Origin of the sequence: Aeromonas sp. MaB10011B (genome assembly GCF_017939325.1) — a bacterium.
Taxonomy (GTDB): domain Bacteria; phylum Pseudomonadota; class Gammaproteobacteria; order Enterobacterales; family Aeromonadaceae; genus Aeromonas; species Aeromonas caviae.
On sequence record NZ_JAGKRK010000001.1, the window covers coordinates 1 to 57,671 of the forward strand.

48 protein-coding genes are annotated in these 57,671 nt (G+C 62.0%); 20 read left to right on the forward strand and 28 right to left on the reverse strand.

The features are described from left to right. The 7 genes from J9893_RS21485 to J9893_RS00040 form a co-directional block, all read right to left on the reverse strand. On the reverse strand, positions 1-2,045 hold a 2,045-nt coding region (locus J9893_RS21485), incomplete at its 3' end, for a retention module-containing protein (RefSeq protein ID WP_246875486.1). Positions 2,046-2,312: 267 nt separating this feature from the next. Then, positions 2,313-4,238 carry an EAL domain-containing protein gene (locus J9893_RS00015; protein ID WP_109112568.1) on the reverse strand — a complete coding sequence of 642 codons (1,926 nt, stop codon included), beginning with the start codon at positions 4,236-4,238 and terminating at the stop codon, positions 2,313-2,315. A gap of 3 nt (positions 4,239-4,241) precedes the next feature. Then, positions 4,242-5,000, reverse strand: a complete 759-nt coding sequence (locus J9893_RS00020) for a transglutaminase-like cysteine peptidase (RefSeq protein ID WP_232092819.1) — start codon at positions 4,998-5,000, stop codon at positions 4,242-4,244. Between the two features lie 99 nt (positions 5,001-5,099). Next, complete coding sequence (locus J9893_RS00025; protein WP_010675164.1) at positions 5,100-6,431, reverse strand: TolC family outer membrane protein; 1,332 nt, start codon at positions 6,429-6,431, stop codon at positions 5,100-5,102. Positions 6,432-6,466: 35 nt separating this feature from the next. Then, positions 6,467-7,882, reverse strand: a complete 1,416-nt coding sequence (locus tag J9893_RS00030) for an HlyD family type I secretion periplasmic adaptor subunit (protein ID WP_210599793.1) — start codon at positions 7,880-7,882, stop codon at positions 6,467-6,469. Beyond that, a complete protein-coding gene (locus J9893_RS00035) occupies positions 7,875-10,019 on the reverse strand; it encodes a type I secretion system permease/ATPase (protein WP_039040368.1) in 2,145 nt (714 codons plus the stop codon). Before J9893_RS00035 ends, J9893_RS00030 begins: the two co-directional genes overlap by 8 nt. Before the next feature lie 370 nt (positions 10,020-10,389). Further along, positions 10,390-11,334, reverse strand: a complete 945-nt coding sequence (locus tag J9893_RS00040; RefSeq protein WP_210599794.1) for a TIGR01212 family radical SAM protein — start codon at positions 11,332-11,334, stop codon at positions 10,390-10,392. 613 nt (positions 11,335-11,947) lie between these two features. On the opposite strand from J9893_RS00040, the gene gltB reads away from it, so the two are divergent. Together gltB and J9893_RS00050 are read left to right on the forward strand one after the other, a co-directional pair. Further along, on the forward strand, positions 11,948-16,405 hold the full coding sequence (gene gltB / locus J9893_RS00045) for a glutamate synthase large subunit (RefSeq protein ID WP_210599795.1): 4,458 nt from the start codon (positions 11,948-11,950) through the stop codon (positions 16,403-16,405). A gap of 12 nt (positions 16,406-16,417) precedes the next feature. After that, positions 16,418-17,833 carry an FAD-dependent oxidoreductase gene (locus J9893_RS00050; protein WP_042014661.1) on the forward strand — a complete coding sequence of 472 codons (1,416 nt, stop codon included), beginning with the start codon at positions 16,418-16,420 and terminating at the stop codon, positions 17,831-17,833. Positions 17,834-17,915: 82 nt separating this feature from the next. Here J9893_RS00050 and J9893_RS00055 read toward each other — a convergent pair whose 3' ends face one another. Then, on the reverse strand, positions 17,916-18,494 hold the full coding sequence (locus tag J9893_RS00055) for an O-methyltransferase (protein ID WP_210599796.1): 579 nt from the start codon (positions 18,492-18,494) through the stop codon (positions 17,916-17,918). A gap of 91 nt (positions 18,495-18,585) precedes the next feature. On the opposite strand from J9893_RS00055, the gene J9893_RS00060 reads away from it, so the two are divergent. Further along, positions 18,586-18,750, forward strand: coding sequence for a hypothetical protein (locus J9893_RS00060; protein WP_210599848.1), 165 nt, complete (start codon positions 18,586-18,588; stop codon positions 18,748-18,750). Here the strand turns inward: J9893_RS00060 and J9893_RS00065 are convergent. From J9893_RS00065 to J9893_RS00085, 5 genes are all read right to left on the reverse strand, one after another. Then, positions 18,747-19,178, reverse strand: coding sequence for a protease (locus tag J9893_RS00065; RefSeq protein WP_210599797.1), 432 nt, complete (start codon positions 19,176-19,178; stop codon positions 18,747-18,749). The two genes, J9893_RS00060 and J9893_RS00065, sit on opposite strands and share 4 nt — an antisense overlap. 44 nt (positions 19,179-19,222) lie before the next feature. Further along, the gene (locus tag J9893_RS00070; protein ID WP_029314738.1) at positions 19,223-20,263 is read right to left on the reverse strand and encodes a M35 family metallo-endopeptidase; all 1,041 of its coding nucleotides are present in this window, start codon (positions 20,261-20,263) and stop codon (positions 19,223-19,225) included. Between the two features lie 253 nt (positions 20,264-20,516). Further along, the gene (locus tag J9893_RS00075) at positions 20,517-21,152 is read right to left on the reverse strand and encodes a DUF2913 family protein (protein ID WP_104453094.1); all 636 of its coding nucleotides are present in this window, start codon (positions 21,150-21,152) and stop codon (positions 20,517-20,519) included. Between the two features lie 115 nt (positions 21,153-21,267). Further along, a complete protein-coding gene (locus J9893_RS00080; RefSeq protein ID WP_010675179.1) occupies positions 21,268-22,563 on the reverse strand; it encodes a DEAD/DEAH box helicase in 1,296 nt (431 codons plus the stop codon). 245 nt (positions 22,564-22,808) lie between these two features. Continuing rightward, a complete protein-coding gene (locus J9893_RS00085) occupies positions 22,809-23,459 on the reverse strand; it encodes a DedA family protein (RefSeq protein ID WP_210599798.1) in 651 nt (216 codons plus the stop codon). 332 nt (positions 23,460-23,791) lie between these two features. Here J9893_RS00085 and J9893_RS00090 point away from each other — a divergent pair, with 332 nt between their 5' ends. From J9893_RS00090 to J9893_RS00100, 3 genes are all read left to right on the forward strand, one after another. Next, positions 23,792-24,760 (forward strand): autotransporter domain-containing protein, encoded by a 969-nt coding sequence (locus J9893_RS00090; protein ID WP_210599799.1) that lies wholly within the window; start codon positions 23,792-23,794, stop codon positions 24,758-24,760. Positions 24,761-24,977: 217 nt separating this feature from the next. Next, positions 24,978-25,610, forward strand: a complete 633-nt coding sequence (locus J9893_RS00095; protein ID WP_052816477.1) for a topoisomerase DNA-binding C4 zinc finger domain-containing protein — start codon at positions 24,978-24,980, stop codon at positions 25,608-25,610. A gap of 25 nt (positions 25,611-25,635) precedes the next feature. Then, positions 25,636-26,493, forward strand: coding sequence for a nuclease-related domain-containing protein (locus J9893_RS00100; RefSeq protein ID WP_103858272.1), 858 nt, complete (start codon positions 25,636-25,638; stop codon positions 26,491-26,493). Between the two features lie 69 nt (positions 26,494-26,562). On the opposite strand, the gene J9893_RS00105 is transcribed toward J9893_RS00100, so the two are convergent. From J9893_RS00105 to dapB, 6 genes are all read right to left on the reverse strand, one after another. Continuing rightward, positions 26,563-27,726, reverse strand: coding sequence for a DUF1615 domain-containing protein (locus J9893_RS00105; RefSeq protein ID WP_164882116.1), 1,164 nt, complete (start codon positions 27,724-27,726; stop codon positions 26,563-26,565). 145 nt (positions 27,727-27,871) lie between these two features. Further along, on the reverse strand, positions 27,872-28,777 hold the full coding sequence (locus J9893_RS00110) for a GGDEF domain-containing protein (RefSeq protein ID WP_210599800.1): 906 nt from the start codon (positions 28,775-28,777) through the stop codon (positions 27,872-27,874). A gap of 244 nt (positions 28,778-29,021) precedes the next feature. Next, on the reverse strand, positions 29,022-30,680 hold the full coding sequence (gene leuA, locus J9893_RS00115; protein ID WP_210599801.1) for a 2-isopropylmalate synthase: 1,659 nt from the start codon (positions 30,678-30,680) through the stop codon (positions 29,022-29,024). A gap of 503 nt (positions 30,681-31,183) precedes the next feature. Continuing rightward, positions 31,184-34,408, reverse strand: coding sequence for a carbamoyl-phosphate synthase large subunit (carB, locus tag J9893_RS00120; RefSeq protein ID WP_041213100.1), 3,225 nt, complete (start codon positions 34,406-34,408; stop codon positions 31,184-31,186). Positions 34,409-34,424: 16 nt separating this feature from the next. Continuing rightward, the gene (carA, locus tag J9893_RS00125) at positions 34,425-35,561 is read right to left on the reverse strand and encodes a glutamine-hydrolyzing carbamoyl-phosphate synthase small subunit (RefSeq protein ID WP_210599802.1); all 1,137 of its coding nucleotides are present in this window, start codon (positions 35,559-35,561) and stop codon (positions 34,425-34,427) included. Positions 35,562-36,220: 659 nt separating this feature from the next. Further along, a complete protein-coding gene (gene dapB, locus J9893_RS00130) occupies positions 36,221-37,033 on the reverse strand; it encodes a 4-hydroxy-tetrahydrodipicolinate reductase (RefSeq protein ID WP_210599803.1) in 813 nt (270 codons plus the stop codon). A 316-nt stretch (positions 37,034-37,349) separates the two neighbouring features. Here dapB and J9893_RS00135 point away from each other — a divergent pair, with 316 nt between their 5' ends. The 4 genes from J9893_RS00135 to serA all read left to right on the forward strand — a co-directional run bounded on the left by J9893_RS00135 (position 37,350) and on the right by serA (position 41,691). Then, positions 37,350-38,696 (forward strand): Na+/H+ antiporter NhaC family protein, encoded by a 1,347-nt coding sequence (locus tag J9893_RS00135; RefSeq protein ID WP_039040381.1) that lies wholly within the window; start codon positions 37,350-37,352, stop codon positions 38,694-38,696. 104 nt (positions 38,697-38,800) lie between these two features. Next, positions 38,801-39,397 (forward strand): 5-formyltetrahydrofolate cyclo-ligase, encoded by a 597-nt coding sequence (locus J9893_RS00140; RefSeq protein ID WP_039040382.1) that lies wholly within the window; start codon positions 38,801-38,803, stop codon positions 39,395-39,397. Positions 39,398-39,540: 143 nt separating this feature from the next. Continuing rightward, a complete protein-coding gene (gene rpiA / locus J9893_RS00145; RefSeq protein ID WP_039040383.1) occupies positions 39,541-40,194 on the forward strand; it encodes a ribose-5-phosphate isomerase RpiA in 654 nt (217 codons plus the stop codon). Positions 40,195-40,458: 264 nt separating this feature from the next. Continuing rightward, the gene (gene serA, locus J9893_RS00150) at positions 40,459-41,691 is read left to right on the forward strand and encodes a phosphoglycerate dehydrogenase (RefSeq protein ID WP_039040384.1); all 1,233 of its coding nucleotides are present in this window, start codon (positions 40,459-40,461) and stop codon (positions 41,689-41,691) included. A gap of 78 nt (positions 41,692-41,769) precedes the next feature. On the opposite strand, the gene J9893_RS00155 is transcribed toward serA, so the two are convergent. Next, positions 41,770-42,150 (reverse strand): diacylglycerol kinase, encoded by a 381-nt coding sequence (locus J9893_RS00155; protein ID WP_039040385.1) that lies wholly within the window; start codon positions 42,148-42,150, stop codon positions 41,770-41,772. Between the two features lie 141 nt (positions 42,151-42,291). On the opposite strand from J9893_RS00155, the gene J9893_RS00160 reads away from it, so the two are divergent. Continuing rightward, positions 42,292-43,356: a 3-deoxy-7-phosphoheptulonate synthase gene (locus J9893_RS00160; protein ID WP_010675196.1), complete on the forward strand. Its 1,065-nt coding sequence runs from the start codon at positions 42,292-42,294 to the stop codon at positions 43,354-43,356. 212 nt (positions 43,357-43,568) lie between these two features. Here J9893_RS00160 and J9893_RS00165 read toward each other — a convergent pair whose 3' ends face one another. From J9893_RS00165 to J9893_RS00175, 3 genes are all read right to left on the reverse strand, one after another. Further along, positions 43,569-44,342: an ATP-binding cassette domain-containing protein gene (locus tag J9893_RS00165; protein WP_052816485.1), complete on the reverse strand. Its 774-nt coding sequence runs from the start codon at positions 44,340-44,342 to the stop codon at positions 43,569-43,571. Beyond that, entirely contained in the window at positions 44,329-45,336 is a 1,008-nt protein-coding gene (btuC, locus tag J9893_RS00170; RefSeq protein WP_039041213.1) for a vitamin B12 ABC transporter permease BtuC, read from the reverse strand. Before btuC ends, J9893_RS00165 begins: the two co-directional genes overlap by 14 nt. Positions 45,337-45,411: 75 nt before the next feature. After that, the gene (locus J9893_RS00175; protein WP_210599804.1) at positions 45,412-46,143 is read right to left on the reverse strand and encodes a transporter substrate-binding domain-containing protein; all 732 of its coding nucleotides are present in this window, start codon (positions 46,141-46,143) and stop codon (positions 45,412-45,414) included. Between the two features lie 112 nt (positions 46,144-46,255). Between J9893_RS00175 and J9893_RS00180 the strand changes: the two genes are divergently transcribed. Both J9893_RS00180 and tapW read left to right on the forward strand, forming a co-directional pair. Then, positions 46,256-46,612, forward strand: coding sequence for a DMT family protein (locus J9893_RS00180; protein ID WP_010675200.1), 357 nt, complete (start codon positions 46,256-46,258; stop codon positions 46,610-46,612). A 56-nt stretch (positions 46,613-46,668) separates the two neighbouring features. Beyond that, the gene (gene tapW / locus J9893_RS00185; protein ID WP_029314740.1) at positions 46,669-47,805 is read left to right on the forward strand and encodes a type IVa pilus ATPase TapW; all 1,137 of its coding nucleotides are present in this window, start codon (positions 46,669-46,671) and stop codon (positions 47,803-47,805) included. 61 nt (positions 47,806-47,866) lie between these two features. Here tapW and J9893_RS00190 read toward each other — a convergent pair whose 3' ends face one another. From J9893_RS00190 to J9893_RS00200, 3 genes are read right to left on the reverse strand one after another with little or no spacing between them, the layout of a single operon-like run. After that, entirely contained in the window at positions 47,867-48,109 is a 243-nt protein-coding gene (locus J9893_RS00190) for a FeoC-like transcriptional regulator (protein WP_010675202.1), read from the reverse strand. Between the two features lie 46 nt (positions 48,110-48,155). Next, positions 48,156-50,426, reverse strand: a complete 2,271-nt coding sequence (feoB, locus tag J9893_RS00195) for a Fe(2+) transporter permease subunit FeoB (protein WP_010675203.1) — start codon at positions 50,424-50,426, stop codon at positions 48,156-48,158. Then, positions 50,423-50,650, reverse strand: a complete 228-nt coding sequence (locus J9893_RS00200) for a FeoA family protein (RefSeq protein WP_010675204.1) — start codon at positions 50,648-50,650, stop codon at positions 50,423-50,425. The genes feoB and J9893_RS00200 overlap by 4 nt, the downstream gene beginning before the upstream one ends. A 119-nt stretch (positions 50,651-50,769) precedes the next feature. Here J9893_RS00200 and J9893_RS00205 point away from each other — a divergent pair, with 119 nt between their 5' ends. From J9893_RS00205 to J9893_RS00235, 7 genes are all read left to right on the forward strand, one after another. Then, positions 50,770-51,099, forward strand: a complete 330-nt coding sequence (locus tag J9893_RS00205; RefSeq protein WP_039041208.1) for a translation initiation factor — start codon at positions 50,770-50,772, stop codon at positions 51,097-51,099. Between the two features lie 253 nt (positions 51,100-51,352). After that, a complete protein-coding gene (locus J9893_RS00210) occupies positions 51,353-51,910 on the forward strand; it encodes a TMEM165/GDT1 family protein (protein WP_010675206.1) in 558 nt (185 codons plus the stop codon). 217 nt (positions 51,911-52,127) lie between these two features. After that, complete coding sequence (locus tag J9893_RS00215) at positions 52,128-53,066, forward strand: DUF2157 domain-containing protein (protein WP_042014993.1); 939 nt, start codon at positions 52,128-52,130, stop codon at positions 53,064-53,066. Beyond that, positions 53,059-54,066 carry a DUF4401 domain-containing protein gene (locus J9893_RS00220; protein ID WP_210599805.1) on the forward strand — a complete coding sequence of 336 codons (1,008 nt, stop codon included), beginning with the start codon at positions 53,059-53,061 and terminating at the stop codon, positions 54,064-54,066. Before J9893_RS00215 ends, J9893_RS00220 begins: the two co-directional genes overlap by 8 nt. Further along, positions 54,063-54,557, forward strand: a complete 495-nt coding sequence (locus tag J9893_RS00225) for a GDYXXLXY domain-containing protein (RefSeq protein WP_210599806.1) — start codon at positions 54,063-54,065, stop codon at positions 54,555-54,557. Before J9893_RS00220 ends, J9893_RS00225 begins: the two co-directional genes overlap by 4 nt. Before the next feature lie 191 nt (positions 54,558-54,748). Further along, a complete protein-coding gene (locus J9893_RS00230; protein ID WP_104454364.1) occupies positions 54,749-55,471 on the forward strand; it encodes a transporter substrate-binding domain-containing protein in 723 nt (240 codons plus the stop codon). 279 nt (positions 55,472-55,750) lie between these two features. Next, positions 55,751-56,029, forward strand: coding sequence for a hypothetical protein (locus tag J9893_RS00235; protein ID WP_029314742.1), 279 nt, complete (start codon positions 55,751-55,753; stop codon positions 56,027-56,029). Between the two features lie 101 nt (positions 56,030-56,130). Here J9893_RS00235 and J9893_RS00240 read toward each other — a convergent pair whose 3' ends face one another. Both J9893_RS00240 and J9893_RS00245 read right to left on the reverse strand, forming a co-directional pair. Beyond that, positions 56,131-56,418 (reverse strand): hypothetical protein, encoded by a 288-nt coding sequence (locus tag J9893_RS00240; RefSeq protein ID WP_039041204.1) that lies wholly within the window; start codon positions 56,416-56,418, stop codon positions 56,131-56,133. Between the two features lie 86 nt (positions 56,419-56,504). Then, positions 56,505-57,563, reverse strand: coding sequence for a sensor domain-containing diguanylate cyclase (locus J9893_RS00245; RefSeq protein ID WP_202016478.1), 1,059 nt, complete (start codon positions 57,561-57,563; stop codon positions 56,505-56,507). Positions 57,564-57,671 lie beyond the last annotated feature (108 nt).

Consider the following 57,671-nt stretch of genomic DNA (forward strand, 5'->3'; position numbering starts at 1 on the left):
ACGATCTGCACGCTCAGGGTGTTCGAGGCCGAGTCCCCGTCGCTGTCCACCAGGCTCACCGCGAAGTCTTCGAACAGGCTGTTGTTGCCGTTCGCCGTCGGGTGCGCCTCGTTGTCGTTCAGGGTGTAGCTGTAGCTCACCAGCCCCGTCGCCGGGTTGTACCCGGTGATGGTCAGGGTGTTGCCCAGCGGCGTGGTCACCCCGCTCAGCGGGAAGCCCGCCACCACCCCGTTCACCACGATGTTGATGCCACCCACGCTCAGGGTCTTCACCCCGTCCGGCGCGCTGATGGTGAAGTCCCCCGTCACCGTGGTCGACTCCTTGCTGCTGTCCGACCCCGCCGACTCATTCTCGCCGCGGGTCGCCAGCAGGTCGTCTTCGTGCACCTTCGCATCCCCGCCCTCGCCCTTGGGCGTCAGGTTGGTGATGGTCACCCCGTCATCGTCGTTCTTGATGGTCAGGGTCAGGGTCGCCGTGCTCACGTCTCCGTCCGCATCCGTCAGGGTGTAGGTGAACACTTCGCTGCCCACCCCGCCCCCGGTCAGTGCCTTGAAGTCACCGTCGTTCGGGTTGAGGGTGTAGGTGTAGGTGCCGTTGGCATTGAGCACCAGGCTGCCGTAGGTCCCGCTCAGGGTGCCCGCGGTCACCGCCGCGCCATCCGCCCCCTGCACATCGTTGGTGATGACGTTGCCATTGAGGACCAGGTTGTTCTCGCTCGCCACCGTCAGGTTGACGTCGCTCACCGCCGTCGGCACGTCGTCCAGCACCACGACATCCAGCCCTGCACTGGTCGTGTCGCCATCGAGGTCCGTCAACACAACGTTGAAGCTCTCCGTCAGAGCCCCATCATTTGCAGGTTTGTTATGTGTTTCGTTATCGTTCAGGGTGTAGCTGTAGGTCACGCTGCCAACCCCTGTCACCGGGTTGTAGCTGACGCCGGTCACCAGCAGTTGATTTCCCAAAGGACTGGGGATCCCCTGGGGGAAGGTGGTCAAGACCTGGCCATTGCTGATCAGCGTCACACCTCCCAGCGTCAGGCTTTGTACTCCATCTGCCGCATTGAATGTAAAGGTACTGCTCTTGGTCAAGGCTGCGCCATCGGAGGCTGAGCCATCCGGCAATGCGGCTTCATCAAGGACAAGCTCACCACCCTCGACCTGCAATCCATTCAGCGAGACAGGCTCATCTACAGGGGTGATGGTGATGGTCAGAGTGGAGTCGTTGGTATCATCCCCATCCGTTACGGTGTAATTGACCGCAGGTACAGGGCCTGTGTAGTTCAGCGCAGGGGTAAAGGTATAGGAGCCGTCGGCATTGATGATCAGCGTACCAATCCCATCCAGCGTGCTCTCAACGCCGGCAGCAATTCCCTGATTGCTACCCCAGCTATAGGAAATGACAGACGTATCAAGGGGACCATCCGGATTGTTGCTGTTGTCGAGCACATTGCCACTGATGGCCTGATCTTCCTGGGTAACAGCAGACTCATCCTGATCATCGAGCTGATTCTCGGGCAGAAGATCGTCTTCCTGCAGCACATTCTGATCGATCAACGTGTCATAGCCGGTATCGAATCCGGCCTCAGCTATGGTCGCATCTCCGATGCGATCTATGACAACAAAACCACCATTGCCACTGGCCCCAGCGACCCCGCCGATACCGCCACCACCACCGGCGGCAGGTGCCCCACCGGCAGCAGAGGCTTCGAAGTTCTTGGTCGGGTCAACCCCTTGCAGGATGGATTGTTGCAACGCCGCAATTTCTGGCGACACTTCAGGCGAGCCTTGCTGATGATTGGCAACCGATGAGGAAGATTGCCCCTCTGGAGGCATCTCTGTCCCTGCCGGAACACCATTGTCCGCTGCAGGTTTGTCATCGTAGGGAGCCAGCATCAATTTGGCATCATCAGCGATATTGAGTCTGGCGCCAGGCTGCAGTATCTCGCCAGGCTGGAGAGGACGACTGCTGCCATCGGCAAGCAGGATCTGAACGTTGCCTTCTACGGAAGAGACGACCACGGTTTTGTCGATGATTTGGGTGCGCATATCCATTGCTCCAGGGTGACAGATCTTGATGCCTACACTCTAGTTACGCCCCCGTCCTGCTTCCGTTGCAAAAATGTACAGGGTTGAGTCTCTTTGACCTCATCCGATGCAGCGAATCGAACGAATATTTTTTACATATAAAAATCAATTAAGTAACAGCGCGAGTTTTAGTGATATTACCTATATGTCGCGTAAAAATGATGTACATATTCTAAACAGATATAAAAAAGGGCCCTTAATGGGCCCCTTTCTATCGAGTTGTACCGCTTATGCCAGTGGAAATGCAGGGTGAACGAACCCCTGATAACCATCGATATGCAAACTGGACAACAATTCAACCTGCCGTTGATCTTCCACCCGGGTGGCGATGGTCGTGACACCCGCGTTGTGGGCAGCCCGACAGACAGCCGCCAGGAAGGAGGTATCGGCGCCTGGTTCCATGACCTGGCTGGTATACCCGTGGTCCACCTTGACATAGGTGGGGGTCAGCTCTTCCAGATAGCCGAGGGACTGGAAGTGCCGGCCATAGTGATCGACCCCCCACAAGAAGCCGTGCTCTCGCAACAGCTCAACCAGATGAGTCACATACTCTTTGTGTTTCATGATGGCCGCTTCCGGGATCTCGAACAGCAGTCGCTCCTTCAGCTCCACGTTCAGCGACAGATAGCCTCTGAGCCATGTCAGGAACTCATCCGAACAGAGAGAACCCGCCGTGATATTGACTGCCAACACCAATTCCGGTTGCTGATTGAACAAGGGGACGCAGGCTTCCAGCACCGCCTTGTCAAACTCGGCCCCCATCTTGAACTGCTCGATCGCAGGCAAGAACTGCCCTGCGAAGTAATCCGTTCCATCTCGCGAGATGGCCGCGAACAACTCGGCATGCAGGCGGGTACCATCATCGAAGCGGCATGCAGGCTGTGCCTTGAAGCGCCAGAGATGTCTGGCAATGGCATCCTGCACCAGGTCTCGCCAGGCAAGGCGTCCCATCAGTCCCTGCTCATTGCCGCCTTCCATCACGACGGCACCGCGCCGCTCATTGCGCGCTTTGCCAAGGGCGTTATCCGCCTTCGTCAGCAGGGCCGAGAGATCGTCATTGCCATCACGGCCGGCGATGCCGACGACGGACAGCGCACCGCTTTCTCCCATGGGATTGACAACCAGATCGGCGATACGGCTGTTGATGAGCTCCGCCAGCTCCTTGAGCTGAGACAGATCATCGGTGGGGCAGAGCAAGGCATACTCGGTCGCCGAGATCCGGGCCAGCGCCGCGCCATCCCAGCCATCCAGCAGTTCCCTGAGCACCTGTGCAATGGACTTGACCATGTTGTCCCTTGCAGCAAAGCCCTCTTCCCGATAGAGATCGTCCAGCATGTCGACGGCCACCAGCATGACCCCGCCCTGCCCGGCCTCCGCAATCCAGGCATTGACCTGCCCGACGAAGTAAGAGCGGTTGCCAAGCCCGGAGACGGCATCCACATAGACGCGGGCTCGCAGATTTTCGGCTTCGTCAGCCTGCTCTTTGAACTGCACGGCAAGCTTGCTGGAAAGGGTATTGATGGCCTGTACCACTTGCCGCAGCTCGCGGGTCTTGGGCTCGGGAATGGCGTGGCCGAAATGGTGCAGCTCGATTTCAACCGCCTGATCGCAAATCAGCTTGAGCGGTTTGAGCAGATAATTGAGCGCCCGCATCAGCAAGAGAGTGGTGACGAGAAAGCCGACCAGGAACCAGGTGGCCAGTTCGCTCATTCCTTTCCAAAGCTCGTAGTAGGCTTGTCCAGGGTGGCCGACGACCTTCAGCTTGCCCAGTTGCAGCCAACCCGACGTCAAAATCGATTCATTGGCCACTTCAGGGAACAGATCCAGCCCAATGAACCACTGTGGGACCCCTTCGATATGGCTGCTGTTCTCCAGCTCGATGACATCCTTGGAGGCCAGCAGATCGAGACGGACCAGCTTGTAGTAACCCCCGTCGAACACCGCCTTGATCACGGATTCGGCACTGACCTTGTCGCCGTTCTCCAGATAGGGGGTCAGCGCCAGACCCAGTGCGGTGGACGTATTGATGACGGTGGTCTCCTGCTGCTGCGCCAGGTAGTTGCGGGTCGAATTGAATTGCACCCAATAGGTGGCGGCAAACAGCAATCCGAACAGCAGCAGCATGGTTGCCAATAGTTGTCTGTAGAGCGTCATAGGTTAATCATCCAAATTGACCGCAGGCCGAGCCAATCGCCCCGATGTCATGCGATTGCGTAAGTCTGTCCATAATCCCAAGCGGGATGATTGCCCGGCCAGTTCCCCTTGACCACGCGCCTTCATCAGCCACAAGTGACTACCGTTAAAACTGTAAATTGGCAACAAATCCGCCCGTTGGGTCGCCGGGCGAATTGATCCGACAAGATTGTCCAGAATCAGGGGTACTGCCGCAGGCGTCTCATAGTAGGCAACGACCATATGAAACTGGTTATAATCCAATGCCTTGACATATACCATTCGCATTTTTTCATCAGGGATGCCAAGTTCCAGCAAGGTAAAATACTTGGAAATGCTGAAGTCTTCACAATCTCCTCCTGCTGCGCCCAGAAATTCCAGCGGTGTCGCCCAATAATCCTTCTTGTGCCACAACTTGATGTCATCGATGAAACGCATCTGGTTGAAGAACTGGTTCACCTTCTCCAGCTTCTGCCGATCCGTCAGCCCCGCTGCCTTGTTCTGCATTGCCAAAGTGCGCCAGCTGGTGACCCGTTTGCCGGCCCTAGGGCCATAGGTCTCCTCCGCGCGCTTGACCAGTTTCATATCCTCCGGTGAGAGAGGCTGGCTGGCGCTGAGCAGCAGGGGGATCGCCAGCAGGGCCAGCCATAGCAGGCGAACCCGCCAGGGCGCACGTGCACCTGCGATAGCTCGATACCCATCACGTCGGCTCCAGCCTGTCGATGCCACTTCTTTCTGTGTCATGACGCCGCCATCATCCCCTGACCGCCGGACGCATAAAAGAATGACTGCAGCACGCTGCAGCCATTCCCCTTGCCTGATATGACATCAGTGGCAGGGCCATCAGTTGTTGTTGGCCTGCCATTCAGCCGGTTGCTGCACATTCAGGGCATTGAGCAGACCACCGGTGGCATTGAGGATACGATAATCCGCCAACAGGGAGTCGTACTCGGCCGTGATGTAGCTGCGGCGAGCCTCGAACAGTTCGTTCTCCGTGTTCAGCACGTCCAGCAAGGTCCGTTGGCCCAGGCCGAATTGCTTCTTGTACGCCTGTACGGTGTCATAGCTGGCGTCCACGTGCTCTTTGAGGAAGACTTTTTGCTTGGCCAGCGACTCTTTGGCGTTCCAGGCGAGGCGGGTCCCCTCTTCCACCTGACGGAAGGCATTCATGTGAATGTCTTTGGCCTGGGAATAGAGCGCAGAGGTTGCCTTGCTTTCTGCCAGATCGGACCCACCGCGGAACAGGTTGTAACGCATCCGGACCATGGCGGTGAGATCGTCATTACGGCCTTTGACCGCATCGATGTCCTCGTTCCAGTTCTGATCGACTTCAAAGGCTACGTTCGGGTAGAACCCTGACTTGGAGCCTTCATGCTGATACTTCGCCTCTTCGATGTCCTGCAGGGATGACAGCAGGGTCGGGTGAACCTCTGTTGCCGTCTTCAGCGCATCTTCCAGCGTTGCGGGCAGGAGTTGGGTGTTCGGTACTGGCTGAACGAGATCCTTGGGCACTTCATTGACGACACGGATGAACTCGCTCTCGGCATCCCGATAGTTGTTCTCCGCCGCCGCCTGATTGGAGTAAGCCCGAGCCACACGACCGTCGATCTGGGTCTGGTCAGCGGTCGACCCAAGACCGGAGTCGGTCCGTTTTTGGATGTCACTGCGGATCTGCTCGTGGGTTTCAAGGTTCTGCTTGGACAGCTCCAGGATCTCCTGCTGACGCAGCATGTTGAGATAGACCTCGGCCACGCGCAGGGCCGTGTTCTCCGCCTCGGAGATCATCGCCAGGCGCTGGGCCTGGGCGGCGGCATCGGTCCGTGCCACGTTGCTGCTGACATCAAAGCCGTCAAACAGCATCTGGCGAAGGCTGATCCCGGCCTCCTTGCGCGTCATGGAGTCATCGATCGTCTGTGAATTGGGACCTGCGGCACGGGTCGAGGGACTGTCAGTCTTCTCGTAACCGACGCCACCACGCAGATCAATGGTGGGGTAATAGCCGCCCTTGGCTCCATCATGCTGATACAGTCGTGCCTGATAGAGATCAAAAGCTTCCTTGATTTTCGGATGGGTAGCCAGTGACTGCGCCACTGACTGTTCCAGCGTCTGTGCCTGGCTCAGGCCCGGGAACAGTATGGTGCCACTAACCAGCATGGCAACAATCGTCTTCTTCATGGTATCTCCAGTCATGTTGTTTTTAGATTGTTGGCTTATCGTTCTCTCAGTGCCGACTGCTTAGCCCTCAAGATGGGTTTCAGCAAGTAGTCTAGGACACTTTTTTTACCAGTAATAATATCTGCACTGGCTAACATACCGGGGATGATGGGAAGTGCGTTAAGCTCATCGCCCAGATAACTCTTCTCGGTTCGTACTCGCACCAGATAGAAGGAATTGCCCTCCTCATCCTGGATTGAGTCGGCACTTATCTGTTCAACCTTGCCATGTAAACCTCCATAAATAGTGAAATCATAGGCAGTTATCTTGACCACGGCCTCCAGTCCTGGTCTGAGGAACGCGATGTCCTTGGGCGACACCTTGGCTTCAACCAGCAGGGTATCTTCCAGCGGCACTATCTCCATCAGGTCCATGCCCGGCTGAACGACCCCACCCAGCGTATTAATCTTGAGCTTTTTGATGGTCCCCTTGAGAGGCGCGATCACACTGGTACGATCGACTCTGTCCCTGAGGCCGACCTGACCCTCCGACAACTGGCTCAACTTGCCTTGACGTTCGTTCAGCTCGGTCTGGGAGTCCGCCCGGAATTTCAGGGCGATATCATTTCGCTTCGAGATGGTCTCCCGCAGTACCGAGTTGAGCTTGGGCACCAGCAGGCGGTTCGCCTCCAGCTCCCCTTGCATTTCGTTGACCTGCCGCTCCAGTTTAATTAGCTCCACTTGAGGAACTATACCCTCTTTTGCGAGAGGACGGCTGATGTTCAGCTCCTGACGAGCCAAATCAACGCTGCGGCCGACGGTCCGGATCTTGGCATTGAGCTCTATGGTCTCCTGCTCTTTCTGCTCGATCTGCTGTCCCAGGATGTAGAGCTGGTTCTTGAGGTTGTTTAACCGCGCCTCCTGCACCGATCTTTCACGGGCGGCATATTCCGCAAATACATTCTCGTACCCTTCGGGGAACTCGATGGCCTGTTTGTCGATGGCTACCTGTTCACGCCACCCCAGATTGGGCTCGTTCTTGACCACCACGCTGCGAATTTCGGCGCGCAGGCGGGCAATATCCCCCTTGAGGGTGACCAGCTCCTGCTCCCGTTCGCGAAAATCCGACTTGAAGCGGGTATCGTCGATGCGCAGCAGTGGCTGTCCCTTCTCGACGATGTCCCCCTCCTTGACGAAGATCTCCTTGACGATCCCCCCTTCCAGGTTCTGGATCACCTGCAACTGGCGCGACGGTATCACCTTGCCCTGGCCGACGGTCACTTCATCCAGCTCTGCCCAGGCTGCCCAGACGATGGCGCTGACAAAAAACAGGAAGCAGGCCCACAGCAGGACTCTGGCACGGGTGGGTGTCGTCAGCAGCACGGCGGCGGCGCCGTCATCCACGTACTCGAGATGCTCGGGTGCAGGCAAGACCGTATCTGAGGACGTTTTCTTGAACCAGTGGTTAGCCATTCGCCGTCTCCTGCACCCGCACCTTGCCTTCCTTCAATTGCTGCAACACCACCTCTTTGGGACCGTCCGCCACTATCTTCCCCTGCTCCACGACGATGACCCGGGAAGCGACATCCAGCATGGAGGTCTTGTGGGTGATGAGGATAAGGGTGGTTTCGGGGCCGAGCCGCGCCAGCTCCTGCTTCACGTGCATCTCTGACTGGTTGTCCATGTTGGAGGTCGGCTCGTCCATCACCAGAATGGGGGGATCGTTGAGCAGGGCGCGAGCCAGCAGGATGGACTGGCGCTGGCCACCGGAGAGCTGACGTCCCCCTTCGCCTATCTGTCTGTCGAGACCGTTGGGATCCCGGTTGGTAAAGTTGGTGACCCCGGCCCGCTTGGCGGCGCGCAAGACACGGGCATCGTCCACCAGGGGATTGCCCAGCATGATGTTGTCCCGCACGGAACCAAAGAAGAGGGTCACATCTTGCGGCACACAGCCGATGTTGCGGCGAATGATGGTCGGCGGCAGTTGGTCCAGCTCAAAGCCATCCAGACGCACTAGGCCGTCAGTCGGGCGATAGAGGCCCATCAACAATTTCTCCAGCGTGGTTTTACCCGCACCGATCCGCCCGATGATGGCCACCTTCTCACCCGGCTCGATGCGCAGGTTGATGTTGTGCAGGGTGCTGCTCTCCATGCCCGGATACTTGAAGGAGACATTTTCAAACTCGATGCGCCCCTGGATGACCGGATGGTGGATGTACTGCCTGCCCTCCTCCTGCTCACCCGGCGTCATCATTATCTTCTCCAGGATCTCGAGTGCCGACTTGGCCTGGTTGTAGCGGGTAGAAAGCACCGACAGCTGCACCATGGGGGCGATGGCCCGGCTCGACAGCATCACGGCCGCTATCATGCCCCCCATGGTCACCAACCCTTCCGAGATCTGGTAAACACCGACGATCACCAGTCCCACTGTCACCACCTGCTGGATGTAGCTCGCCAGAGAAGACATGGAGTTGGTGATGCGCCGGGTCTGCACGCCCCAGGTCGAGATGTGGGACACCGCCTGCTCCCAGCGGTGCTGGAACATGCTCTCGGCCCCGAAAATCTTCACGGTCTCAAGGCCCGAGATGCTTTCGATCAGATTGGCGTTCTTCTGGGAGGCGAGCCGGGAGCCCTCCTCGATGGATTGCTTCAGCGGTGCCTGAATGTAGAAGCTGTAGGCCACCAAGATCAGGATGGCGATGATGGGCACCACCACCATCACACCGGCGAAAATCCAGATGATGAAGAGGAAGAAGATGGCAAACGGCAGATCGATCAGGGTGGAGACGGTGGCCGACGTGAAAAACTCGCGCACCGATTCAAACTCCTGCAAGTGCTTGGCAAAGGCACCGGTCGACGCAGGCCTGGACTCCATCTTCATGCCCATCACCTTGGCAAAGATTTTGGCCGACAAGAGCACGTCGGATTTCTTGCCTGCAATATCGATGAAGTAGCTGCGCAGCTGGCGCATCACGAAGTCGAAGGTGAACACCACCATGGCTCCAACCGCCAGCACCCAGAGGGAGTCGAATGCCAGGTTGGGCACAATCTTGTCATAGACGTTCATGGTGAACAGGGGGCTGGCGATGGCAAACAGGTTGATGAGGATCGAGGCCACCAGCACATCCCGATAGATACCGCGGGACTCGAACAAGGTGCTCCAGAACCAGTGACCATCACGGGTCTCCAGCACTTTGGGCGAGCGCTCATCAAACTTGAACTGCCGCTTGACGTAGAACAGACGACCATTGTACTCGTCACCCAGCTGGGCAAGACTGACCCATTGGGCCGCGTCTCCGGCCTGGGGAAAGATGACCCTCGCCTGGGTCCGTTCTTCATTCCATTCAAGCAAGATGCAGGCGCCGCCATTGCGCGTCTGCAAGACGCAGGGCAGCAGCAGCGAGGAGATCTGTTCAAGGGGCTGAATCACTTCGCGGGCAGAGAGACCGCCCCGCTCGGCGGCACGACTGAAGAGCGCCGTGCTGAGACGCCCGGAGACCAGTGGCAAGCCGGTGGTGAGAGCATCCTGACTGTTGGGCACCCCGTAAAAGCGGGTCAAAAAGACCAGGCACTCCAACAGTTCATCTATATGGCTGGTTTCTGCTTGCATAGCATCCCATCAAACATGATTCAGAAGGTTGTCTCGGGGCCGAATATCCAAAGCCCGGCGGCGATCCGGAAAAACAGAACAGACCGCGCCACCCAGACCCACAACCCGATTAGCGCACAGAGCCGGGACACTGCATGTCTCGCCTCCCTCACAGATTTTCATGCCGGAAACGGAGGGGACATGCCGGGCACCTGATGTTGCCAAGAAATATGCCACCCGGTACGAAGAAAGCCCGCCCGGTATAAAAACTGCAAAGAGTTATTGATAACTATATCTTTTTTCAAGCCGACCATCTTATCAAGGTGACTTGAACGAAACTATACTCCAAAGACTGAATTTCATCTAATAACCCACTGTTTTTTTGACGAAATTAGAGTTGGCACTCGCCCGTGGAAGAGAGAGAAAAGGGGCGTCCCAGGCAGTGTCCCTGAGGGCCTGAGCGTGCCAGCGCCGCGGCAATGGCGGTCATGGCGCTCCAGCGATTCTCGCACCAGGCGGGGGCCAGCAGGGTCGGGCGGCGCGCCGACGCCGAGACTCTGTGATAGACCACCTCGGGAGGCGTGTACTGGATCATGGCGACCGCCGCCGTCACATACTGCTCCATCGTCAACACATCCAACCGTCCCGCCTGCCACGCCTTGCCAAGAGTGCTCCCCTCCACCACATGCAGTGGGTGAAGCTTGATCCCCTCGACGCCGGTCTCCACGACACGGTGGAGGGTTTCCAGGCTGTCCATCGGCACCTCCCCGGGCAGGCCCACGATGAGGTGGGCACACACCTTGATGCCTCGCAGATGGGCTCGGGCAACGGCATCGGCATAAGCGGCATAGCCGTGACCCCGATTGATGCGTTGCAACGTCTTGTCGTTGGCACTTTGCAGCCCCAGCTCCAGCCACACCTCGTAACCTCTGGCCTGATAACCTGCCAGCAGATCCAGCACCGCATCGGGTACACAATCAGGGCGAGTTCCGACGCAGAGCCCCACCATGTCGCTCACCGACAAGGCTTCTTCATACATGCGCTGAAGGTACTCCACTTCGGCATAAGTACTGGTATAGGCCTGAAAGTAGGCCAGATAGCGCCTGGCCCGGGTCACCTCGTCCCGGCGTGCCAGCAGTTGCTGCACCACGGAGAGTTGCTGGGCCGACTCGTCGGCAAAGGAGGAGACATTGCAGAAAGTGCAGCCACCCCGGCCCAGGGTGCCGTCCCGGTTAGGGCAGGTAAAGGCCCCGTGAATGGAGAGTTTGTGGATCTTCTGGCCGTGGCGCTGCTTGAGATCCTGGCCAAATGTATTGATGAGTTCGTGTAACTGCATGACACCTCCGAAATGAGGTGTCATTCTAGCGACGCAGCCCGGCGGGCAGGCTGCGCTGGATCAATCCCGCTCCCTACCCAAAAATCATATAAATATTCACGTTAGATGTGATAAATACCCAACAGTCGGCATTCACGGTCACTTTTGACAACCTGTCACTCCTGCAACCTGGAGAAAAGTGTCATAACCTCTCGCCCATAACCGGCTGTAACTACTGAAAAAATCCTGTTAAGTCTGCTTATGGACAAATGCAAGACGCAGGATCCTGAAATGTGATCCCCGCCAAGCACACCAGAGATGACTTTGTAAAATTACTACAGTTCCCCGCCACCATGCAGTCAACCACTAAACCGTCCATAAACAGAACATAAAGCCAACAAATAAATAAAAAGCAGTCACAAATACACAAAAATGCTGATTGAGTCTCAAAAACCCACATTTTGTTATGGCGATGTAACATTGCAAACAAGCGGGATGTCCAATTGACCTTGCCCGAAAATCCCATTAGTTTGGAGATTCGCCACCTCAGGCGGACGGAACCACAAGAGCCAATCGCAATTTATGCAGTCTGTTGATGACAGTGCGATGGAAGGCCGAGCAAGGGAGAAATGCAATGTCACTATATGATCCAAAGCTGGAGAGGGATAACTGTGGCTTCGGCCTGTTGGCCCACATGGAAGGGGAAGCCAGCCACAAGCTTGTCCGTCTCGCGATGTCAGCCTTGGCTCGCATGCAGCACCGCGGCGGTATCTCCGCCGATGGCAAGACCGGCGACGGCTGCGGCCTGTTGCTGCAAAAACCCGACAGCTTCTTTAGAGCGGTCGCCGAAGAGAAGGGATGGCACCTGGGCCGCAACTACGCGGTCGGCATGCTGTTCCTCAACCCCGATCCCATCCTGGCCCAGGCCACTCGCGACATCATCGACGAGGAGCTGGAAAGAGAGACCCTGAGTCTGGTCGGCTGGCGCAAGGTGCCCATCGATACCAACGTACTCGGTTCCATCGCCAAGGCGTCCCTGCCCAGCATTGAACAGGTCTTTGTCAACGCGCCCCCGGGCTGGGTCGACAAGGATCTCGAGCGCCGCCTCTATATCGTGCGCCGCCGCATCGAGAAGCGCATCAGCGACGACTACTTCTATGTGGTCAGCCTTTCCAACCTGGTCACCGTCTACAAGGGACTGTGCATGCCGGTGGATTTGCCGCGCTTCTATCTGGATCTGGCTGACATCCGCATGCAGGCCGCCATCTGCGTGTTCCACCAGCGTTTCTCCACCAACACCAGCCCGCGCTGGCCGCTGGCGCAGCCGTTCCGCTACCTCGCCCACAACGGCGAGATCAACACCATTGCCGGCAACCGCCAGTGGGCCAAGGCGCGCAGCTACAAGTTCGCCACCCCGCTGATCCCCGATCTGCAAGAGGCCGCCCCCTTCGTCAACACCACGGGGTCGGACTCCTCCAGCCTCGACAACATGCTGGATCTCTTCCTGGCCGGCGGCATGGACCTGTTCCGCGCCATGCGCCTGCTGATCCCGCCTGCGTGGCAGAAGCACCCGAACATGGATGACGACCTGCGCGCCTTCTACGACTTCAACTCCATGCACATGGAGCCCTGGGACGGCCCGGCCGGCATCGTCATGACCGACGGTCGTTACGCCACCTGCGCACTCGACAGAAACGGTCTGCGTCCGGCACGTTACGTCATCACCAAGGACAAGTTCATCACGCTGGCCTCCGAAGTGGGCACCTGGGACTACACCCCGGACGAAGTGCTGGAGAAGGGCCGTGTCGGCCCGGGGGAGCTGTTCGTGGTCGATACCAGCAACGGCAAGATCTGGACCAGCTTCGAAATTGACGACGATCTCAAGAGCCGTCACACCTACAAGCAGTGGATGGACAAGCACTGCAAGCGCCTGGTGCCCTTCGAGCAGATGGACGATGCCAGCACGGGGTCGCGGGAATTCCCGGATGACCGGCTCAAGACTTACCAGAAGCTGTTCGGCTACTCCTTTGAAGAGCTGGATCAGGTGATCCGCGTGCTCGGCGAGAATGGCCAGGAGGCAGTGGGCTCCATGGGGGATGACACCCCGATGGCGGTGCTCTCCTCCAGCCAGCGTACCCTGTACGACTACTTCCGCCAGATGTTCGCCCAGGTGACCAACCCGCCCATCGATCCCCTGCGGGAAAATCACGTCATGTCCCTGGCCACCTGTATCGGCCGCGAGCAAAACGTGTTCAACGAGACCTTCGGTCACGCCCACCGGGTGCTGTTCCAGTCGCCGATCCTGCTCTACTCCGACTTCCATCAGTTGCTGGCCCTGGAAGGTGAGCACTACCGCCATGCGGTGCTGAGCCTCAACTACCAGCCCGAAGAGGGGCTGCAGGCTGCCCTCGAGCGCCTCTGCCACGAGGCAGCTAAAGCGGCCCGCAGCGGCGCGGTGCTGCTGGTCCTGTCAGACCGGGACATCAGCCCGGATACCCTGCCCATCCCGGCCGCCATGGCGGTGGGTGCGGTGCAGCGTACCCTGGTGGACAACAACCTGCGCTGCGACGCCAATATCCTGGTGGAGACCGCGAGCGTGCGCGACCCGCACCACTTCGCCGTGCTGCTGGGCTTTGGCGCCACCGCCATCTACCCCTACCTCGCCTACGAGACCCTCGCCAAGCAGGTAGAGGAAGGCGTGCTCAAGATGAGCCTGCGCCAGGCCATGCTCAACTACCGCAACGGCATCAACAAGGGCCTCTACAAGGTGATGTCCAAGATGGGCATCAGCACGGTGGCAAGCTACCGCTGCTCCCAGCTGTTTGAGGCGGTGGGCCTCTCCAGGGCTGTTGTCGAACTCTGCTTCCGCGGCGTATCGAGCCGCATCCAGGGTGCCGACTTTGCCGACATCCAGCAGGATCAGATCAATCTGTCCCGTCTGGCCTGGCTCGGCCGCAAGCCGCTGACCCTGGGCGGCCTCTTGAAATTCGTCCACGGTGGCGAGTACCACACCTACAACCCGGACGTGGTGCAGACCCTGCAAGTGGCGGTGCGCTCCGGCAACTACGCCGATTACAAGGAGTATGCCCGTCTGGTGAACGAGCGCCCGGTCGCCACCCTGCGCGATCTGCTGTCGCTCAAACAGGGCACCACCCCGGTTGCGCTGGATCAGGTGGAGCCAGCCGCCAGGCTGTTCCCCCGCTTCGACTCCGCGGCCATGTCCATCGGCGCCCTCGGCCCCGAGGCCCACGAGGCCCTGGCCATCGCCATGAACCGCCTCGGCGGTCAGAGCAACTCCGGCGAAGGCGGCGAGGATCCCAAGCGTTTTGGTACCGAGAAGAACTCTCGCATCAAGCAGGTGGCTTCCGGTCGCTTTGGCGTCACCCCGCACTACCTGATGAACGCGGACGTGGTGCAGATAAAAGTCGCCCAGGGTGCCAAGCCCGGTGAAGGTGGCCAGCTGCCCGGAGACAAGGTCACCGCGCAAATCGCCCAGCTGCGCTACTCCGTGCCCGGCGTGACCCTGATCTCCCCGCCGCCCCACCACGACATCTACTCCATCGAGGATCTGGCCCAGCTCATCTTCGACATCAAGCAGATCAACCCGAACTGCCTGGTGTCGGTGAAACTGGTGTCCGAACCTGGCGTCGGCACCATCGCCTGTGGCGTGGCCAAGGCCTATGCGGACTTCATTACCGTCTCCGGCTACGACGGCGGCACCGGCGCCAGCCCGCTCACCTCGGTCAAATACGCCGGCTCCCCCTGGGAGCTGGGCCTGGCCGAAACCCAACAGGCGCTGGTGGCCAACGGCCTGCGCCACAAGGTGCGCCTGCAGGTGGATGGCGGTCTCAAGACCGGTCTGGACATCATCAAGGCGGCCATCCTCGGCGCCGAGAGCTTTGGCTTCGGTACCGGCCCCATGGTGGCACTCGGTTGCAAATACCTGCGTATCTGCCACCTGAACAACTGCGCCACCGGCGTCGCCACCCAGGATGAGAAGCTGCGCCGCGAACACTTCACCGGCCTGCCGGAAATGGTGATGAACTACTTCAAGTTCATCGCCGAGGAGACGCGCGAGCTGATGGCCGAGCTGGGCGTCACCCAGCTCACCGACCTCATCGGTCGTACCGACCTGCTGGAAGCCCTGCCCGGCCTCACCGCCCGTCAGGCCAAGCTGGACTTGTCCGGCATCCTGGCGGCCCCGGTTGCACCGGCAGGCTCCAGTCTGTTCAGCCAGCAGCACAACCCCACCTTCGACAAGGGGCCCTTGAACCTCAAGATGGTGGAAGACCTGCTGGACGCGGTGGAAAACATGAGTGGCGGCGAGTTCCGCTACGACATCCGCAACACCGATCGCTCCGTGGGTGCGCGTCTGTCCGGCGAAATCGTCAAGCGCCACGGCAACCAGGGCATGGCGGCCGATCCGGTCAAGGTGCACTTCAACGGCACCGCCGGCCAGAGCTTCGGCGTCTGGAACGCCGGCGGCCTTGAGATGATCCTCACCGGGGATGCCAACGACTACGTGGGCAAGGGGATGACCGGCGGCAAGCTGGTAATCAAACCCCACGTCGGCGTGGCGTTCAAATCCCACGAGGCGGCCATCATCGGCAACACCTGCCTCTATGGCGCCACCGGCGGCAAGCTCTATGCCGCAGGGACCGCAGGCGAGCGGTTCGCGGTGCGCAACTCAGGGGCCTTGGCGGTGGTCGAGGGGATTGGCGACAACGGCTGTGAATACATGACAGGCGGCATCGTCACCGTGCTCGGCAAGACCGGTGTCAACTTCGCGGCGGGCATGACAGGCGGTTTCGCCTACGTGCTCGACGAGTGCGGCAACTTTGCCAAGCGCACCAACCCCGAGCTGGTCGAACTGCTGGAGGTGGCGGATCTGGCCATCCACCAGGAGCACCTGCGCGGTATCATCACGGCGCACCTCAACGAGACAGGCAGCTCGCGTGCCGAGGAGATCCTGGCCAACTTCGACTCCTATGTGCCCAAGTTCAGGCTGATCAAACCCAAGTCCAGCGACGTCAAATCGCTGCTTGGCCACACCAGCCGTTCCAGTGCAGAACTCAGAATCCAGGCGCAATAAGGAGGGAACCCTATGAGCCAGAACGTATTCCAGTTTATCGATGTCCAGCGGGTCGACCCGCCCAAGAAGCCGCTCAAGATCCGCAAGATCCAGTTCGTGGAGATCTACGAGCCCTTCAACCAGGCCCAGGTCGGCATGCAGGCGGATCGCTGCCTCGACTGCGGCAACCCCTATTGCGAGTGGAAGTGCCCGGTACACAACTACATCCCCAACTGGCTGAAGCTGGCCAACGAGGGACGCATTCTGGAGGCGGTGGAGCTCTCCCACCAGACCAACAGCCTGCCGGAGGTGTGTGGCCGCGTTTGCCCACAAGACAGACTGTGTGAGGGTGCCTGCACCCTCAACGACAGATTCGGCGCCGTGACCATCGGCAACATCGAAAAATACATCACCGACAAGGCGTTCGAGATGGGCTGGCGCCCGGATCTCTCCAAGGTGGTCAAGACCGGCAAGCGGGTCGCCGTCATTGGCGCGGGCCCCGCGGGCCTTGCCTGTGCCGACGTGCTGGCACGCAATGGCGTCACCCCTGTGGTGTTCGACAAGTACCCGGAGATCGGCGGCCTGCTCACCTTCGGTATCCCCTCCTTCAAGCTGGAGAAAGAGGTGATGCAGCGCCGCCGCGAGATCTTCGAGGGGATGGGGGTGGAGTTTCGCCTCGAGACCGAAGTGGGCCGTGACGTCACCTTCGCCGACCTGCTCGGTGAGTTCGATGCGGTCTTCCTCGGGGTCGGCACCTACAAGTACATGAAGGGCGGCTTTGCCAACGAAGAGGCGCCGGGGGTCTACGACGCCCTGCCCTACCTCATCTCCAACGCCAATCGCTTGCTGGGCTTTGAGAAGGCGCAAGCCGATTACATCGACTTCGCCGGCAAGCAGGTAGTGGTGCTGGGGGGCGGCGATACCGCCATGGACTGCGTGCGCACCGCCATCCGCCAGGGGGCCGATCGGGTGATCTGCGCCTACCGCCGGGATGCCGAGAACATGCCGGGCTCCAAGCGGGAGGTGAAAAACGCCCAGGAGGAAGGGGTGGAATTCATGTTCAACCTCCAGCCCATCGGCGTGGAGCTGGACGCCCACGGCCGCACCTGCGGCATCAAGGTGGTGAGCACCGAGCTCGGCGCCCCCGATGCCAATGGCCGCCGCAATCCTGTGGTCATTGAAGGCTCCGAGCAGGTGCTGCCCGCCGATGCGGTGGTGATGGCGTTCGGCTTCCAGCCCAACCCCCAGCCCTGGATGGCAGAGCACGGCGTCGAGCTCGACGGCCGGGATCGCATCAAGGCGCCCGAGAAGGCCGAGTACGCCTTCCAGACCAGCAACCCCAAGGTGTTCGCCGGTGGTGACGCGGTGCGCGGCTCGGATCTGGTGGTGACCGCCATTTATGAGGGTCGCAAGGCGGCCGAAGGGATCATGGACTACCTGGCCGTGTGATCTGCCGTCGCAACCACGCAGTCATGCAAACAGCCCCGCTCGTGCGGGGCTGTTTTTTTATGCCTGGCTTTGGTGGTGCGCTCTAGCACCGCACCACCAGCCACTCCCCCTTGCCCACCGGCACCAGGGAAGTCAGGAAATCGGGGTCACGCCGCACCTGTGCCATCCACTCCCTCATCTCGTCCTCATGGGAGATGGCATTGTCCACCACCAGCAGACCGCGGGGGGCAAGCAGGCGCTGGATCTCGGGCCACCAGGCCTGATAGTGCAGGCGATCGGAGTCCAGAAAAATGAGCTGATAGCCCGCCGTCGGCAGGGTGGGCAGCAGCGTGCCTGCTTCGCCCGCCAACTGCTCAATCCAGGGAGCGAGCCCGGCCCGCTCAAAGTTGGTCGCCGCCATGGTCCGTTTGCCCTCGTCCAGCTCGATGGTGGTGACCCGGCCCCCCAGCCGTTTTACTGCCTCGGCCAGCCAGAGGGTGGAGTAACCGTTGGAGGTGCCGATCTCCAGCACCGCATCGGCCCCCCTCGTCTGCACCAGCACCGCCAGCAGCTCGCCGGTATCGCGGGTAATGTTGAGCATCTTGCTGCCACGGGAGTGTTGCGCGCCGTCATTCTGCTCGCCAAAGCGCTCCAGCTCCCGTTTCAGTTGTTCCAGTGCCATGTCTCCTCCTTGACGGTGTAAACGAGTCGGCCCGGTGCATGGCATGGCTGGACCGCCCCTCATGTTCATCATTTTGCTATAGACCCACTCGGTGGCCCATCCCCTGCGTCATCCGGATAAAGACAACACTCTGGCTCACCATGTGATCACGCTGGTGCACTGCTGCTGGCGGGAAAGCCAATCGTCACGCGGTCTGGCGGTGGCCCCTCGCGCCGTCGGGCTGCTGGATACCAAGGGCAAGCCGCAGATCGCCTAGGGGGCCACCCGGGTAAAGTCGACGGCGGGGCAGCTGGGCGCCACGCCCTTGGTCAGCGTCAGGGGCTGGGCACGATAGCTGAGCCGGTAGCGGCCCGGTTGGGACAGATCGTAGGCCTGCGCCAGATCCGCATCGGCCTGGCTCTGCTCCCCCGCCCCCAGGTGCAGGAAGTCGCCGTCCCCGGGGGTACCTCGCTTGGCAAGCGGCCCTCGATAGTCCAGCGACTGCCCATCGCGGGTCAGGTCGATGGCATCGGCAAACCACCCCTCGAAGGGGGTGAACCAGGTCAATACCTCGAGAGGCGTCTCCCCCCGGTTGGTCAGGGTCATCACCAGGGGCAGGGGTTCGTTCACCCCGCTCTCTGCGCTGACCGACAGCTCGCACTGCAAGGGCGCCAGTGCCAGGGTGGTGAGCAAGAGTGTCATCATGGTGCCTCCGTCAAAAAAGGGGCCATCCGGCCCCTGTTTGCAACTCAATTTTCGCTCGGGGTATTCTCGGCGAAATATTCATGGTTGTCGGCATTGTTCAGGGCCTTCTGGGGATCCGTGCTCGCCAGATTGCGCGCATTGGCCTGACCGTATCCCAGATCGTCGGTGCCCGCCACCACGTTGAAGTGGCTCAGCTCGTGGACAATGGTGCCGGCGCGGGAATCGGTCCCGGTGACCGGCGCTGTCCAGAAGCTCTTGCACAGATAGACCTTGTAGGGCTGGTCCGGATAGACATAGGCAAAGTAGCTCTGCTTGCAACCGCAGTCGAAGGTGAGCGGCTTGTTGTCGATGGCATCCTTGATCTTGCTGAAGTTGGTCTCGGCCTGGTTCCAGCGGGTGGCGTCATAGGCGCCAAACCAGCTGCGGTAGCGCTGCCCATTCGGCTTGTCCACCGCGAGGTAGCTGCTGGAGTTGTTGGCGATGCCACTCGCGGCATCGAGCGCCGCCAGGATGTCGCTCTTCTGGGTGTTGGTGCAACGGCCGCTGAAGCTGACCGAGGCGCTCACTGCCTGGGGCTCGGCCACCGCCGCCTTGGCCAGCACCCGATCGTCGCTCACCCCGTCCACCCAGAGGGTCACGGCATTGGACTCGCTCGCCTGGGCCTGTTTGGCCTTGGCCGCTTTCCCCTCCTGCGCCACGGTCGGCAGCAGGTAACGGATGCTGTACTGGCCCTGGGCGCTCATGTCGTAGAGACCGGAGACCTCCGCCTGCACAGTCAGGCTCTGGCCTGCCTTGAGCAGTTGGTAGTCCTTGTCACTCGGGGCGGCCCGCTTGATCAGGGCCCCTTCGTAATCCACCGGCTGGCCGTCACGCTCCACCTGGAACAGGGGGGCATCCTCGCTGCCTGGCAGTTGCCATTTGAGCAGACGAACCGGCTTCTCCCCGGTGTTGGTCAGGGTCAGGTTGACGCGCACATCGTCTGTGCTGCCCTCCACCAGAGTGAGCCGGGCATCGAGTCCGGCGGCGCAGAGCGGGGACGCCAGCACGCCGGCTAGCAACAGGGCAATTGGAGTCGCTTTCATCATGTTTCCTCATTCATTGAGTGTCGCCTTGTCAGGCGGTCTGCTTCCTTTAAGGCCCTCTTTGGGGCCCATCCACCCTAGAGCAGAAGCACCACCCCACCATCCCTCCATATGGGGGACGCCCCCCATCAGAGGGGGAGCTCCTTGGCTGCGACAAAGATTGCCCGCCCGGCCCGAGCGTGCAGGCAACCCCGTGGGGTGCATTTGCCATAAAAAAACCCGGCGCAGGGCCGGGTGACGGGATGAGAAGGCGGGATCAGGAGGACAGCAGCGCCAGGGCAGGCTGCGCGTTGCCCGGCATCAGCCGATAGGCCTTGTGGTGCTTGACCAGGGTGGTTTTCTTGTTGCCTTGGCTCAGCAGCAGGCCCCGGGCAAATGCCGCCTCGGCCAGTACCTGCTCGTCCCCGCGCACATAGAGGGTGAGGGGCTTGACCAGCTCACCTCCCTCGATATGGCCCTGATACTCGCTGGCCGAGATGATCAGGCTGGATTGCCCCTGGCTCAGCAGCCGCTGCCGGGTGTGCAGTTCGCTGTCAGTGAACACCAGCCAGCCCGCCCCCTCCAGCGCCAAAAGCAGATCGGCCAGGCGCGCCCCCAGCTGTACCGGCTCATGCATGGCACGCTCATACTGGCGCTGCACCCGCTCAAGCAGCCCCTTGAGATCGGCCCCCGCCCCCAGCGTCCGCCCCAGTTGCACCCAGGCCTTGAGATCCTCCATCACCAGCCGGGAGAAGCGTTTCTCCTTGAGAGAATCCGCCATCCAGGTACAGAGAAAGTGGCTCTCCTGGGCGGGGGTGCGTTTGCCCGTCTTCTGGGCAGCGGTGCGCTCCAGCTCCGCCAGGCTCTGGCGGGCCATCTCGAGCAGGGCCTGATTGTAAGCAGGAAGGGTCATCTCGGATCCTCTTGAAACGGGGCGGCCAGGGGCCGCGTCATCGACAGCACAAAGGCGCCAGTGGCGCCTTTGGAGAGTAAACGCCCCTCCCCGACCGGGAGGGTGCGACGTTGCCTTATTTCGGCTGACGGGGCTTCTTGGCCGCCGCCAGACGCTTGAGGCGCTGACCTTGCAGTTTCGCCTCGGCCATGGCCTGGGCGGCGGCATTGTCTTCACGCTGCGGGCGCTTGCCGAAGCGGCGGCGCTCCTGCAACTGCTTGATGAGGTCGTCACGGCTGCTCACCTCGTAACCCGGCACCATGATGCGGCGGATCTTCTGGCCGATGAGGGCCTCGATCTCCAGCAGGGTGCGCTCCTCCTCGCGACTGACGAAGGAGATGGCCATGCCGCTCTTGCCAGCGCGACCGGTTCGGCCGATACGGTGCACGTAATCTTCCGCGAGGAACGGCAGATCATAGTTGACCACGTATTCCAGGCTCGGAATGTCCAGGCCGCGGGCGGCCACCTCGGTGGCCACCAGCACCCGCAGCTTGCCTTCGGTGAATTCACGCAAGGCACGGCGACGGCTCCCCTGGGCCTTGTCACCGTGCACCACGGCAGACTTGATGCCGTCTAGGTTGAGCTCCTCCACCAGTTCATCGCAACTCTCGCGGGTGCTGGCAAACACCAGCACCTGCTGCCAGTTCTGCTTGCCGATAAGCTCGGAGAGCAGCTCGCGCTTGCGCTTCTGTTCCACCGGATAAACGGTATGGCTCACGGTGTCGGCAGTGGAGTTCTGCTTGTCGACGGCCACCACCTGGGGTTTGTCCAGCATGAGGTTGGCCAGCTTTTTCACCGCCTCGGAGAAGGTGGCGGAGAAGAGCAGGTTCTGGCGGGTCTTGTTGACCGCCTGCAGGATCTGCTGCACATCGGCGCTAAAGCCCATGTCGAGGATGCGATCCGCCTCGTCCAGCACCAGGGTCTCGACCCCGGAGAGGCTCAGGTTGCAGGCGGTGAGGTGCTCGAGCAGACGGCCAGGGGTGGCCACTATGATGTGTGCGCCCGCTTTGAGCTTCTTGGCCTGCACATCCTGTTTGCCACCACCCACGATGGTGAGGGTAGTGATATCAAGATACTTGGCAAAATCGTTGATATTGCTCGCCACCTGGGCCGCCAGCTCGCGGGTCGGGGTCAGGATCAGCACGCGGGCATTGGAAGGCTGCACCGGCGCCGGGTTGTCTACCAGGCGTTGCAGGATGGGCAACGCAAAGGCGGCTGTCTTGCCGGTACCGGTCTGGGCACTGGCCAGCACATCGCGGCCACGGCGAATGGCCGGGATGGCCTGGCTCTGCACAGGGGTCATCTCCTGATAACCGCAATCTGAGATGGCGCGCAAAATCTCGGGGGCAAAATCGAACGATTCAAATCTCATGTTGGGTTCCTGTGTTCCAGCGGAGCTGTAGTTGGCGTGGGTGGCCTGGGCCGGCGTGTGGCCTGGCATCGGCGAGGCGTGAAGCCAAGGACGGCTGGGTCTGACATCAGATCAGAAGATGAGCCGGAAAATGGCGGGCGCGAAGTGTAACAGATAGGCGGCAGGAATGCCGCCTCAAATGGCCTGTATTTTTCCGGGGGCTGCGCCCGCCAGACGCGGCAGCAGGCGCAGCCCGGGCAGTGAGATCAGCGCACCCGCTTGCTCGGACGCTTGAGCAACCGCATGCCGATGGCCGCCACCGCGATGACGAACAGCCCGAAAGAGGTGACAAGCAGGCACTTGGTCAGCAGCTCCTGATGATGAGCAAAGACCGGGGTCGCCATCACCATCTTGCCCACCATGCTCAATACCAGGGACCAGAGGAAGGCGCTGGCAAAACTCGCCACGGCCACCCGCAGCAGGTGCAGGCGGGAGACTCCCATCAACATGGGGGTCAACACTCTCACGAAGGGGATGAAACGGGACACGAACATGGCCCAGAAGCCGTAACGATCCAGCAGTCGGGAGGCCCTGGGCAGGCTCCCTTCCGGGATCATTCGCTCCACATGGCCCATGAAACGGGTGCCATGCAGTGCCTGCCCCTGCCAGTAGGCGAGCACGCACCCTATCCCGGCCGCGAGCGGCAGATAGAGCAAGGTCACCTCGGGCCCCAGCACCCCCATGCCCACCAGACCGCCCGCCAGCAGCACCAGGCTGTCACCGGGCAGGGGCAGAAAGACGAAGCTCGATTCAAGGAAGAGGATCACCACCAGACAGGTGACGAGCAGACCGATTGCCTGCATTTGTATAAGCTGATCAAAATCCTGATGCCATATGGCAAGCAGCATGTCCTGCATCTGGTGTGACTCCCATCAACGTAATGCGCATTCGTCATGATGACCCGAAGGCCCCGTCTGGTAATCCATCCCTGCTACCACCCCAATGTTCGTATGGGAGGCCTCTTATACACCCGGGGAACTGAACAATAAATTAATGTCTGTGATTTCTGCCCAGCGGTTCCCCCTTCTCGCGGCCCCCTGCCCCCGCCAAAGCGAGGGCAGCTTGGCCCATCAGGCCAATGCGCACACCCCAAAACAGGACGGGCCAGCCCTTGCCTGGCTGCCAAGCCAGATGAAACCCGTTACAGTGTGAACATGCCCCAATGGACGGGGTACTCATGGAGCCAGGTATGGCAAGACAGCTCTCTTCTCACACACTTTCCTTGCTGGCGGTTATTGCCGGCGTCTCTGCCGGTCTTGTGACAAAGGCCCGTGCCAGCGACGAGAGCCTGGTGCAACAGCGCGCCAACGCCGTCGTCTCCCTCATGAGCTACGCCGTGGTGCCGGATATCACCGCCAGCAACCTGAATATCGGCAGCGGCACCAACGACACCTCCGCCCTCACCATCACCCAGCTCGGGGGTGGCGCCACCCTGAGCGAGGATGTTCCCCTCTATCTGGAGGGCACCCTGGGCTACAGCCGCTACGATCCCCAGTTCGTGTTCACCGATGGCAACGAGACCCGCACCATACCCACCAAATGGAACAGCCTGAGCGCCACCGGCGGCATCGGCTGGGATGTCAGCGTCCACCGGGATCGCTTTGGTGGCAATCTGGTGCTGCGGCCCATCGCCAATGTCACCCTGGGCACGGTGGCCAGCGACCTTCGCATCGGGGCCGCCCTACTCGAGCACAGGAGTGGCCAGAATCTGGACTTCCTCGACGGCGGCACCCTCAATGTCTACGGCCTCGGCGGCTCATTGATGCTGGACTATGAGCTCTTCTCCGCCGCCCAGGACATCGATGCCGAGCTGCGCTACTCCTACCAGCATCTGCAAAGCTTCACCGGCACCGCCGAGAGCGTCAGCGGTCAGGCCGATGCGGAAAACCTCGGGCTTTACCTGCGCCGCCGCGCCCCCCTGTGGGACTGGACCCTGCTGGACAGGCCCCTTCGCTACGTGCTGGAAGGAGCCAGAACCGAATACCTGGGGCAGCAACGGGGGCTGCTCGGTTTCAACAGCCTCAACTCCCTGGGACTTGGCCTCGAACTCGACAGCAGCAAGTACGACATCTTCATCACCCGCACCCGGCTGGTGGCCCGCTATATGTTCAGCAACAGTACCAGCGGCTACTCCATCGGACTGGCGATGAGTTTTTAGCGCAGCAAGGCGACATGAACCGTCCCCATCACCAAATCTCTGACTGAACGCACATTTGACTCCATTGCCGCTATGAGGTCCCACCTGTATCTCCTAGCATGGGGATACGGACGGTGGGTGAAGACGTGAAGCAGAACCACGCCGGGGATTGTGGTCAGGCTGACTGCCTACTGTTGAGCAGAGAACACATGACATTTCCAGGGACAGGGAGCTTGTTATGGCCAAATTTCTGAATACCAGCGCAACCAACTATTTCCTCGAAGAGCTGATAAAGGATGCCAAGGAGCGGTTAATCCTGATCAGCCCCTTTCTCAAACTCAATGACAGGATCAAGGAGCTGCTGACCGACAAGAACCGGCTCAAGATCGATGTGCGGATCGTCTATGGCAAGAGCGAACTCCAACCGGAAGAGATCAGCTGGCTCAAGGAGCTCACCTATATCCGCACCAGCTTTTGCAAAAATCTCCATGCCAAGTGCTACCTCAATGAGGAGATGTGCATTGTCACCAGCCTGAACCTCTACGAATTCAGCCAGGTGAACAACAACGAGATGGGGGTGTTGATCCGGCGGGCGGATGACAGTGAGCTGTACCGCGATGCCTACGATGAAGCTCAGCGCATTATTCGGGTGAGCGAGGAGGTGCGCATCACGTTGGAGCGCGTCGCAAGCGACAGTGACCCGCAGGACAACGTGGCCGCCCATGCAGGTACAGCACCGGTTTGTCCAAAATGCGGCACAACCATGGTACTGAGGACCAGCAAACGGGGAGATACCAAGGGTAACAGCTTCTGGGGCTGCCCCGAATACCCCAAGTGTCGCAGCATCATCCCCATCGAGACCCATCCCTGACCGGGATCTGTGAAGGCTAAATCACATGGATATCACTGCTGCCATAGCGCCGCTGCTGACTCAGCTCTGGTTTCTCCTGCCACTGCTGTTGATTGCCACCCTGCTCAAAACGGCCTGGTTCAAAGGGATGGTCGGGGAGTGGTTTATCAATCTCTGTATTCGGCTATTTCTCGACAAGCGGGAATATCGCCTGCTCAAGGACGTGACCCTGCCCACCCCCCAGGGCAGCACTCAGATCGATCACGTGATCGTCTCTCGCTTCGGGCTATTCGTGATTGAGACCAAGAACATGAAGGGCTGGATATTCGGCAACCCGACCCAGAAAAGCTGGACCCAGCAGATCTATCGCCGCAAGCACAGCTTCCAGAACCCGCTGCATCAGAACCACCTGCACATGATGACCCTCAAATCCCTGCTGGGGCTCTCAGACAACCAGCTTCACTCCGTCATCTTCTTTATCGGCGACTGCACCTTCAAGACCCCTATGCCGCAGAACGTGATGAACCGCGGGCTCATTCGCTACGTCAAGGGTATAACCACGCCGGTATTGGCCGAGAGCGAGGTCGCTCACGTTGTCGACACCATTCAACAAGGGCGACTTGCCGCCAACTGGCAGACTCACAGACAGCATGTCACCCAGCTCAAGACTCGTCATGCCGACCCATCCGCCAACCATGTTTCCACCCGCGAACCTGTCAGGCAATCAGTTGCAAACCCACCCTCACAGAGCGTATCGCCACCGGACAATCCACCCCCGATCTGCCCCAGATGTGGCAGCACCATGGTATTGCGCACTGCCGGTCGAGGTGACAACAAGGGAAAACCGTTCTGGGGATGCCATGAATTCCCCACATGCAGGGGGACCAGAGCGCTGATGAAGTAGATGGGAAGGCTGAACGACGGAGGCATAAAACAAAGGCGGCCAATTGGCCGCCTTTGTTATTTCAGCAAATCAGCGGATCGTTGCCATCTTCTGCACGCAGCGCTGCTCGCGCTCATCCACCCGCTTGGCAAACCAGGCGGTGGTGAGGTTGCGGGTGATCTTGGGGCTCTTTAGCTGGATACCGGGCAAGATGGCGCGGGGTTGCCGTGTCCCGGCCTGTTTGTCGGCCAGGGCGAAGACCCTGTGGTAGAGATCGCTTTTGGCAAAGTCGCTGCTGTCCCCGAGCTTGAGGCTCTGGTGAATGGCCTGCTTGCTCATGTTGACGCGGCTGGCGATGCTGTGGACCGCGAGTTCGGTCTTGCCGGGCAAATCCGAGTCGTAGCGGATGAGATCCCCGTCCAGGGCCAGGGGCTTGCCACTCACCCGGCTTACCGCCGCCTGGAAGGCCGCATTGCGGCTCGCGTACCAGCCCGCATTGAAGTCGGCGAAGCGATAGAGGGTATCCGGGTAGTCGGCGGGATAGCCGAAGATGTGTTTGGTGCCAAACCAGATGCCGCCCCGACGAGTGAACACCTCGTGGCGAATGGACTCCTTCACGGGATAGGGGTAGCCACGGGCGTTGGCTTCGGCAAAGGCGACGCTCACCTGCATGGGGCCGCCGGTGCGCACCGGGTTGAGGTTGCCAAAGAGCTGCTTGCCCATGGGGACGCTGCCTATCATGTCTTCGAAGATCTCGCTCATCTCCCGCTCGGTGCGAAGCTTGTCGATGCGCTCGGCATAGCTCTTGCCAGTGGGGGATTGGATGGAGAGGGCCGTGCGCACCATGAACTCGGGGATGAGCAGCTTGCCGGCCCGGGCATTGATCTCCTTCCAGGCAATCTTGTTGAGGTTGGGCACCACGGGGTCCGCCTGATAGGTCGCCTCCTGCTCCGCCACCGCCAGCACGCTGCAGACGTTGTGATCGCTCACCGTCAGCCCCTGGGTGGTGAGCGCCGTCACCACGTCATTGGCCCAGCCCGGCTTGTCCACCACGTTGCGCGGCAGGAAGCGCACGATGCGGCTCTTCATGTCGGCCGGTTTTTGCGGCTGCATCGCCTTGGGAATGGGGCGCCCCGCCGGCGTCGCCGGGCTGGTCGGGGCGGGAGGCTCGCTGGCACAACCCGACAGCAGGGCAAGGGTAAGCAGTGACAACCAGCGCCAATGGGCATGAAACAAAGAGTAAGAGGGGATCATGAAGGCTTCCTGAAGAGCGGGACCTGCCCCTCATCGCGAATGAGAGGGCTCGAATGCATGGAGGCGGACATTGTAGGGAACAAGTCTGACAAGATGAAGGCGGATGAACCTGCTGGCCCGCTGGCTGCGGCATCCCCTGGCGCCATCACGCCAGCTCCACCCGGTTGCGTCCCAGGTGCTTGGCCTGATAGAGGGCGAGATCGGTACGCTGCAGCAGGGCATCCACCCCCTCCCCGCTCTGGCTGATACCCAGGGCAAGGCTCACGGTGAATCTTACCCCGTCACCTGAGACCAGCTCTTCGGTCGCGCACCTTATCTGCTCCGCCAGCGTACGGGCCTTGTCGCCCGTCATGCCGGGCAGCCAGATGGCAAACTCCTCTCCCCCAAGGCGTGCCACCACCCCATCCAATGGGCAGAGCTGGCGCAGCAGGGTGCTGAATTCACGCAGCACATTGTCGCCGATGGCGTGGCCATAGCGATCGTTGATCAGCTTGAAGTGATCGAGATCCAGCAGCAGGAGCGGCGTCCCCTCCTCTCCGTGCGCCTCCAGCACGGCGCGAAACGCCCGGCGATTGGAGAGCCCGGTCAGCTCGTCTGACATGGCGAGGGAGGAGAGCCGCATCTGGGTGCCATACATCTGCTGCACCATAAGCAGCACACCCCAGGCCGAGGCCAGCATGCCGATCGTGCGCAGGCTGTCTTCCACCGTGGAGAGCCACCAGGGCTGGAAATAGACCTCATCCATCAGATCGATGACGCCGGAGACGAGCCAGAGGGTCAGCCCGCCGGTGAGGGAGAGATAGGTTCTCAAGGTGATCTGGGCACACTGCACCACCCAGAACATGAACAGCAAGGTCAGCACGTTGAGCGCTTCGGCCAGAGCCCCGACGGTATAGAGGTTGTGCTCTGCCAGGGGATCAAAGCTGACCCCGGCCAGGATCCCCGTCAGCAGCAGCAGACAGGGCAGGCTCACCAGCGCGAGACGACGGCAGGGAGGAAGCGAGAAGAACCGGGCGGGGTGAACGGATAACCTGAGGGGAGTCTTCATCATGTTTTGGGCTCCAAGCGCGCATGTCTTCTATCCCGAATGGCAGCCGTTGGCTGCCATCGCCAGCGAACCCCGACGGCATTCCTGGTGGCAAATCACTGATATTGTGGGCCGATTTTTCCATAAAAAACAATCCCCTCACCATATGGGTCAGGGGATTGCTGCAACGGGGACGGCGCGATCTGCCGTGACATCGGGGTGGGCGGCCCTTCCCTGCTCCCCCTCACGGCAGGCGGGCAGTGCCGCCTCAGGCGCTCTGGCGCAGGGCCTGATGCTGGGCGGCGCCGTTGATCACCGCCTGCAGGGAGGCGTTGACCACGTCGCGACCGACGGCGACGCCACACATCCGGGTGCCCTCGACGCTCAGCAGCACATAGGCGGCGGCGCGGGATTCGGTGCCGGCGGTGAGCGCATGCTCGGAGTAATCCAGCACATCGATGTGCATGCCGGTCTGACGCTGCCAGCCGTTGACCAGGGCTGTGATGGCTCCCTCCCCTTCACCGCACAGTTGCAGGGTGCCGTGGGGGGTCTGCAACTCCAGGCGCAGGCTCTCCTGACTGTCATGACCGAGCTGGAAGCGCCCGATGCGATAGCCGTGGGCAGGCTCGAGATAGTGCTGCTCGAACAGGGTGCGGATCTGCTCCGGGCTGATTTCGCTGCTGCTCGCCTCAGCCTCGGCCTGCACCCGGCGGCTGAAGTCGATTTGCAGCCAGCGCGGCAGTTGCAGACCGAGGTCACGCTCCAGCAGATAGGTCACCCCTCCCTTGCCGGACTGGCTGTTGATGCGGATCACCGCCTCGTAGCTGCGACCGAGATCGGCAGGATCGATGGGCAGGTAAGCCACGTCCCAGTAGTGATCCGGTTTTTCTGCCGCGAGAGACTTGCGGATGGCGTCCTGGTGGCTGCCGGAAAACGCCGTGTAGACCAGCTCGCCGGCATAGGGGTGGCGAGGGTGCAGGGCAATCTGGGTGCAGGCCCCCACGGTGGCGACGATGGCATCCATGTCGGACAGGTCCAGCTCGGGGTCAATCCCCTGGCTGTAGAGGTTCATGGCCATGGTGACGATGTCCATGTTGCCGGTGCGCTCCCCGTTGCCGAGCAGGGTGCCCTCGATGCGATCCGCCCCCGCCAGCACCGCCAGCTCGGCGGCGGCCACCCCGCAGCCTCTGTCGTTGTGGGTGTGGATGGAGATGCTCACCTCGGGTCGCGCCTTGAGGTGTCGGCAGAACCACTCCACCTGATCCGCAAACACGTTGGGGGGGCTCACCTCCACCGTGGCGGGGAGGTTCAGGATCATCGGGCGGGCAGCGGCGCGCCACTCGTCGATGACGGCGTCACACACCTCGACGGCGAACTCCACCTCGGTGCTGCTGAAGCTCTCCGGAGAATACTGGAAACTCCACTCGGTGCCCGGATTGCGGGCCGCATACTCCCGCACCCAACGCGCCCCCTGCACGGCGATGGCCTTGACACCGTCCTTGCCTGAGTTGAACACATAGTTGCGCTGGGTCGGGTTGACCGAGTTGTAGACGTGAACGATGGCCCGCTTCGCCCCCTTGAGGGCCTCGAAGGTGCGGGCGATCAGATCTTCGCGCGCCTGCACCAGCACCTGGATGGTGACGTCATCGGGGATGAGGTTGCGCTCGATGAGTTCGCGCACAAAATCGAAGTCGGGCTGGGAGGCCGCCGGGAAGCCCACCTCGATGTGCTTGAAGCCGATGTGGGTCATCAGCGCCCACATTTGCAGCTTCTGGGCCACCGTCATGGGCTCGACCAGCGCCTGATTGCCATCGCGCAGGTCCACGGCGCACCAGAGCGGTGCCCGCTCCAGTACCCGGTTGGGCCACTGGCGATCCGCCAGGTTGATCACGGGGGCACGGCGGTATTTGCGATGATCGAAGCTCATATTCAGATTCCCTTGACGGATGGGCGAGGCGCCGGACGACCGGGCCGACAGGCGGGTGGGGCAAGGAGGGGAAGCGGGTTGGTGCGGTAACACCGTCCCTGACGAGTCGCGCGGCGGTAACCCCGCGACCGGTTTTCCTGCGGCCCCCGTCGGTCACCGGGGCCGGCCACGGCAGCCGGATCGGGCTGCGGGCGCTGATCCTCTCGCACGCCACCTTTTGGTGTGTCGGCGCAGACGACCTTGTTTGTATGAGCACCCAGTATAGGGAGGTCGTGGGGGCGAGAGATTGCGAAGATTGCACCCCACCAGGCCAATTGAGCAATATTGATGCAGTGAATGTCCAATAAGGGGGTGAGTCTCACCACCCCTGATGGATTATTCGCCATCTCACCCATCTTCTTTGCTGGCGCCCCCCCGGAAGTGGCAGGGCGCAGGCAATAAAAAACCCCGCCATCGCTGGCGGGGTTTGCGTGCATCGAGCGGGCAGCGTGCTGCCGGTGCTCTTAGCGGTTGTTCACCTTCTCATGCAGCTCCTGCACTGAGTTCACATTGGCGGTGGCATCGACACTGATGGCCATGCAGGTGGCGAAGGCCGCGTGCAGCGTGGTGGTGTAGGCCACCTTGTGCTGCAGGGCGCCACGGCGCAGCTGCTTGGAGTCCTCGATGGCCTGACGACCCTCGGCGGTGTTGACGATGTAGGTGTACTCGCCATTCTTGATGCGATCCAGAATGTGCGGACGCCCCTCGTGCACCTTGTTGACCAGACGCGGGTTGATGCTCGCCTCGCCCAAGGTCACGGCGGTGCCGTGGGTGGCGTCGAGGTCATAACCCAGCTCCAGCAGCTTGGCGGCCAGGTTCACCACCCGCTCCTTGTCGCCGTGGCGAACGGACAAGAGGGCGCGACCTTCGCTCGGAACCTGGTGACCGGCACCCAGCTGCGCCTTGGCATAGGCCTCGGCGAAGCTGCTGCCCACCCCCATGACTTCACCGGTGGAGCGCATTTCCGGCCCCAGCAGCGGGTCCACACCCGGGAACTTGGCGAACGGCAGTACCACTTCCTTCACCGAGTAGTAGGGCGGGATGATCTCGGTGGTGAAGCCCTGTTCTTTCAGGCTCTGACCGGCCATGACGCGGGCGGCAATCTTGGCCAGCGGGGCACCGGTGGCCTTGGAGACGAAGGGCACGGTACGGGCGGCACGGGGGTTCACCTCGATGAGGTAGATCTCGTTGTCTTTCACCGCGAACTGCACGTTCATCAGACCGACCACGCCGAGTTCCAGCGCCAGCTTGCGCACCTGCTCGCGCATCTCGTCCTGGATGGCCTTGGACAGGGTGTAGGGCGGCAGGGAGCAGGCGGAGTCACCGGAGTGGATACCGGCCTGTTCGATGTGCTCCATGATGCCGCCGATAACCACATCGGTACCGTCGCAGATGGCGTCCACGTCCACCTCGGTGGCGTCGTCCAGGAAGCGGTCCAGCAGTACCGGCGACTCATTGGAGACGCTCACTGCCTCGGCGAAGTAGCGGCGCAGGTCCTGCTCGTCATAGACGATTTCCATGGCGCGGCCACCCAGCACGTAGGAGGGGCGAACCACCAGCGGGTAGGTGATGCGCGTGGCCAGTTGCACGGCCTGCTCCAGGGCGGTGACGGTGCCGTTTTCCGGCTGCTTGAGCCCCAGGCGCTCGACGGCGGACTGGAAGCGCTCGCGATCTTCCGCGCGGTCGATGGCATCCGGGCTGGTCCCGATGACCGGCACACCGTTGGCTTCCAATGCTCGCGCCAGTTTCAGCGGAGTCTGGCCGCCGTACTGGACGATGACGCCCTTGGGCTGCTCGACCCGCACGATTTCCAGCACGTCTTCCAGGGTGACTGGCTCGAAGTAGAGACGGTCGGAAGTGTCGTAGTCGGTGGAGACGGTTTCCGGGTTGCAGTTGACCATGATGGTCTCGTAACCGTCTTCGCGCAGGGCCAGCGCCGCGTGTACGCAGCAGTAGTCGAACTCGATGCCCTGACCGATACGGTTCGGGCCGCCACCGATGACCATGATCTTGTCGCGGTTGGTGGGGTTGGCCTCGCACTCTTCGTCGTAGCTGGAGTACATGTAGGCGGTGTTGGTAGCGAACTCGGCGGCGCAGGTATCGACCCGCTTGTAGACCGGGAAGATGTTGTGGCGGGCACGCAATTTACGCACTTCACCTTCGGCCACGCCGAGGATCTTGGCCAGACGGGCGTCGGCAAAGCCTTTGCGCTTGAGGGCGCGCAGGAAGTCGGCGTCAAGACCGGCCATGCCGCGCTCTTTCACCTGCTCTTCCAGTTTCACCAACTCTTCAATCTGCACCAGGAACCAGGGGTCAATCTTGGTCAGCTTGAACACGCCGTCCATGGAGAGGCCGGCGCGGAAGGCGTCGGCGATGTAGAAGATGCGCTCGGCACCAGCATCCTGCAGCTCGTGACGGATGCGGGTCAGGGAGTCGGGGGCGTTCAGGTCAACCATGGGGTCGAAGCCGGTCTTGCCGGTCTCGAGACCACGCAGGGCCTTGTGCAGGGACTCCTGGAAGTTGCGGCCGATGGCCATCACTTCACCCACGGACTTCATCTGGGTGGTCAGACGGTCGTTGGCACCGGCGAACTTCTCGAAGTTGAAGCGCGGCACCTTGGTCACCACGTAGTCGATGGCCGGCTCGAAGGAGGCCGGGGTACGACCACCGGTGATGTCGTTCATCAGCTCGTCCAGGGTGTAACCGATGGCGAGCTTGGCGGCGATCTTGGCGATGGGGAAGCCGGTCGCCTTGGAGGCCAGTGCAGAGGAGCGCGACACCCGCGGGTTCATCTCGATGATGACCATGCGGCCGTCTTTGGGGTTGATGCCGAACTGGACGTTGGAGCCGCCAGTCTCGACGCCGATCTCGCGCAGCACCGCCATGGAGGCGTTGCGCATGATCTGGTACTCCTTGTCGGTCAGCGTCTGGGCTGGCGCGACCGTGATGGAGTCACCGGTGTGGATGCCCATGGGGTCGAAGTTTTCGATGGCGCAGACGATGATGCAGTTGTCGTTGCGATCCCGCACCACTTCCATCTCGTACTCTTTCCAGCCGATGAGCGACTCGTCGATGAGCAGCTCCTTGGTCGGGGAGAGATCCAGACCGCGCTCGCAGATCTCCACGAACTCTTCGGTGTTGTAGGCGATGCCGCCGCCCGAGCCACCCATGGTAAAGGAAGGACGGATGATGCAGGGGAAGCCGACCATCTGCTGCACGCCCCAGGCCTCTTCCATGTTGTGGGCGATACCGGCACGGGGGCACTCGAGACCGATGCTGCGCATGGCCTTGTCAAAGCGGGAGCGATCCTCGGCCTTGTCGATGGCGTCGGCGGTGGCGCCGATCATCTCGACACCGAACTCCTTGAGCACGCCATGCTGCTCCAGCGCCAGGGCGCAGTTCAGCGCAGTCTGACCACCCATGGTGGGCAGGATGGCGTCCGGGCGCTCTTTCTTGATGATCTCGCGCACCACTTCCCAGGTGATGGGCTCGATGTAGGTGGCGTCGGCCATCTCCGGGTCGGTCATGATGGTGGCCGGGTTGGAGTTCACCAGGATGACGCGGTAGCCCTCTTCTTTCAGGGCCTTGCACGCCTGGGCGCCGGAGTAGTCGAATTCGCAGGCCTGACCGATGACGATGGGGCCGGCGCCGAGGATCAGGATGCTCTGTAGGTCGTTACGTTTTGGCATGGCTCTCTTTATCCTCTTAGGCGCGATACTGCTTGATCAATTCAATAAAGTGGTCGAACAGACCGGCACAATCGTGCGGGCCCGGGCTCGCTTCGGGGTGACCCTGGAAGCTGAAGGCCGGACGGTCGGTGCGATGGATGCCCTGGAGCGACCCATCGAACAGGGAGACGTGGGTGGCACGCAGGCACTCGGGCAGGGTCTGCTCGTCCACCGCAAAGCCGTGGTTCTGGGCGGTGATCATCACGGTGTTGTCGTCCAGGCTCTTCACCGGGTGGTTGGCACCGTGGTGGCCGAACTTCATCTTGATGGTCTTGGCGCCGGAGGCCAGGCCCAGCAACTGGTGGCCCAGGCAGATACCGAACACCGGGGTGCTGGTATCAAGGAAAGCCTTGATAGCTTCGATGGCGTAGTCGCACGGCTCGGGGTCGCCGGGGCCGTTGGAGAGGAAGATGCCATCCGGGTTCATCGCCAGTACCTCGGCGGCCGGGGTCTTGGCCGGCACCACGGTCAGGCGGCAGCCACGGTCCACCAGCATGCGCAGGATGTTGCGCTTCACGCCGAAGTCGTAGGCCACCACGTGGTATTTCAGCTCATCGGCCGCCGGGGTGACGTGACCCTTGCCGAGCTGCCAGCTGCCTTCAGTCCAGCTGTAGGATTCGCTCACGGTCACTTCCTTGGCCAGGTCCATCCCCTTCAAACCGGGGAAGGCGCGGGCCTGTTCGAGGGCATGGGCTTCATCGAGCTGCTTGCCGGCCAGGATGCAACCGGCCTGGGCGCCTTTTTCACGCAGGATGCGGGTCAGCTTGCGGGTGTCGATGTCGGCGATGCCAACGATGTTGTGGGACTTGAGGTAATCGGAGAGGGGTTGCTGATTGCGGAAGTTGGAGGCCAGTATCGGAAGGTCCCGGATGATGAGGCCCTGAGCATGGACCTGACTGGACTCTTCATCTTCGCTGTTGGTGCCGGTGTTGCCTATATGGGGGTAAGTGAGGGTAACGATCTGACGGGAATAGGAGGGATCGGTGAGGATTTCCTGATAACCCGTCATCGACGTGTTGAAAACCACTTCACCAACGGAACATCCCTCGGCGCCTATCGACACGCCTTTGAACACAGTTCCATCTTCCAGCACTAGCAATGCAGTGTGATTCAAGACAACCTCCAGTTATTTAGCTTTAAATTCAGCAATTTACCTGGGTGTTGCGGGCTCGGTTCCGGTCTTTGACAGGACTCGAACCCGGCAGATTTCTGGCAAATTGGGCGCATTCTACTTAAAAACGATCTCATTTCAACGTCTTTTCTCGTTTGAAATGCATCTAAATTCAATAAACAAGCAACATTACCCATTATCTATGCACTCACTCGCTTTGCAACCCCCTCTTCAAAAAGAAAAGCCAAACACAGACAACAAAGCGGCGCCCGATGCCATGCAACGTACAAAAAACCAAATTTACCACTTAATAAACAGCAAGATAGAAAATTAAAAAATAAACAACACAACAGAAAAAACACCATTTGAAGCCAGAAAAGTGAACGCCAAGTATAGAAAACGTTTTTCTTGTATTGCATTTTTAGTCTATTTCACATCAAGGCGAAATGCCCCCCGCAGGGGAATATTGAGACCCAAACCCGTTACCCCTTGATGACATTTTTGTCGCAAGAGGGTGGCAGGCTTGTAAGAATGGCAGGATTTAGCGAGGTTCACTCAAAAAGTGATGATTAAGGCTCATTTCTACAAAAAAGTGACAAAAAACCCCGGCGGACCGGGGTTTGGCAACCAGTACGGGAGTCTGCACTCCCCCTGAAGACGGTTTATTTCAGACCGAGCACATCCTGCATATCATAGAGACCGGCCCCTTGCTGGCCGAGCCACTTGCCCGCCCGCACTGCACCGTTGGCGAAGGTCAGACGGCTGGAAGCCTTGTGGCTGATCTCGACCCGCTCGCCGATGTCGGCGAACATGACGGTGTGCTCCCCCACCAGATCTCCGGCGCGGATGGTGGCAAAGCCGATGGTGTTGCGATCCCGCTCACCGGTGATCCCCTCACGGCCATAGACGGCGCACTCTTTGAGATCCCGGCCCAGGGTTTTCGCCACCACTTCCCCCATGGAGAGCGCAGTGCCGGACGGAGCATCCACCTTGTGTCTGTGGTGCCCCTCGATGATCTCGATGTCGGTGTACTCCCCCATCACCCTGGCCGCCTGCTCCAGCAGCTTGAACACCAGGTTGACCCCGACCGAGTAGTTGGAGGCGAAGACGATGCCGATCTGCTTGCCCGCCTCGTGCAGGGCCGCCTTGCCCGCCTCGTCAAAGCCGGTGGTGCCGATCACCATCTGCTTGCCATGCGCCAGTGCAAAGGCGAGGTTCGCCAGGGTCACCTCGGGGCGGGTGAAGTCGATGATGAGATCGAACTCGTCCTTCACCTGCTCCAGACTGTCGCTGATGATGACGCCAAGGCGCCCCAGGCCGTTGAGTTCACCCGCATCCAGACCTATCACGGCAGAGCCCGGTCGTTCCAGCGCCGCTCCCACCACCACGCCCTCGGCGTTGGCGATAGCCTCCAGCAGCACCTTGCCCATACGACCATTACAGCCCATCACGGCCACACGGATCGGATTGTCCATCTCCACCCTCTCATCTCTTTATTATGGAAAGAGACCGTTTTACCAGCCCGCGCCCCCTTTGAAAAGCCCGATCTGGCCCGCCAAACCACCCCGACATTTAAACGACAAATTCATTAAAAACAGAATAAATAACGGAATTACCAGACAAGTCAGAATCACGAAGTAAAAAGCCCTATCCATCTGGACGGCTATCTTGACCCGGGCGGGCCGACTCACTACTGTTGGCCCCCCATGGTGGCAGGATGCCCGCCCTGTGCCCGCCCTGGAGGCGCCACAGGCAACGACAGGAGGTCATTGTTCAAGTTTCGAGGAACACATGATCCAGACCCAACCCCGTGCCAGAGCCCTGCTGCCCCTTCTGGTCTTTCTTGCCCTCTTCATCGGTACCGGTACCTGGCTGACCCTGCAGGGGGTCGAGTTCGCCTTCTACCAGCTCCCCGCCCCCGTTGCCGCCCTGCCCGCCGTCATGCTGGCCCTGCTGATGGGACGCGAGGGGTTCAACAAGAACCTCGAGACCTTCTTCAAGGGGGTGGGCGAGAGCAACATCATGGCCATGTGCCTCATCTATTTGCTGGCGGGCGCCTTCGCCACCGTGGCCAAGGCCACCGGCGGGGTGGATGCCACGGTCGCCCTCGGCCTCTCCCTCATTCCGGGCTGGTGCCTGCTGCCGGGGCTCTTCCTCATCTCTGCCTTCATTGCCACCGCCATGGGTACCTCCATGGGCACCATCGGCGCCGTGGCACCGGTGGCGCTGGGCGTCGCCCAGGCCGCCGGCATCGATCCGATGCTGATGGCGGGGACCATCCTCTCCGGCGCCATGTTCGGGGACAACCTCTCCATCATCTCCGACACCACCATCGCCGCCACCCGCAGCCAGGGCTGCGAGATGAAGGACAAGTTTCGCGAGAACATCAAGATTGCCGCCCCCGCCGCCGTGCTGGTGATCCTGCTCTATCTGGTGCTGGGCTCCACCGGTGAAGCGCCGGCCCCCACCGCCGAGGCGGACTTGCTCAAGGTCGCCCCCTATCTGCTGATCCTGGTGCTGGCCCTCTCTGGCATGAACGTCTTCATGGTACTGGGGCTCGGCATCCTGGCGGCCGGTGGCGTGGGGCTGCTTGGCAGCTACTCCCTCGGCCAGTTCAGCAAGGACATCTATCAGGGCTTTACCAGCATGCAGGAGATCTTCCTGCTCTCCATGCTCATCGGCGGTCTGGGTGCCCTGATGGAACGCCAGGGTGGGCTCGCATGGATAAGTGAGCGCATCGCCGCCCTGATTGCCCGCTTCACCCGCCACCACGATGGCGAGCAGAACGAAAAGGCGGCCGAGCTGGGCATCGCCGGCGTGGTGAGCCTCACCAACCTGTGCACCGCCAACAACACCGTGGCCATCATAGTCGCGAGCAAGGTGGCCAGGGATCTGGCGGACCATCACGGGGTCACCCCGCGCCGCGCCGCCTCCATGCTGGACATCTTCTCCTGCGTGGTACAGGGGCTGATTCCCTGGGGCGCCCAGGCGCTGCTGCTGGGTTCCATCTTCGCCCTCTCGCCGATCCTGGTCGTGAGCATGAGCTTCTACCCCATGGCGCTGGCACTGGCCGCCATCGTGGCCGTTTTCCTCAAGCACCAGATGGGCGCAGTGGCTCCCGCCCCACACCGCTCCTGACACCCGACCTCAGGGGCCGCCCGGCTGGCGGCCCCGCCATCAGCTTTTCATCCCGTCGGCCCCTTGCTAAGGTAGCGCCAGCCCACCTTTGCCCAGGAGTCCCCATGCCGGATACCCAACCCGAACGCCAGAACCTGCGCCAGCTCATTCGCCAGCGCAGAAAAAGCCTGAGCCAGGCCGAGCAGCAGGCGGCGGCCCAACAGCTGGTCGAGCGCTTCCAGGAACACCCCGGCATCCTCGCGGCCAGGCGCATCGCCCTCTATCTGGCCAACGACGGGGAGCTCGATCCCCTGCCCGCCATCCACTGGCTGTGGGCCCGGCAAAAGGAGGTCTACCTGCCGGTGCTGCACCCCTTCACCCCGGGTCACCTGCTCTTCTTGCGCTACACCGCCACCACCCCCATGACCCGCAACCGCTACGGCATCGCCGAGCCCGAGCTCGACGTGCAGCAGGTGCTGCCCCACAGCATGCTGGACATCATCTGCACCCCGCTGGTGGCCTTCGATGAGGCTGGCAACCGCCTCGGCATGGGGGGCGGCTACTACGATCGCACCCTCGCCTGCTGGCACGAGCACCAGCTCGGCCCAAGACCCCTGGGGCTCGCCCACGATTGCCAGCAGGTGGATGCCGTCCCCCGGGAGCAGTGGGACGTGCCGCTCCCCCAGATCATCACCCCCAGCCGCAGCTGGCACTTTGCCTGATCAGGCGGGGGCGCCCCCTTCGGTTCAATAAACAGGCAAACGATTTACATCTTGGGGATTTTTGCGCCGGAACGTGAGCACCATGGTCGCTCTGGGGGGGATGCTTGGATATAATGCGCCCGCTTTTTCCATAAGGATCCATCATGACTCAAGATGAAATGAAGAAGGCGGCCGGTTGGGCTGCGCTCAAATACGTGGTACCCGGCACCATCGTCGGGGTGGGCACCGGCTCTACCGTCAATCACTTCATCGACGCACTGGCGACCATGAAAGACCAGATCAAGGGCGCGGTGTCGAGCTCCATCGCCTCCACCGAACGCCTCAAGGGTCTCGGCATCCCGGTGTTTGACCTCAACGACATCGATGCCCTCTCCGTCTACGTGGATGGTGCCGACGAGATCAACGCCAGCCGCGACATGATCAAGGGGGGCGGCGCCGCCCTGACCCGCGAGAAGATCGTCGCCGCCGTGGCCGACCAGTTCATCTGCATCATCGACAACACCAAGACCGTCGACGTGCTGGGCACCTTCCCCCTGCCGGTGGAAGTGATCCCCATGGCCCGCGAATACGTGGCCCGCGAGATCCGCGCCCTTGGCGGCAACCCGGTGTGGCGTGAAGGGGTGGTGACCGACAACGGCAACATCATCCTGGACGTCAAGGGCATGGCCATCACCGATGCCAAGGCTCTGGAAACCCGCCTCAACAGCATCGTGGGCGTGGTCACCAACGGCCTGTTCGCCCACCGTGGCGCCGACGTTGTGCTGATCGGCACCCCCGAGGGTGTGATCACCAACTAAGGCCTGCTCCCCGGACCTCCCCCTCCGGGCAAGCACCGCCCGGGTCAGTCAATCTGACTGCCCCAAATGGACAACGGCGCCTCATGGCGCCGTTTCTGGTTATCCCTCAATGGGTTGTAGCAGCACATCTGCAACAATCGTTGATAACTTCAAAGAATTTGACTTTCGTCACAAATATTCCCTCTCCCAAACGTTTTTGCTACTTTACGGTTTTCTTCACACTGCAAGCCTGAACGCATTTTTCAAAACAATAGAGGGAACGTCATGACAGCCAAGTTTTCGCTGGACAAGGATAAGATCAAGGTACTGCTGCTGGAGGGAGTCCATCCCAACACGGTGGAGACCTTTCGGGCAGCCGGCTACACCAATGTGGAATATCTGAAGACGTCCCTGTCGGAAGAGGAGTTGATCGAGCGCATTCGTGACGTGCATTTCGTGGGCCTGCGTTCACGCACCCAGATCACCGAGAAGGTGCTGGATGCCGCCACCAAGCTGGTGGCCATCGGCTGCTTCTGCATCGGCACCAACCAGGTCTCCCTCGACGCCGCCCACGTGCGCGGCATTCCCGTCTTCAACGCCCCCTTCTCCAACACCCGCTCCGTGGCCGAACTGGTACTGGGGGAGATCCTGCTGCTGCTGCGCGGCATTCCCGAGAAGAATGCCAAGTGCCATCGCGGCGTCTGGGAGAAGCTGGCCAACCGCAGCGTCGAAGCCCGCGGCAAGAAGCTCGGCATCATCGGCTACGGCCACATCGGCACCCAGCTTGGCATCATCGCCGAGATGATCGGCATGAAGGTCTACTACTACGACATCGAGAACAAGCTCTCCCTTGGCAACGCCATCCAAGTGCCGAACCTGGTGGAGCTGCTCAACATGTCTGACGTCATCAGCCTGCACGTACCGGAAACCGCCTCCACCAAGGATCTCATCGGTGCAGAGCAACTGCGCATGATGAAACCGGGCGCCATCTTCATCAACGCCTCCCGCGGCACCGTGGTGGACATCGACGCCCTGGCCGACGTCATCAAGAGCGGCCACCTCTCCGGCGCCGCCATCGACGTCTTCCCGGTGGAGCCCAAGTCCAACGACGAGGAGTTCCTCACCCCGCTGCGCGGCCTGGACAACGTGATCCTGACCCCCCACATCGGCGGCTCCACCCAGGAAGCCCAGGAGAACATCGGTCTGGAAGTGGCCAACAAGCTGGTCAAATACTCCGACAACGGCTCCACCCTCTCCGCTGTCAACTTCCCGGAAGTCTCCCTGCCCGGCCACAAGGGCTCCAGCCGCCTGCTGCACATTCACCGCAACCAGCCCGGCGTGATGAACCAGATCAACCAGATCTTCGCCGACGAGGGGATCAACATCGCCGGTCAGTACCTGCAGACCAGCAGCGAGATCGGTTACGTGGTCATCGACGTCGAAACCGAGCACAGCGAGAAGGCCCTGGCCCGTCTCAAAGAGATCAATGGCACCATCCGTGCCCGGATCCTGCACTGATAAGCCCTTATCTGCGCAGCAAAAAGCCCGTCGTGATGACGGGCTTTTTTATGTCAGGAGAAAGGTTGCTCTCGCAGCTTACCACCAGCCCAGCAGGTTGCGGCCCACCAGGGCACCCCACACCAGGGCATTGAGGGCCAGGGCGATGAAGACGGCGGCGGAGCCCAGATCCTTGGCGCGGCCCGAGAGTTCGTGATGCTCGGAGCCGATGCGATCCACTACCGCCTCCACGGCGGAGTTGAGTACCTCGACGATCACCACCAGCCAGCTGATGCAGACGAGCAGCAGGATCTCGTTGAGGGAGTCACCTATCCAGAATGCCAGCGGCATCAGCAGCAGGATGAGCAGCAGCTCCTGGCGGAAGGCGGCCTCGTTGATCCAGGCCGATTTGAGACCTTTCATGCTGTAACCGGTTGCGTTGATGATGCGGGTGATCCCGGTCGCGCCTGGCTTTGCCACGATAACTACCTCATTTGAAATGGCTTTTGGGTTCACATCCTATCAGAGCCGCCCAAGGTTTCCATCGGGTGACTTTTGCTTTATTTTATTCCCTTGCATTTTGGCATCCCGCCCACCTTATCCACTCGAGAATTGAGTCGTATGTCCATTCACACCGATGAATTGCGCACCCGTCGCCTGGAGGCCCTGATCACCCCAAGCGAGCTGGCGCACGCCTTCCCGTTAACCGACACCATCGCCCAGAACCTGCTGGATGCCCGCCGCCAAGTGGAAGCCATTCTGTCCGGTGAAGATCAGCGCCTGCTGGTCATCGTCGGCCCCTGCTCCATCCACGATCCTGCCGCCGCCCACGAATACGCTCTGCGTCTGAACACCCTGCGTGAAGAGTACAAAGAGAGCCTGTGCATCGTGATGCGCACCTACTTCGAAAAGCCGCGCACCATCGTCGGCTGGAAGGGGCTCATCAATGATCCGCGCCTGGACGGCAGTTTCGACGTCAATGAAGGGCTCAAACTGGCCCGCAAGCTGCTGGTGGACATCAACGAGACCGGCATGCCCACCGCCACCGAGTTCCTCGACATGGTGACCGGCCAGTACATCAGCGATCTCATCACCTGGGGCGCCATCGGCGCGCGCACCACCGAGTCCCAGGTTCACCGGGAGATGGCCTCCGCCCTCTCCTGCCCGGTGGGGTTCAAGAACGGCACCGACGGCAACACCCGCATTGCCATCGATGCGGTGCGCGCCGCCCGTCACAGCCACATCTTCTACTCCCCGGACAAGGACGGCAAGATGACCATCTACCGCACCGCCGGCAACCCCTACGGCCACGTGATCCTGCGCGGCGGCCACCGTCCCAACTACGACACCGCCAGCATCGACGAGGCGTGCGAGGCTCTGGCCCAGGTGGGCCTGCCGGAGCGCCTGGTGGTGGACTTCAGCCACGGCAACAGCATGAAGGATCACCGCCGCCAACTGCTGGTGGCCCAGGATATCTGCGATCAGCTGCGCCGCGGCCGCACCGGCATCGCCGGCATCATGGCCGAGAGCTTCCTGGTGGAAGGGCGTCAGGACGTGGAGAACGGCTGTGCCGCCACCTTCGGCCAGAGCATCACCGATGCCTGTCTGTCGTGGAGTGACACCGAAACCCTGCTGGCCATGCTGGCAGAAGCCGCCCAGGTGCGGCTGGACAAGCAGAAAGCCTGAGCAACCGCTCAACGCTCTCTCTACCAATTCAAAGAGCCAGGTATCACGGATGCCTGGCTCTTTTCATTTCCACAGTGATTCACTCGCTCCCCTTGGCTTCACTCAGCCTAAGCAGGTTTTCAATGCTGTATCCGTAGTCGACGGAGCGGCTCCCTTCTCCCGCTTGTTTCAAAAGAATGGGAGAAGGGCTGGGGATGAGGGGGAAGACCGCCTCACAGACTCGGCATAAACCAGGTGCGGCCGGCCGCCTCGATACGATCGGTGCGGATCTGGAACACCCGCTCCAGCAGCGCCTCGTCGATGATCCCGACGTCCCCTTCCCCCACCACGCGGCCCTGTTGCAGGCAGAGCACGCGATCCGCCCAGTCGATGGCCAGATTGATGTCGTGGATGGCCGCCACCACCAGCAATCCCTGCGCGGCCAGTTGCTTGAGCAGCCGCAGCAGCGCCATCTGGTGATGCAGATCCAGCCCCGCCAGGGGTTCGTCCAGCAGCAGCACCCGCCCGGTCGGATTGAGGCTTGGCCATAGTTGCAACAGGGTGCGGGCGATCAGCACCCGCTGCTGCTCCCCCCCGGACAAGCGGCTGAAGTCCCGTGCCAGCAGGGGCGCCAATTCCAGGGCGTCGCACACATCCGCCACCGCCTGCGCCTGGGCATCGGGGCCCCCCTCCTCCAGCCCCAGGCTCAGCACCTGGAACACCGGGATGTGGAACAGCTGGGGCTGGCGCTGGGGCAGCATGGCGCGCCGCGTTGCAAGCTCGGGCCAGCTCAGGGTCGTGATGACCTCTCCTCCCAGCAAGACGGCGCCATCGGCGGGCAGCAGGCCCGCCAGGGCCCCGAGCAGGGAGGACTTGCCACTGCCATTGGGGCCGAGCAGGGCCACCAGCTGACCACCGGGCCAGGCGAGATCCAGGGGGGCGAGGCGATGGGGGATGGCCAGGGCGCGGGCCTCCAGCCGCCAGGGGGCGGGATCAGCGGGACACATCGGCATCTTGCCTCAGCAGCAGATAGATAAAGAGCGGGGCACCCACCGAGGCGGTGATGACCCCGATGGGCAGTTCACCGGCGTGCAGCGCCGAGCGGGCCACCAGATCGGCCCCGAGCAGCAGGGCGCCGCCCCCCAGCGCCGAGGCGGGCAGCAGGAAGCGCTGATCGCTGCCACCGCACAGGCGCAGCAGGTGAGGCACCACCAGGCCGACGAAGCCGATGACGCCGCACAGGGAGACCGCCACCCCGGTGAGCAGGCAGACCGCCAGCACCAGGCGTACCCGCATGCTGTCCACGTTCAGCCCCATGAGGCGGGCCTGGGTCTCTCCCAGCAGCAGTTGTTGCAGTGCCCGCCCCTGCCAGCAGAGCCAGCCGAGGGTGAGGGGCAGCACCAGCCACCACCAGGCGAGCTGCTGGCTGCCGTAGGCGAGGCTGCCCATCATCCAGAACATGAATTCCCGCAAGGCGCCGTCGTCGGCGAAATACATCAGCCAGGTCATGGCCGCATTGGTGAGGATGCCGATGGCGACCCCGAACAGCAGCAGCCGCCCATGGCCGAGCCGTGCCCGACGTGCGAGACGGATGAGCAGCATGGTCACCACCAGGGCGCCGCCAAAGGCCGCCAGCGACAGTCCCCAGCCCGGCAGATAGAGCCCGAGCCCCTTGGCCACCGCCATCGCCACCATGGCGGCCAGCCCAGCGCCGCTCGAGACGCCGAGCAGGCCGGGTTCCGCCACCGGATTGTGCAGCATCACCTGGAGCACGGCACCGCCGCAGGCAAGGGAGGCCCCCGCCAGCAGAGCCAGCAGGGCGCGCGGCAGGCGCAGCTCCAGCAGGATGCGCAGCTCCAGATCCCCCAGCGGCTGCCAGGGCAGCAGCACGAACTCCCCGAGGGCGAGGGAGAGCAGGAACAGGGCCAGGGTCAGCAGCGACAGCAGGAGCAGCCAGCGACGCTGCCAGCGCTGCTGGCGACGGATGAGAGCGAGATACACGGGATCCCCAAGAAGCGAGGCCCGCCGGTGGGCAGGCAGGAAAGCTGCATGATAACAGCGCGTTACCACCCAAGGTCAAGGCTGGTAGGGCTTGGCCAGCGCCGCTATCTCGCCGCTCTCCACCATGGCTTGCAACGCCTGCGCCAGCTTGGGGCCCAGCTCATGGTGGGGTGAGTGCTTGCTCATCCCGAGGTAGAGCACCACCGGGTTGGGGGGCTGGAAGGGCGCCTTGACGAGGCCGGCGTCGTTGCGCTGGCTCAGGGCGTAATCCACCTGGCAGTCGGTCCCTATCATCAGGGGCAGGTGGCCCCGCTCCACCATGCGCTGCAACTGGTCTTCGGTGGGGACCCCGTGCTTGTCGAGCTGGGTGTCGCCATCGAAGGGGGGGAAGTAGGCGGAGTTGAACACATAGCCTATCTCGCGGCCTCGCAGATCCTCGTAGCGCCTGAGACCTGCCACGGCGGCGGGCTTGCCATAGAAGGCAGGCCGGCACTGGTAATAGGACGGCTGCAGGTAGTCGATGAAGGCGGCCCGCTCCTCGGTGTGAGCCAGCCCTATCATCAGATCCACCTGACCGGTCTGCATCTGTTTGAGTGCCCGTCCCCAGGGCACCCGTTTGAGGGTGAGCACAATGCCGCTGCGTGCCTGCAACTGGCGCAGAATGTCGATATCCAGCCCCTGGAAGTCGTCGTTCTCTGCCAGCATGCGAAACGGCGGCCAGACATCGGTGGCCACCGTCAGGGTCGGCGCACCTTGCGCCCAGCAGGCAAACAACAGACAAAGCGCACCCCAGCTTGTCTTGCCCATCCAGCTTTCGCCTTCTTTTGTTACATCCTTGTGAGCTAAAAATACCCTCAAGCACCACTTATGAAAACCCATGGAGTCGAGATAAAATGCATTGATTTAAAAGGAGAACCTAATGAACCCCATCATGACCAGTATCGGCCTGCTCATCTGCAGCAACGTCTTCATGACGTTTGCCTGGTACGCCCATCTCAAGAGCATGAATCACAAACCCTGGATCATCGCCGCCCTGGTGAGCTGGGGGATAGCCCTGTTCGAATACCTGTTGCAGGTGCCCGCCAACCGCATCGGCCACACCGTGCTCTCCGTCGGCCAGCTCAAGATCCTGCAGGAGGTGATCACCCTCACCGTGTTCGTTCCCTTCTCCATCTTCTATCTGAAAGAAGATCTGAAGTGGGACTACCTCTGGGCGGGTCTGTGCATCCTGGGCGCGGTCTTTTTTGTGTTCCGCGAAAAACTGACCGGCGCCTGAGGCTGTACACTCAAGCCATTCATCATCCCCCAGCCCTTTGAGCGACGAGGCCCCTCATGGAATTGAGAGACATGCTGCAGATCCTGGCCAAACAGGACGGTTCCGATCTCTATCTCTCCACCGGCGCCCCCCCCTGCGCCAAGTTCAACGGCGCCCTGCGCCCCCTCACCCAGGAGCCCCTGGGGCCGGGCGAGGTGGCCCGCATCGCCTACGACATCATGGATCTCGAGCAGAAACAGCAGTTCGAGAAAGAGCTGGAGATGAACCTCGCCATCTCCCTGCCCCAGATAGGCCGTTTTCGGGTCAACATCTTCAAGCAGCGCAATGAAGTCTCCCTGGTGGCGCGCAACATCAAGACCGAGATCCCCCGCTTCGAGGATCTCAAACTCCCTCCGGTGCTCCTCGACACCATCATGGAGAAGCGGGGTCTGGTGCTCTTCGTCGGCGGCACCGGGTCCGGCAAGTCCACGTCGCTCGCGGCCCTCATCGATCATCGCAACCGCAACAGCGGCGGCCACATCATCACCATCGAAGATCCGGTGGAGTTCGTCCATCGCCACCAGAAGAGCATCATCAACCAGCGGGAGGTGGGGGTGGATACCCGCAGCTTCCACGCGGCCCTGAAGAACACCCTGCGCCAGGCGCCGGACGTCATCCTCATCGGCGAAATCCGCGATCGGGAGACCATGGAGCATGCTCTCGCCTTCTCGGAGACCGGGCATCTGGCCATCTCCACCCTGCACGCCAACAACGCCAACCAGGCGCTGGATCGCATCATCAACTTCTTCCCGGAAGAGCGCAGACCCCAGCTGCTCAACGACCTTGGCAACAACCTCAAGGCCTTTGTCTCCCAGCGGCTGGTGAAGACCACGGACGGCGGGCGCCGGGCGGCGGTGGAGGTGATGCTCGGAACCCACACGGTGCGCGATCTCATCAAGCGCGGCGAGTTTGGCGGCCTCAAGGAGATCATGGAAAAATCCAGGGCCCTTGGCATGGTGACCTTCGACAGTACTCTGTTCGATCTGGTGGTCGAGGGGGTGATCGACGAGGAGGAGGCGGTGAAGAACGCGGACTCCCAGAACAACCTGCGCCTCAAGATCAAACTCTGGCGGGAGAAGGGTCAGATTGGCAACAGCGCGGCGGCGAGCGGCTGGAGCCTGGAGCCCACCAAGGACGAGGGCGACCTCTTCTGAGACGGACCCGGCGGCCACGAAAAAGGGAACCCTCGGGTTCCCTTTTGCATATGGGCAGGCGTCAGCCCTTCTGGATCAGCCCTATCTGGCCGGGCTCGCACCACTCGAACGTCACCTCTTCGTGCTTGCCGCAGCAGGAGCCGCCACACAGGCGGCTCTCCCGCTTGGCGACGCGCCCCTTGCGCATCCAGACCCCGAGCATGGCCTCTACCGCATCCTCGGAGGTGTGGAAGTGGCGGGCCAGCGCCCGCCGGCTCACCTTCTTGTGAAGGGCCAGATAGTCCCCCAGTTCACGCAGGATCACAGAATACCCTCCCTCTCGGCGCACTCGCCCCTGACCATGAGCCCCTTCACAGGGTCACCACCTTGCGTGCGACGATGTCGCCGTGACGACGCCCCAGCCACCAGAGCAGCACCAGGGAGAACAGATAGCTCAGGCTCCAGACCAGGCTCTGCGCCGGGTGGGCGGCGAAGGTCGCCAGTTGATAGAAGAGGGTGGCGCACAGGAAGGCGACGTAGTTGCACCAGGCGGCGGTGAACAGGGCCCACTGACGACCGGTCTCTCGCACCAGAGCCCCCATGGCGGCGGCGCAGGGCATGTAGAGCAGCACGAACAGCAGGTAGGCAAAGGCCCCGGCCACGCCGTCGAAGTGGGTCTGCATGTTGCCGTAGGTGGAGGTGTCCACCTCCTGGGCCTCGGCTGCCGCCTGCTTGTCCTCCAGATCCCCCACCTTGAGCCCCATGGGATCGGCGGGGTCGATGTCCGCCAGGTTGGCGGGAATGGTGGCCAGCGCCGCTTTCAGGCTGCCCAGCAGGGAGTATTCACTCTCCTCCTCATCACCGGCGCCGCCGGCGTAGAGGCTGTTGAGGGTAGCGACCACCGCCTCCTTGGCAAAGATGCCGGTGAGGATGCCCACCGTGGCCTGCCAGTTGTCGTCCCGCACGCCTATGGGATGCAGCACCGGGGTCACGGACTGGCTCAGCTTGCTCAGCACCGAGTTCTCCTGATCCTGGTTGCCGAAGCTGCCGTCGGTCCCGAGGGAGTTGAGCACGCTCAGCACCGCCACCATCAGGACGATGGTCTTGCCCGCGCCGAAGATGAAGCCCTTGAGTTTCTGCCAGGTGCGCAGCCCCACGTCCACCGGACGGGGCCACTCGTAATCGGGCATCTCCATCACCATGGAGTCGCTCTTGCCCGGCAGCAGGGTGCTGCGCAGGAAGAGGCCGGTGAGCACCGCCACCAGGATGCCGAACAAATAGAGACCGAACACCAGGTTCTGCCCCGACTCGGGGAAGAAGGCCACCGCGAACAGGGCGTAGACCGGCAGACGGGCACCACAGGACATGAAGGGCGCCATGGCCGAGGTCATCAGCCGCTCGCGCTCCGACCCCAGGGTGCGAGTCGCCATCACCGCGGGCACGGTGCAGCCAAAGCCCATCAGCATGGGGACGAAGGCCTTGCCGGGCAGGCCGAGGCGACGCATCAGGGCGTCCACCACGAAGGCGGCGCGGGCCAGATAGCCGGAGCTCTCCAGCACCGCGAGGAAGAGAAAGAGGCAGCCCACCACGGGGATGAAGGTCGCCACCGTCTGCAAACCGGCACCCACGCCGTCCGCGAGCACGGCTCCCAGCCAGTCGGGGGCACTCATCAGCCCCAGCAGGTGGTGCACCCCGTCCACGAAGAGGGCCCCCCCGAGGATGTCGAAGAAGTCGATGAAGGCGCTGCCCACCTTGATGGCGAACATGAACATCAGGTACATCACCAGCAGGAAGAAGGGGATGCCCACCCAGCGGTTGAGCAGCACCCTGTCCAGCCGTTCGCTCTGGGCGACGGTGAGCTTGTCCTGATGACGGCACGCCTGCTGGCACCAGTGGTGGATATGGCCGTAGCGCAAATCAGCGAGTTGCAGGTCGATGTCCTGGGCGTGGTGGGCGCGGCTCACCACGTTGTCGGCCGCCGCCTGCTGCCCCGCCGCCAGGGTCTCCTGCATGGCGATGTCTTCCTCCAGCAGGCGCAGGGCGCGGCCACGGCGATGCAGATGATGGGGGGCGAGCAGGGTCTCCAGCTCGGCGATGTCCCCCTCGAGGGGCTGACCGTAGTCGAGCATCAGGGCGGGCTGGGACTGGCCGATAAACTGGTGGATCCCCTCTTTGAAGGCCGCCACCTGCTGGCGATTGTGGGCCGAGAGCGACACCACGGGGCACCCCAGCGCCTTGGCGAGCAAGGCCTCGTCGATGGTGATGCGCCGCTTTTGCAGCAGATCCATCTTGTTGAGCACCACCACCATGGGCAGCCCCAGCTCCCGCAGTTGCAGGGTGAGGTAGAGGGAGCGCTCCAGGTTGGCGGCATCGATGACGTTGAGCAGCAGATCCGGCTGCTGGCGCTGGACGAAGCGGCTGGCGATCTGCTCGTCCAGGCTCGCCTCCTGGTTGGCCAGGGCATAGATGCCGGGCAGGTCCACCAGGGTGTATTCCTGCCCGCGGGCAGCAAAGGCCCCCATCTTCTTGTCGACGGTGACCCCGCTCCAGTTCCCCACCTGCTGGCGGGAGCCGGTCAGGGCGTTGAACAGGGAGGTCTTGCCGCTGTTGGGATTGCCCACTGTGACCAGGTTGTAGCTCATACCGGCTCCACCTCGATTTGCTGGGCCAGACTCCTCTGCATGGAGAGGCAGATGCCCTGGCACTGGATCTGGAGCGGGTCCCCCAGGGGGGCGGCCCGCAGATAGAGGATCTCGGTCTGAGGCAGCAGCCCCATCACCATCAACTTGCGCCGCAAGGCGCGGCCAAGGTGGTTCATGTGCGTGATGCGAGCGCTCTGTCCCGGCGACAGCTCTGTGAGTACCATGACGGGCTCCTGAAGTTAAACAAGAATAATTCGCTTTTAATGGGGGGATTATAAGCTGTGCCCTCAACATTTATTTGCGTAAAATCAAACTCCGCTTAGCTAACCGACAAAGTATTGCCATGAGTCACGACAACAACAGCCGCCTGGTCTACAGCACGGACGGCGGCATGATCAAGGAATCCGCCCCCGCCCAGCATGCCTCCCCCTTCCCCGCCGACGGGGTCGTGCGCATCCGCCGCGAGACCAAGGGACGCAAGGGGGCCGGGGTCATCAGCATCCACGGCGTTCCCGCCGACCAGCAGAAGGCCCTCGCCACCCTGCTCAAGAAGAAGTGCGGTACCGGCGGCGGTCTCAAGGAGGGGATCATCGAGATCCAGGGGGACAAACGGGACCTCATCAAGGCCGAACTGGAGAAGGCCGGCTTTCAGGTCAAGCTGGTGGGGGGATAATTCCCCATCCCGCGCCTTGCCTCACCGGGGGTTTTTCCCTAGAATGCCCGCTCCCATCGAGGGGGAGTAGTCTCGCCACGGACCCGTTCCGTGCGCGATCCTGATCAACATACTTGGTGCCAACTCACCATGGTCAGGGTGATCCGGGCAATGCCGGATTTGACAAGACCTTTGACGGGCCAGTGCCAAAACCGGGGACGGATGGCACAGGCTTGTCTCTGGTTTATAACAATTCCGTCCCCCGGTCATTTTTATGGAAGCCTTGTTAACCTCCACCATCAGCGTTGCCATCGCCGAGATCGGCGACAAGACACAGCTGCTGGCCCTGTTGCTCATCTGTCGTTTTCGCAAACCCTGGCCCATCATCGCCGGCATGCTGGCTGCCACCCTGCTCAACCACGCGGGTGCCGCCTGGATAGGGGAATTCATCAGTCGCTGGATGGATCCCAAGGTGATGACCTGGCTGGTCGCTGGCGCCTTCATCGCCATGGCCGCCTGGATCCTGGTGCCGGACAAGATGGACGATGAAGAGAGTTCCCTGGACAAGTACGGCCCCTTCATGGCCACCTTCGTGCTCTTCTTCATCGCCGAGATCGGTGACAAGACCCAGATAGCCACCGTGCTGCTGGCAGCCAAGTACGACTCCCTGATCCAGGTGATCACCGGCACCACCCTCGGCATGATGCTGGCCAACGTGCCCGTGGTGCTGCTCGGCAAGCTCGGGGCCGACAAGCTCCCCCTCAAGGGGATCCGCATTGCCTGCGCCATCCTCTTTGCGGGGCTTGGCATCTCCACCCTGATCTTCGCCTGACCTCCATAGAAGCCGGCGGGGGATCAGCGTGAGCACTGATCGCCACCGCCGCCCCGGACGTCCTTCAGGCCCCCTCCTCACGGCGGGGGCCTTTTTAGTGCAAAGACATGGCCCCGTGCCGCGACCTGTGTCGCAGCGCCGACTGCGCCCCTGCCCCGAGACGCTTCGCCGTGCCATAATGCCTTATCTTTCAGGCATCACGGCTTCAGGAGCCCCCATGCACCTCACCTCAAGACAGACCCTGCTCGACTGGGTCAGGCGCGGCCGCCTGCCACGGGCCTCGCTGCCTGCCGCCCTGGCCCTGTGCGATCTGCCCCCCGGCCCTGCCCGCTGGCAGTGGCTGTTCGACAGGCTGCTGCTCTGGCTCGGCTGCCTCTGCCTTGGCGCCGGCCTCGTCTTCTTCGTCGCCTTCAACTGGCAGGCCCTGGGGCGCCTCTCACGTCTCGCCCTGCTGGAGCTGCCGTTGCTCGCCATGCTCCTGGTGCTCTGGCGCAAACCCATGAGTGACACCCCGCGCCAGGCCCTGCTGCTGGCCCTGGCCCTCAACCTCGGCGCCCTGCTCGCCCTGGTGGGCCAGACCTACCAGACCGGCGCCGACCCCTGGCAGCTCTTCGCCACCTGGGCCCTGATGCTGCTGCCGCTGGCGGCCCTTGGCAGAAGCCCGCTGCTCTGGACCCTGGCCTGGCTGCTCGGTCAGCTCGCCCTGGTGCTCTACTGGCGGCTCGGCCTTCTCGATCTCTTCTTCTCCTTCAACGAGGAGGCCCTCGGCTGGTGCCTGACCCTGCTCAACGCCGCCCTCTGGGGTCTGCTCATCCTGGTGCCCGCCCGCTACGCCCTGATGCCCTCCTGGCTCGCGGGGCTGGCCGCGGGGCTCGGCATCACCCTGCTTACCCTGCTGGCCCTGTTCGATGCCGCCTCTCCCTGGGTCTGGCCTGCCTGGCTCGCCTGGCTCGGCGCCGCCTACCTGCGCTGGCACCACAGGTTCATCGCCGGGCTCGCCATGGGGTGCCTGAGCCTCATCGCCGTGATCCTCGCGGCCCTTGGCAAGTGGATGGAGCCGGACATGAACGGCTTTTTGCTGCTGGCCCTCATCGCCATCGGCCTGTCGGTGATGGCCAGCCGCTGGCTGCAACAACAACGGAGGCAGCATGTCTGATCTCACCCCCTGGGAGCGCCTGCGTGCTGCCCAACTTGTGGAAGGGGATGCCCCCCGGGATGAACAGCCCCACTGGTCGGGCCGTTTTCTGCTCGGCATGGTGGGCTGGATAGCCGCCCTCTTCCTGCTCTTCTTCCTCTTCATGGCCTTCGAGCAGCTGACCCGCGACCCCAACAACGCCCTCACCATGGGGATGGTGCTGATGGCCGCCGCCCTCGGTCTCAACCGCATGGCGACCCGCAGCGATCTCTGGGATCAGTTCGTGCTGGCGCTGGCGCTGGCGGCAAATGCCTGGCTGCTCTACGGCCTGCTGGACAGGCTGGATCTGAACGTCGCGTGGCTCTGGTTCGGTCTGACCGCCTTCTCCCTCGGGGTAGCCGCCCTGTTCGAGCACTGGCTGATCAGGCTGTTCCACAGCTTCGCCGCCGCCATCCTGCTCACCCTCGCCCTCGCCTGCCTCGGCATGCACCTGCTGGCCCTGCCGCTGGTGATGGGCGCCGTCGCCCTGTGCTGGCTGCAGGCGGAGCGCGATCCCGCCCGCCATCTGCTCTATGAATCCCTCACCCTGGGGCTGGCGCTCTCCCTGCTGGTGCTGGGACGGCTGCACCACCCCCTGTGGGAGGGAGGCACCAGCGTGCTCAATGAGCTCGGCAGCTCCCGCCTGCCTCTCTGGCTCAATCCCCTGCTCTGCGCCGCCCTGCTGCTCGCGGTCATGGTTCGCCTCAGGCTGCCGCTGCGCTACGGGCTGCCGCTGGTGGTGATCAGCGCCATCATTCCCGGCATGGGGGCTGGCGCCCTGGTGCTGGTGCTCGGCTTCTACGCCGGCAGCCTGGCCCTGATGACCCTGGCAGGCCTGCTGCTGCTCGGCTTTGGCTCCCTCTATTACTACGATCTGGGGCTGACCCTGATGACCAAGTCCTGGCTGCTGCTCGCCTCGGGGGCCCTGCTGCTCGGTACCCGTCAGTGGCTCAAGCACCTTCACAACGGGAGCCCCTCATGAGACGCCTCGCCTTTTTGCTGACCTGTCTTGCCCTGCTCGCCGGCATCAACGCCGCCGTCTGGCGCTTCGAGCACGCCATGAGCCAGGGGGAGGTGGTGCTGATCGAGCTGGCACCGGTCGACCCCCGCTCCCTGATGCAGGGGGACTACATGCGCCTGAACTACGCCCTCGCCCGCCAGCTGGCGGGCCGCCAGGCCGCCGTCGGCCCCCACACCCTGGTCGTTCGCCTGGATGAACATCAGGTGGTGCACTGGGTGGAAGGGGGCAAGCCCGAGGCCCCTGGCCCGGGGGAGCGCCTGCTCAAGGTGCGCCAGCGCGACGGCCAGTGGTTTATCGGGCCTGACGCCTTCTTCTTCGAAGAGGGCACGGGAGATCAGTATGAGTCGGCCCGCTACGGCGAGTTTCGTCTGCAAGAGGATGGCAGCACCCTGCTGGTGGGGCTGAGGGACGAAGCATTCACCCCCCTGGGTCACACCCGCCCGACCTGGTAAAAAGAGGGCGCCGATCCGGTTGTGAGTGGCGAGAGAATGACGGCCCCCGGCGGATAACGTCTGCGCCGGGTGGCGAAACGCCGTGACTTGGCAACACTTGAAACTGGGCACTCGGCAGCAGGACGGTCAGGATGAACACAGACATTGCAGTCCCCCTTCGCAGACTGGTCGCCTGCGCCGCCCTCGCGGCCATGGTCTGGGGCACTCCCGCGACCCAGGCCAGCCCGGCGCTCGCCAGCCTGCACTACCTCACCGAAGAGTACAAACCCTACAACTTCACCGGGGAGGATGGCGCCCCGACCGGCTTTGCCATCGACCTGCTGCACCTGGTGTGGCAAAAGACCGGCACCCCTGTCCAGCCCGTCAGCATCCTCCCCTGGGCCAGGGGTTACTACCTGCTGACCCAGAAACCCAATGTGGTGCTCTTCTCCACCGCCCGCACCGAGGCGCGCAATCCCCTGTTCAAGTGGGCCTGCCCCATCGGCTATGCCGAGATAGTGCTGATGGGGCTCGCCAGTCGCCCCCTGACCTTGACCCGCCTGGAAGATGCCCAGCGCTACACCATAGGCGCCGTGCGATCCGATGTGGGGGAGCAACTGCTGCTCAACGCCGGCTTCGACGAGCAGAAGATCATGACCGCCAACCGCCTCTCCCAGGCCCTGCGCATGCTCACCTCGGGCCGGGTCGAGCTGATCTCCAGCAACAAGTCCACCCTGCTGGATCTCATCAAGACCCAGCAGCTGGATCCCGCCCAGTTCGAGGTGCGCTGGATGTTGAGTTCCGAGCAGTACTGCTTCGCCTTCAGCCACCCGGTTGACGATGCCCTGGTCAGGGAGTTCCAGATCGGCCTGACCCAGGTGCTGGCCAGCAGCGACTTCCAGCAGCTCCAGCACAAATACTTCCCCTCCCCCTGACCCCTTCCCCGCCGGGGCCGCCAAGGCCCCGGCCCGCCTTTGAGCCAGCGCACGAAACCCGTTTAATGTTCACCACTTGCAACGACAAGGGGTGACGCAGACCGTCCTGGGTCCGTAATATAGGGCGCAGGAGCCTGTTGGCCCCTTTTTCACGGCAAGGGGCAGGGCGCACGGTGGCAGCGACAGTCAGGGGCGGCAGCGTGCCCGCTGGCCGCCTTCATCGGGCAGCGCCGCGCTCACGCCCTTCCCCGCCATCTCTCCGATCTCTTGGGAATACACATGCACAACACAGCGAAATGGTTGATGAGTCTCTCGGTCTGCGCCCTTCTGATGGCCTGCGGCGGTGACAAGACCACCGGCAAGGCCTGCCTCGGGTCAAACAACGACACCCTGGTGGAGGGGATGCAGGACAAATGCAAGGCGGGGGACATTGTCGCCACCAAGCACCCGGCCTATTTCTGCGATTTCAACTACGCGGTCACCTTCAACAGCTACAACTCCGCGATTTGCGTCTACTCAGGCGGTCTGAAACCGGAGAGAACCACGGAAAAATCATGACTGGCGACCCATTTCCCCCGTCTGACACGAAGAGGGCGGCAGGATATGTGGTCAATGCCCGGGTGGCGGTGCCGCCCAGGCCATCCGGGGCGGCTTCGCCCCTATTTCACCCGCATCAGACGGTGATGCTGCCCGGCACACTCGAGCTGGAGCACCTGGGATCGGGCCATGGCCTCCACCCTGGCCAGCATCTCGGCGCTGTAGCCCTTGCGGCGCATCCATTGCAAGGGCTCCTCGAAGCCCCCTTCGTTGACCACGAAGGTATCTGTGTAGGACTCCTTGACGATGCTGACCACCCAGATGCGCTGCTGAAACTCGCAGAGTCCGGCCACCAGGGTGGCCGCCCGCCCGGCCAGGGCGCGCACACGGCGGGCAAGAAGATGAACCATGGTATGGGCTCCGAACTGATAAAAGGGAAAACAGACTGGCACCCGGGTGGACGCGCCACCCTGTGCCCTCTCAACCCGCCCCGCTCCTATCGCGGGGCAGACACCTGACTGGAAGGAGGCGGGTTCCCGCCCTCCCCTGCGGCCCGGCGCTGGCGCTTGACCGCATACATGCTCGCATCGGCCCGGTTCAGCGCCTCCTCGACGCTGACCTCGGCCGGCATCACGGCCACCGCCCCCACGCTGGCACCAGGATAGTGGATCACCTTGTCCCCCACCGGCAGTGACAGCACGCTGTGCTCGAACAGGCGCTGGCGAAACGCCGCCACCGCCCCGTCCAACGTGTCGGAGGCCGGGAAAGGCCCCATGCCCACGGCCACGAACTCGTCCCCCCCAAAGCGGGCCAGCAGATCGCCGCCGCGCAGGGTCTCGCTCAGTTGCCGCGCCATGGCGGTGAGCAGCCTGTCCCCCGCCTCGTGGCCATGCTCGTCGTTGATGGCCTTGAAGCCATCGAGATCCACAAAGGCGATGAGCACCGGATGCCCCGCCCGCTCCGACAACGAGAAAAGGCGGGTGAGCTCCAGCATCAGGGCGCGGCGGTTGGGGAGCCCGGTGAGGGGGTCGGAGAGGGCCAGGCGCGAGAGCTCGTCGTTGGCCTGCTGCAATTGCCGCAGCAGTTGCTCCCGCTCCACCTGTTCGGCAATCAGGTGCGCGAAGAAGGCGATGAGCTGCTGCGCCCCCGCCACCGCGGGCTTTTGTTCGGTACTGGCGCCGCACAGGGTGCCATAGAGGGAACCGGTGGAGGTGCGCACCGGGCTGCTCAGATAGGAGCGAATGCCGAGCTCGCTGGCCGCCTGGGAGTCCCCCCACAGAGCGGCGACGTCGTCGGTGTAGCTAATCTCATCGTCGATGGCACGGCGACACAGGGTATCGCTCCACTCCACCGTCATCCCCTCGGGGATCTGCAGCCCGGCCGCATTGCGGGCAAACAGAACATGCTGGCTGCTTTGCCCGAGGTCAATCTCGGTGAGATAGGTCGACTCCAGCCCGGTCACCGACTCCAGCATCTCCAGCAAAGGGCGGGTCAGGCTCTCCAGATCCCGCGCCTTGATCACCTGCTCCGAGAGCGCCAGCAATAACTTGTCCATGCCTACCTCCACAACTGCGTGCATGTAATGGGCGACCACCTTAGCCAACTCGGGGCGGGCCCGACAAGCGGGAGACCGCGATTGACCGGGGGAAAGATCGATTTGTTC

Coding starts and splice junctions, on each gene's coding strand:
- J9893_RS00030 (WP_210599793.1), bottom strand. CDS start 7,882: ATGGCTAACCACTGGTTCAAGAAAACGTCCTCAGATACGGTCTTGCCT.
- J9893_RS00020 (WP_232092819.1), bottom strand. CDS start 5,000: ATGACACAGAAAGAAGTGGCATCGACAGGCTGGAGCCGACGTGATGGG.
- J9893_RS00240 (WP_039041204.1), bottom strand. CDS start 56,418: ATGGTTCATCTTCTTGCCCGCCGTGTGCGCGCCCTGGCCGGGCGGGCG.
- J9893_RS00215 (WP_042014993.1), top strand. CDS start 52,128: ATGCACCTCACCTCAAGACAGACCCTGCTCGACTGGGTCAGGCGCGGC.
- J9893_RS00210 (WP_010675206.1), top strand. CDS start 51,353: ATGGAAGCCTTGTTAACCTCCACCATCAGCGTTGCCATCGCCGAGATC.
- J9893_RS00040 (WP_210599794.1), bottom strand. CDS start 11,334: ATGCAGTTACACGAACTCATCAATACATTTGGCCAGGATCTCAAGCAG.
- J9893_RS00205 (WP_039041208.1), top strand. CDS start 50,770: ATGAGTCACGACAACAACAGCCGCCTGGTCTACAGCACGGACGGCGGC.
- J9893_RS00235 (WP_029314742.1), top strand. CDS start 55,751: ATGCACAACACAGCGAAATGGTTGATGAGTCTCTCGGTCTGCGCCCTT.
- J9893_RS00200 (WP_010675204.1), bottom strand. CDS start 50,650: ATGGTACTCACAGAGCTGTCGCCGGGACAGAGCGCTCGCATCACGCAC.
- J9893_RS00140 (WP_039040382.1), top strand. CDS start 38,801: ATGCCGGATACCCAACCCGAACGCCAGAACCTGCGCCAGCTCATTCGC.
- J9893_RS00025 (WP_010675164.1), bottom strand. CDS start 6,431: ATGAAGAAGACGATTGTTGCCATGCTGGTTAGTGGCACCATACTGTTC.
- gltB (WP_210599795.1), top strand. CDS start 11,948: ATGTCACTATATGATCCAAAGCTGGAGAGGGATAACTGTGGCTTCGGC.
- J9893_RS00245 (WP_202016478.1), bottom strand. CDS start 57,563: ATGGACAAGTTATTGCTGGCGCTCTCGGAGCAGGTGATCAAGGCGCGG.
- J9893_RS00135 (WP_039040381.1), top strand. CDS start 37,350: ATGATCCAGACCCAACCCCGTGCCAGAGCCCTGCTGCCCCTTCTGGTC.
- J9893_RS00180 (WP_010675200.1), top strand. CDS start 46,256: ATGAACCCCATCATGACCAGTATCGGCCTGCTCATCTGCAGCAACGTC.
- feoB (WP_010675203.1), bottom strand. CDS start 50,426: ATGAGCTACAACCTGGTCACAGTGGGCAATCCCAACAGCGGCAAGACC.
- J9893_RS00090 (WP_210599799.1), top strand. CDS start 23,792: ATGGCAAGACAGCTCTCTTCTCACACACTTTCCTTGCTGGCGGTTATT.
- J9893_RS00075 (WP_104453094.1), bottom strand. CDS start 21,152: ATGACCCTTCCTGCTTACAATCAGGCCCTGCTCGAGATGGCCCGCCAG.
- J9893_RS00085 (WP_210599798.1), bottom strand. CDS start 23,459: ATGCAGGACATGCTGCTTGCCATATGGCATCAGGATTTTGATCAGCTT.
- J9893_RS00100 (WP_103858272.1), top strand. CDS start 25,636: ATGGATATCACTGCTGCCATAGCGCCGCTGCTGACTCAGCTCTGGTTT.
- J9893_RS00230 (WP_104454364.1), top strand. CDS start 54,749: ATGGTCTGGGGCACTCCCGCGACCCAGGCCAGCCCGGCGCTCGCCAGC.
- J9893_RS00035 (WP_039040368.1), bottom strand. CDS start 10,019: ATGCAAGCAGAAACCAGCCATATAGATGAACTGTTGGAGTGCCTGGTC.
- J9893_RS00175 (WP_210599804.1), bottom strand. CDS start 46,143: ATGGGCAAGACAAGCTGGGGTGCGCTTTGTCTGTTGTTTGCCTGCTGG.
- J9893_RS00080 (WP_010675179.1), bottom strand. CDS start 22,563: ATGAGATTTGAATCGTTCGATTTTGCCCCCGAGATTTTGCGCGCCATC.
- J9893_RS00070 (WP_029314738.1), bottom strand. CDS start 20,263: ATGATGAAAGCGACTCCAATTGCCCTGTTGCTAGCCGGCGTGCTGGCG.
- leuA (WP_210599801.1), bottom strand. CDS start 30,680: ATGAGCTTCGATCATCGCAAATACCGCCGTGCCCCCGTGATCAACCTG.
- J9893_RS00220 (WP_210599805.1), top strand. CDS start 53,059: ATGTCTGATCTCACCCCCTGGGAGCGCCTGCGTGCTGCCCAACTTGTG.
- dapB (WP_210599803.1), bottom strand. CDS start 37,033: ATGGACAATCCGATCCGTGTGGCCGTGATGGGCTGTAATGGTCGTATG.
- J9893_RS00110 (WP_210599800.1), bottom strand. CDS start 28,777: ATGATGAAGACTCCCCTCAGGTTATCCGTTCACCCCGCCCGGTTCTTC.
- serA (WP_039040384.1), top strand. CDS start 40,459: ATGACAGCCAAGTTTTCGCTGGACAAGGATAAGATCAAGGTACTGCTG.
- J9893_RS00015 (WP_109112568.1), bottom strand. CDS start 4,238: ATGACGCTCTACAGACAACTATTGGCAACCATGCTGCTGCTGTTCGGA.
- J9893_RS00050 (WP_042014661.1), top strand. CDS start 16,418: ATGAGCCAGAACGTATTCCAGTTTATCGATGTCCAGCGGGTCGACCCG.
- carB (WP_041213100.1), bottom strand. CDS start 34,408: ATGCCAAAACGTAACGACCTACAGAGCATCCTGATCCTCGGCGCCGGC.
- rpiA (WP_039040383.1), top strand. CDS start 39,541: ATGACTCAAGATGAAATGAAGAAGGCGGCCGGTTGGGCTGCGCTCAAA.
- tapW (WP_029314740.1), top strand. CDS start 46,669: ATGGAATTGAGAGACATGCTGCAGATCCTGGCCAAACAGGACGGTTCC.
- J9893_RS00165 (WP_052816485.1), bottom strand. CDS start 44,342: ATGTGTCCCGCTGATCCCGCCCCCTGGCGGCTGGAGGCCCGCGCCCTG.
- J9893_RS00105 (WP_164882116.1), bottom strand. CDS start 27,726: ATGATCCCCTCTTACTCTTTGTTTCATGCCCATTGGCGCTGGTTGTCA.
- J9893_RS00160 (WP_010675196.1), top strand. CDS start 42,292: ATGTCCATTCACACCGATGAATTGCGCACCCGTCGCCTGGAGGCCCTG.
- J9893_RS00065 (WP_210599797.1), bottom strand. CDS start 19,178: ATGATGACACTCTTGCTCACCACCCTGGCACTGGCGCCCTTGCAGTGC.
- J9893_RS00225 (WP_210599806.1), top strand. CDS start 54,063: ATGAGACGCCTCGCCTTTTTGCTGACCTGTCTTGCCCTGCTCGCCGGC.
- J9893_RS00055 (WP_210599796.1), bottom strand. CDS start 18,494: ATGGCACTGGAACAACTGAAACGGGAGCTGGAGCGCTTTGGCGAGCAG.
- J9893_RS00095 (WP_052816477.1), top strand. CDS start 24,978: ATGGCCAAATTTCTGAATACCAGCGCAACCAACTATTTCCTCGAAGAG.